The sequence below is a fragment of the Natrialba chahannaoensis JCM 10990 genome (assembly GCF_000337135.1).
GTDB classification, from domain to species: domain Archaea; phylum Halobacteriota; class Halobacteria; order Halobacteriales; family Natrialbaceae; genus Natrialba; species Natrialba chahannaoensis.
On record NZ_AOIN01000008.1, the window covers coordinates 285,578 to 343,025 of the forward strand.

General features: G+C 61.8%; 53 protein-coding genes, 1 tRNA gene and 1 pseudogene (2 of these 55 cut by a window edge). 32 read left to right on the plus strand and 23 right to left on the minus strand.

Annotation, left to right across the window (positions count from 1 at the left end):
• The 3 genes from ligA to C482_RS01315 form a co-directional block, all read left to right on the plus strand.
• Positions 1–219, plus strand: the 3' portion of a protein-coding gene (ligA, locus tag C482_RS01305; protein ID WP_006165539.1) for an NAD-dependent DNA ligase LigA. It extends 1,881 nt beyond the left edge of the window; only the last 219 of its 2,100 coding nucleotides appear in the window; the start codon falls outside the window, past its left edge; its stop codon occupies positions 217–219.
• Between the two features lie 71 nt (positions 220–290).
• On the plus strand, positions 291–713 hold the full coding sequence (locus tag C482_RS01310) for a universal stress protein (protein ID WP_049896370.1): 423 nt from the start codon (positions 291–293) through the stop codon (positions 711–713).
• Between the two features lie 76 nt (positions 714–789).
• Positions 790–1,191 (plus strand): PPOX class F420-dependent oxidoreductase, encoded by a 402-nt coding sequence (locus tag C482_RS01315; protein WP_006165541.1) that lies wholly within the window; start codon positions 790–792, stop codon positions 1,189–1,191.
• Between the two features lie 13 nt (positions 1,192–1,204).
• Here the strand turns inward: C482_RS01315 and C482_RS01320 are convergent, their stop codons facing one another.
• The 3 genes from C482_RS01320 to C482_RS01330 form a co-directional block, all read right to left on the minus strand.
• The gene (locus C482_RS01320) at positions 1,205–2,164 is read right to left on the minus strand and encodes an ABC transporter permease (protein WP_006165542.1); all 960 of its coding nucleotides are present in this window, start codon (positions 2,162–2,164) and stop codon (positions 1,205–1,207) included.
• Entirely contained in the window at positions 2,161–3,087 is a 927-nt protein-coding gene (locus C482_RS01325) for an ABC transporter ATP-binding protein (RefSeq protein ID WP_006165543.1), read from the minus strand. The genes C482_RS01320 and C482_RS01325 overlap by 4 nt, the downstream gene beginning before the upstream one ends.
• 92 nt (positions 3,088–3,179) lie before the next feature.
• A complete protein-coding gene (locus tag C482_RS01330) occupies positions 3,180–3,449 on the minus strand; it encodes a hypothetical protein (protein ID WP_006165544.1) in 270 nt (89 codons plus the stop codon).
• A gap of 138 nt (positions 3,450–3,587) precedes the next feature.
• Between C482_RS01330 and C482_RS01335 the strand changes: the two genes are divergently transcribed.
• The 5 genes from C482_RS01335 (at position 3,588) to C482_RS01355 (ending at position 8,086) form a co-directional block, all read left to right on the plus strand.
• Positions 3,588–4,457 carry a hypothetical protein gene (locus C482_RS01335; RefSeq protein WP_006165545.1) on the plus strand — a complete coding sequence of 290 codons (870 nt, stop codon included), beginning with the start codon at positions 3,588–3,590 and terminating at the stop codon, positions 4,455–4,457.
• Between the two features lie 86 nt (positions 4,458–4,543).
• Complete coding sequence (locus tag C482_RS01340) at positions 4,544–6,376, plus strand: excinuclease ABC subunit C (RefSeq protein ID WP_006165546.1); 1,833 nt, start codon at positions 4,544–4,546, stop codon at positions 6,374–6,376.
• A gap of 96 nt (positions 6,377–6,472) precedes the next feature.
• Complete coding sequence (locus tag C482_RS01345) at positions 6,473–7,006, plus strand: hypothetical protein (RefSeq protein ID WP_006165547.1); 534 nt, start codon at positions 6,473–6,475, stop codon at positions 7,004–7,006.
• Between the two features lie 115 nt (positions 7,007–7,121).
• Positions 7,122–7,418: a stress response translation initiation inhibitor YciH gene (yciH, locus tag C482_RS01350; protein WP_006165548.1), complete on the plus strand. Its 297-nt coding sequence runs from the start codon at positions 7,122–7,124 to the stop codon at positions 7,416–7,418.
• A gap of 185 nt (positions 7,419–7,603) precedes the next feature.
• Positions 7,604–8,086 carry a GNAT family N-acetyltransferase gene (locus C482_RS01355; RefSeq protein WP_006165549.1) on the plus strand — a complete coding sequence of 161 codons (483 nt, stop codon included), beginning with the start codon at positions 7,604–7,606 and terminating at the stop codon, positions 8,084–8,086.
• A 49-nt stretch (positions 8,087–8,135) separates the two neighbouring features.
• Here the strand turns inward: C482_RS01355 and uvrB are convergent, their stop codons facing one another.
• Positions 8,136–10,196, minus strand: coding sequence for an excinuclease ABC subunit UvrB (gene uvrB, locus C482_RS01360; RefSeq protein ID WP_006165550.1), 2,061 nt, complete (start codon positions 10,194–10,196; stop codon positions 8,136–8,138).
• A gap of 462 nt (positions 10,197–10,658) precedes the next feature.
• The gene (locus C482_RS01365) at positions 10,659–11,633 is read right to left on the minus strand and encodes a DUF4397 domain-containing protein (protein WP_006165551.1); all 975 of its coding nucleotides are present in this window, start codon (positions 11,631–11,633) and stop codon (positions 10,659–10,661) included.
• A gap of 255 nt (positions 11,634–11,888) precedes the next feature.
• On the opposite strand from C482_RS01365, the gene C482_RS01370 reads away from it, so the two are divergent.
• Complete coding sequence (locus C482_RS01370) at positions 11,889–12,158, plus strand: DUF7553 family protein (protein WP_049896371.1); 270 nt, start codon at positions 11,889–11,891, stop codon at positions 12,156–12,158.
• 272 nt (positions 12,159–12,430) lie between these two features.
• On the opposite strand, the gene C482_RS01375 is transcribed toward C482_RS01370, so the two are convergent.
• The gene (locus C482_RS01375) at positions 12,431–12,814 is read right to left on the minus strand and encodes a RidA family protein (RefSeq protein ID WP_006165553.1); all 384 of its coding nucleotides are present in this window, start codon (positions 12,812–12,814) and stop codon (positions 12,431–12,433) included.
• Positions 12,815–12,934: 120 nt separating this feature from the next.
• Positions 12,935–14,065 (minus strand): ORC1-type DNA replication protein, encoded by a 1,131-nt coding sequence (locus C482_RS01380; protein ID WP_006165554.1) that lies wholly within the window; start codon positions 14,063–14,065, stop codon positions 12,935–12,937.
• Positions 14,066–14,379: 314 nt separating this feature from the next.
• Between C482_RS01380 and C482_RS01385 the strand changes: the two genes are divergently transcribed.
• A complete protein-coding gene (locus C482_RS01385) occupies positions 14,380–15,060 on the plus strand; it encodes a helix-turn-helix domain-containing protein (protein WP_006165555.1) in 681 nt (226 codons plus the stop codon).
• The gene (locus C482_RS01390) at positions 15,053–15,553 is read left to right on the plus strand and encodes a hypothetical protein (protein ID WP_006165556.1); all 501 of its coding nucleotides are present in this window, start codon (positions 15,053–15,055) and stop codon (positions 15,551–15,553) included. Before C482_RS01385 ends, C482_RS01390 begins: the two co-directional genes overlap by 8 nt.
• Before the next feature lie 64 nt (positions 15,554–15,617).
• Here the strand turns inward: C482_RS01390 and C482_RS01395 are convergent, their stop codons facing one another.
• The 3 genes from C482_RS01395 to C482_RS01405 all read right to left on the minus strand — a co-directional run bounded on the left by C482_RS01395 (position 15,618) and on the right by C482_RS01405 (position 20,428).
• Entirely contained in the window at positions 15,618–17,048 is a 1,431-nt protein-coding gene (locus tag C482_RS01395; protein WP_006165557.1) for an amidohydrolase family protein, read from the minus strand.
• A 51-nt stretch (positions 17,049–17,099) separates the two neighbouring features.
• Positions 17,100–18,266, minus strand: a complete 1,167-nt coding sequence (locus C482_RS01400) for a cation:proton antiporter (RefSeq protein ID WP_161605584.1) — start codon at positions 18,264–18,266, stop codon at positions 17,100–17,102.
• Positions 18,267–18,340: 74 nt separating this feature from the next.
• Positions 18,341–20,428, minus strand: coding sequence for a MutS-related protein (locus tag C482_RS01405; RefSeq protein WP_006165559.1), 2,088 nt, complete (start codon positions 20,426–20,428; stop codon positions 18,341–18,343).
• 267 nt (positions 20,429–20,695) lie between these two features.
• On the opposite strand from C482_RS01405, the gene C482_RS01410 reads away from it, so the two are divergent.
• Complete coding sequence (locus C482_RS01410) at positions 20,696–23,620, plus strand: PAS domain S-box protein (RefSeq protein ID WP_049896372.1); 2,925 nt, start codon at positions 20,696–20,698, stop codon at positions 23,618–23,620.
• A gap of 136 nt (positions 23,621–23,756) precedes the next feature.
• Positions 23,757–23,987: a hypothetical protein gene (locus C482_RS01415; RefSeq protein WP_006165561.1), complete on the plus strand. Its 231-nt coding sequence runs from the start codon at positions 23,757–23,759 to the stop codon at positions 23,985–23,987.
• 1,050 nt (positions 23,988–25,037) lie between these two features.
• On the opposite strand, the gene C482_RS01425 is transcribed toward C482_RS01415, so the two are convergent.
• Together C482_RS01425 and C482_RS01430 are read right to left on the minus strand one after the other, a co-directional pair.
• The gene (locus C482_RS01425) at positions 25,038–25,979 is read right to left on the minus strand and encodes a metallophosphoesterase family protein (protein ID WP_006165563.1); all 942 of its coding nucleotides are present in this window, start codon (positions 25,977–25,979) and stop codon (positions 25,038–25,040) included.
• A 72-nt stretch (positions 25,980–26,051) separates the two neighbouring features.
• On the minus strand, positions 26,052–26,672 hold the full coding sequence (locus tag C482_RS01430) for a hypothetical protein (protein WP_006165564.1): 621 nt from the start codon (positions 26,670–26,672) through the stop codon (positions 26,052–26,054).
• Positions 26,673–26,811: 139 nt separating this feature from the next.
• Between C482_RS01430 and C482_RS01435 the strand changes: the two genes are divergently transcribed.
• The 4 genes from C482_RS01435 to C482_RS01450 all read left to right on the plus strand — a co-directional run bounded on the left by C482_RS01435 (position 26,812) and on the right by C482_RS01450 (position 30,175).
• Positions 26,812–28,095, plus strand: a complete 1,284-nt coding sequence (locus C482_RS01435; protein ID WP_006165565.1) for an MFS transporter — start codon at positions 26,812–26,814, stop codon at positions 28,093–28,095.
• Between the two features lie 143 nt (positions 28,096–28,238).
• Positions 28,239–29,078, plus strand: coding sequence for an ATP-dependent sacrificial sulfur transferase LarE (gene larE, locus C482_RS01440; RefSeq protein WP_006165566.1), 840 nt, complete (start codon positions 28,239–28,241; stop codon positions 29,076–29,078).
• Positions 29,079–29,260: 182 nt separating this feature from the next.
• Positions 29,261–29,620: a hypothetical protein gene (locus C482_RS01445; RefSeq protein WP_049896380.1), complete on the plus strand. Its 360-nt coding sequence runs from the start codon at positions 29,261–29,263 to the stop codon at positions 29,618–29,620.
• Positions 29,621–29,785: 165 nt separating this feature from the next.
• Positions 29,786–30,175, plus strand: coding sequence for a hypothetical protein (locus tag C482_RS01450; RefSeq protein ID WP_006165568.1), 390 nt, complete (start codon positions 29,786–29,788; stop codon positions 30,173–30,175).
• Positions 30,176–30,824: 649 nt separating this feature from the next.
• Here C482_RS01450 and tatC read toward each other — a convergent pair.
• Complete coding sequence (gene tatC, locus C482_RS01455) at positions 30,825–31,976, minus strand: twin-arginine translocase subunit TatC (protein WP_006165569.1); 1,152 nt, start codon at positions 31,974–31,976, stop codon at positions 30,825–30,827.
• Positions 31,977–32,152: 176 nt separating this feature from the next.
• Here tatC and C482_RS01460 point away from each other — a divergent pair, with 176 nt between their 5' ends.
• Together C482_RS01460 and C482_RS01465 are read left to right on the plus strand one after the other, a co-directional pair.
• A complete protein-coding gene (locus tag C482_RS01460; RefSeq protein WP_049896373.1) occupies positions 32,153–34,507 on the plus strand; it encodes a twin-arginine translocase subunit TatC in 2,355 nt (784 codons plus the stop codon).
• Between the two features lie 139 nt (positions 34,508–34,646).
• Complete coding sequence (locus C482_RS01465) at positions 34,647–34,826, plus strand: ribbon-helix-helix protein, CopG family (protein ID WP_006165571.1); 180 nt, start codon at positions 34,647–34,649, stop codon at positions 34,824–34,826.
• 152 nt (positions 34,827–34,978) lie between these two features.
• Here the strand turns inward: C482_RS01465 and C482_RS01470 are convergent, their stop codons facing one another.
• From C482_RS01470 to C482_RS01485, 4 genes are all read right to left on the minus strand, one after another.
• Positions 34,979–35,800, minus strand: coding sequence for a 23S rRNA (uridine(2552)-2'-O)-methyltransferase (locus C482_RS01470; RefSeq protein WP_006165572.1), 822 nt, complete (start codon positions 35,798–35,800; stop codon positions 34,979–34,981).
• A gap of 248 nt (positions 35,801–36,048) precedes the next feature.
• Complete coding sequence (locus C482_RS21975; RefSeq protein WP_193787726.1) at positions 36,049–36,186, minus strand: hypothetical protein; 138 nt, start codon at positions 36,184–36,186, stop codon at positions 36,049–36,051.
• 323 nt (positions 36,187–36,509) lie between these two features.
• The gene (locus tag C482_RS01480; RefSeq protein ID WP_006165574.1) at positions 36,510–38,192 is read right to left on the minus strand and encodes a glycosyltransferase family 2 protein; all 1,683 of its coding nucleotides are present in this window, start codon (positions 38,190–38,192) and stop codon (positions 36,510–36,512) included.
• Positions 38,189–39,673, minus strand: coding sequence for a DUF2334 domain-containing protein (locus C482_RS01485; protein WP_006165575.1), 1,485 nt, complete (start codon positions 39,671–39,673; stop codon positions 38,189–38,191). Before C482_RS01485 ends, C482_RS01480 begins: the two co-directional genes overlap by 4 nt.
• Positions 39,674–39,873: 200 nt before the next feature.
• On the opposite strand from C482_RS01485, the gene C482_RS01490 reads away from it, so the two are divergent.
• The 7 genes and pseudogenes from C482_RS01490 (at position 39,874) to C482_RS01520 (ending at position 46,334) form a co-directional block, all read left to right on the plus strand.
• Positions 39,874–40,887, plus strand: coding sequence for a winged helix-turn-helix transcriptional regulator (locus C482_RS01490; protein WP_049896381.1), 1,014 nt, complete (start codon positions 39,874–39,876; stop codon positions 40,885–40,887).
• Entirely contained in the window at positions 40,884–41,516 is a 633-nt protein-coding gene (locus tag C482_RS01495; protein ID WP_006165577.1) for a response regulator, read from the plus strand. Before C482_RS01490 ends, C482_RS01495 begins: the two co-directional genes overlap by 4 nt.
• 66 nt (positions 41,517–41,582) lie before the next feature.
• Positions 41,583–42,466: pseudogene (locus C482_RS01500) on the plus strand (IS1595 family transposase).
• A 10-nt stretch (positions 42,467–42,476) separates the two neighbouring features.
• Complete coding sequence (locus tag C482_RS01505) at positions 42,477–43,163, plus strand: hypothetical protein (RefSeq protein ID WP_006165578.1); 687 nt, start codon at positions 42,477–42,479, stop codon at positions 43,161–43,163.
• Between the two features lie 80 nt (positions 43,164–43,243).
• On the plus strand, positions 43,244–44,680 hold the full coding sequence (locus C482_RS01510) for a receiver/sensor box histidine kinase (RefSeq protein ID WP_006165579.1): 1,437 nt from the start codon (positions 43,244–43,246) through the stop codon (positions 44,678–44,680).
• A gap of 152 nt (positions 44,681–44,832) precedes the next feature.
• The gene (locus C482_RS01515) at positions 44,833–45,576 is read left to right on the plus strand and encodes a DNA polymerase sliding clamp (RefSeq protein WP_006165580.1); all 744 of its coding nucleotides are present in this window, start codon (positions 44,833–44,835) and stop codon (positions 45,574–45,576) included.
• A gap of 215 nt (positions 45,577–45,791) precedes the next feature.
• Positions 45,792–46,334: a HalOD1 output domain-containing protein gene (locus C482_RS01520; RefSeq protein ID WP_006165581.1), complete on the plus strand. Its 543-nt coding sequence runs from the start codon at positions 45,792–45,794 to the stop codon at positions 46,332–46,334.
• 72 nt (positions 46,335–46,406) lie between these two features.
• On the opposite strand, the gene C482_RS01525 is transcribed toward C482_RS01520, so the two are convergent.
• The gene (locus C482_RS01525; RefSeq protein ID WP_006165582.1) at positions 46,407–47,342 is read right to left on the minus strand and encodes an alpha/beta fold hydrolase; all 936 of its coding nucleotides are present in this window, start codon (positions 47,340–47,342) and stop codon (positions 46,407–46,409) included.
• Between the two features lie 219 nt (positions 47,343–47,561).
• Here C482_RS01525 and priL point away from each other — a divergent pair, with 219 nt between their 5' ends.
• The gene (gene priL / locus C482_RS01530) at positions 47,562–48,845 is read left to right on the plus strand and encodes a DNA primase regulatory subunit PriL (protein ID WP_006165583.1); all 1,284 of its coding nucleotides are present in this window, start codon (positions 47,562–47,564) and stop codon (positions 48,843–48,845) included.
• A gap of 8 nt (positions 48,846–48,853) precedes the next feature.
• Here priL and C482_RS01535 read toward each other — a convergent pair whose 3' ends face one another.
• From C482_RS01535 to htpX, 3 genes are all read right to left on the minus strand, one after another.
• Positions 48,854–49,351: a hypothetical protein gene (locus tag C482_RS01535; protein ID WP_006165584.1), complete on the minus strand. Its 498-nt coding sequence runs from the start codon at positions 49,349–49,351 to the stop codon at positions 48,854–48,856.
• Between the two features lie 120 nt (positions 49,352–49,471).
• Entirely contained in the window at positions 49,472–49,744 is a 273-nt protein-coding gene (locus C482_RS01540) for a DUF7472 family protein (RefSeq protein WP_006165585.1), read from the minus strand.
• A gap of 122 nt (positions 49,745–49,866) precedes the next feature.
• On the minus strand, positions 49,867–50,757 hold the full coding sequence (gene htpX, locus C482_RS01545; RefSeq protein WP_006165586.1) for a zinc metalloprotease HtpX: 891 nt from the start codon (positions 50,755–50,757) through the stop codon (positions 49,867–49,869).
• A 685-nt stretch (positions 50,758–51,442) separates the two neighbouring features.
• On the opposite strand from htpX, the gene C482_RS01550 reads away from it, so the two are divergent.
• From C482_RS01550 to C482_RS21440, 3 genes are all read left to right on the plus strand, one after another.
• Positions 51,443–52,600 (plus strand): 60S ribosomal export protein NMD3, encoded by a 1,158-nt coding sequence (locus C482_RS01550; RefSeq protein ID WP_006165587.1) that lies wholly within the window; start codon positions 51,443–51,445, stop codon positions 52,598–52,600.
• A gap of 3 nt (positions 52,601–52,603) precedes the next feature.
• The gene (locus tag C482_RS01555) at positions 52,604–53,839 is read left to right on the plus strand and encodes a class I SAM-dependent methyltransferase (protein ID WP_006165588.1); all 1,236 of its coding nucleotides are present in this window, start codon (positions 52,604–52,606) and stop codon (positions 53,837–53,839) included.
• A 100-nt stretch (positions 53,840–53,939) separates the two neighbouring features.
• Complete coding sequence (locus C482_RS21440) at positions 53,940–54,107, plus strand: hypothetical protein (protein ID WP_161605585.1); 168 nt, start codon at positions 53,940–53,942, stop codon at positions 54,105–54,107.
• 72 nt (positions 54,108–54,179) lie between these two features.
• Here the strand turns inward: C482_RS21440 and C482_RS01560 are convergent, their stop codons facing one another.
• Positions 54,180–56,087, minus strand: a complete 1,908-nt coding sequence (locus tag C482_RS01560; protein WP_241431860.1) for a helicase C-terminal domain-containing protein — start codon at positions 56,085–56,087, stop codon at positions 54,180–54,182.
• A 197-nt stretch (positions 56,088–56,284) separates the two neighbouring features.
• Between C482_RS01560 and C482_RS01565 the strand changes: the two genes are divergently transcribed.
• Positions 56,285–56,380, plus strand: a tRNA-Gly gene (locus tag C482_RS01565).
• Between the two features lie 206 nt (positions 56,381–56,586).
• Here the strand turns inward: C482_RS01565 and C482_RS01570 are convergent.
• Positions 56,587–56,856: a DUF7561 family protein gene (locus tag C482_RS01570; protein WP_006165590.1), complete on the minus strand. Its 270-nt coding sequence runs from the start codon at positions 56,854–56,856 to the stop codon at positions 56,587–56,589.
• A gap of 117 nt (positions 56,857–56,973) precedes the next feature.
• Here C482_RS01570 and C482_RS01575 point away from each other — a divergent pair, with 117 nt between their 5' ends.
• Positions 56,974–57,448 carry the start of a YkgJ family cysteine cluster protein gene (locus tag C482_RS01575; protein ID WP_006165591.1) on the plus strand. The gene runs 548 nt beyond the window's last position, so 475 of the gene's 1,023 nt are visible here — the first part of the coding sequence; it begins with the start codon at positions 56,974–56,976; the stop codon falls past the right edge of the window.

The following is a 57,448-nucleotide window of genomic DNA, read 5'->3' on the forward strand; positions in this document are numbered from 1 at the left end:
CTCGCCGACGTGACTCGCAGCGAGGCCCAGGAGACGGTTGAAGCCCACGGTGCGAATGCGACAGGAAGTGTATCTGGGAATACGGACTATCTCGTCGTCGGCGAGAATCCAGGTGCGACGAAGCGTGAGGATGCTGCGGCGAACGATGTGCCGATCATCGACGAGGGCGAGTTCCGTGATCTGCTGGCGGAGCGTGGGATCGACCTCGCGTCCCAATAGTGTGAATAGTTGGTTGCGGGTCTGGGACGGCAACCAGAACGCCGAAGCTGATCGGTGCACAACAGTACCGCATGTACGAAACGCTTCTAGTTGGAGTGGATGGTAGTGATTTCGCACAGAAAGCGCTTGAACACGCTGTCGAACTGTCGCAAGCTGTTGGGGCAACCCTCCACGTCATCACGGTTGTCGATTCGACGGCGAACCCAATGCGGTTCAGCGTTACTGAAGTAGCTGAACTGAACCAGGCGAAGGCGACACTCATTGAAAGTGTTACAAACGCAACGAATAATGACGACATCACGGCCGAGGTTCGTCGAGGCGATCCCACTGACGCCTTGCTGGAGTATGCTGCCGAGATTGATGCGGATTTGATTCTCGTTGGACAGAGTGGTGTCGGACAACTCGAAGCGACGATTTTTGGACGGACAACCGATCAACTGGCAGAACAGACACAGGTCCCACTGACTATCGTGCCGCTCTCGAACGGAGACTGACCACACTGCTGGCTGTTGAATCCCACCCTACCAGTGTGGGGCCTGCAATTTAGTACCAAAGCGGTGTACAGACCCCATGACTTCGATTCCCGATGATTGTCAGGACCTGTTCGAGAAGGAAACATTCGCCCACGTCGCCACGCTGTTGCCGGACGGTGCACCGCACGTGACACCGGTGTGGATCGACTACGACGCCGACGCTGATCAGTTACTGGTGAACACTGAGCGGGACCGGCGTAAGGAAAAAAACGCCCGCAACGACGTTCGCGTGGCCGTGAGTATGACCGATCCCGACAACCCGTATCGGATGCTCTCAGTGACCGGCACGGTTGATGAGGTGACGACGGAGAACGCTCGCGAACACATTGATGAACTCGCACGGCGGTATATGGACGTTGAGGAGTATCCGAATCCAATCGAGACCGAACGCGTCATTATATCAATCGAACCCAAGCGTGTGAGTCACTTCGACGGGTGACGAGAAAGTCGCTCTACAGGTCGACTCGATCGAACCGGAAGAGCGCAATCGCGATCGGCACGACGATCCAGGCCAGCAGAATGACGAACGCGAACCAATCCTGCAGGTAGAACGGCACGCTGCCGAACGTGTTTTCGAGGATCTGCACGGTCTGCTGATCCATCTCGGGCATCGAGGTGGCGAGCGAGAGGACGTTCTGGTATGCCACTCCCGGGTCGAGACTGTTGAAGAACAGCGCAACCTGCGCGGACGTCTCACCCTCCGGCAGGTAGCCCGAATTCATCAGCGTCATGAACGCGACGAGCATGGTGTCCCAGAGAATGTAGAACAGGACGAAGATGCCGAACATCCCCGCACCAGCAATGGTCGTCGAGCGCGTCAGCGACGACACGGCGACGGCGATGCTCGTGTAGGCAAGGCCGTAGATGATCGACATTACGAGGAGCCCGCCGTAGTCGACGATATCGAAGCTCCCGAGCAGTGCGACGACGACGAGCGCTGCGAGCACGAAGCCGACGATGAGCGACACCGAAAGCACGGCAGCCCGTCCAATGAGCTTCCCGAGGAGCACGTCCTTCCGGGAGTGGGGAAGCGAGAGCAGAATCTTGATGCTGCCCGACTCACGCTCGCCGGCGATGGCCTTCCAGCCGAGGATCAGCGCGATCAGCGGGATGACCAGCCGCGTGATTCCGTTGACCATGGCCACGAGCGCCTCCGTCGTCTGTCCCTGCGCAGCGATATCATCACCGAAGTAGGAGATAGCGCCAGTCGTCGCGACCAGCAGGGTGAAAAAGAAGACGCTCAGCCCCCAGAACATCCACGAGCGGATCGAGTCCCGGAAATCCTTCTTCGCGACCGCGCGGACGCTCGCCGGGTTGATCGAACTACTCGAAGAACCGCCTGCCGCTGCGTCGGCTCCGACCTCGATTGTGGTCGCATCAGATCCAGTGCCGGACCCGATATCAGTGCTCATCGCGCATGCACCTCCGTACCCGTCGTATACGACTGGAAGACATCTTCGAGCGACGCCTCATCGGTCGAGAAGTCTCGAACGTCGACACCGTGGTCCTCGAGTGCGGTGAGCACAGCGGTCTTCGAGCCCTCGACCTGTGCGGTGATCGTCGGTGGCTGTTCCGACCCGACGGTGACGGTCGAGACGTCAGAGAGGGACCGAACGGCCTGCACCGCTTCGTTGTCGATGCGATCAACTGTGACCCGAAGCGTCGTTCCGCCGCTAATCGAGTTTCGCAGCCCCTCGACCGAGTCGACGGCGACCATCTCGCCGTTCCGGAGAATGCCGACGCGGTCACAGACCGCCTCGACCTGCTCCATGCTGTGACTCGAAAAGAACACGGTCGCGCCGCGGGCGTTCTCCTCGCGGACGATCTCGCGCATCTCGCGTGCGCCGTTGGGGTCGAGCCCCGTCGAGGGCTCGTCTAAGATCAGCAGGTCCGGCTCGCCGACGAGGGCCATCGCGAGCATGAGCCGCTGAGACATCCCTTTCGAGTAGCCACCAGCCTTCTTGTCGATGGCGTCTGCCAAGCCGACCCGTTCGAGGAGGGCTTCCGAATCATCGTCAGCAGCCTTCGATTCGATGGCGAACTCGAGATGCTGGCGGGCGGTGAGTCGGTCGTAGGTACGATACCCTTCGGGGAGGACGCCGGTCCGCGAGCGGATGTCGCGGCTGTGAGCCTGCGCGTCGCGGCCGAGAACCTCGACGCGGCCGGCTGTCGGGCGGATGAAATCCAGGAGGACGTTAATCGTGGTCGACTTGCCTGCCCCGTTTGGGCCGAGAAAGCCGAAGACCTCGCCCTTACGGACCTCGAAGGAGAGGTCGTCGAGCGCGAGCGTCTGACCGTATGACTTCGTCAGATCGTCGACGCGGAGTGCGGGCATGGCTGTGTCATCTCTCCGTTCACCGATAAGAGTTGCCACTTGTGAGAGATAATCCACACACCAGATGGAAAGAAAGAAACTACAGCAGCCAGTCAGATCGGGTCGTCAGGCTCGTACTGGTTGGTCACGCGCTCAACCTCTGTAGCGTAGCGCTCGCGGGCCTCTTCGTCCGCAACTGGTTCGAGATCTGACTCGGGAACGTCCGTTGCGGCAGTCACCGCCGATCCCGTCCGCAGCGCAGTCGACGAGCGTTCACGCTGCTGGTATCGTGAGCCATCGGGCGTTGCATACACGAGCGTCACGATATTTCGTGTCCCAAACTCGCGTTCGACCAACCAGCACTGAACCGTCGACTCAGTCATGGCCGACCGTTACCGGCGAAGCACCGAGAAAGTATCGCGTCCAACGTGGCCATTCACGGGAATCGACCGTTCGCACGCACAGCAGAACGCCACAGCGTACTTGAAGCCAGTTGGTGCACTCACGGACGAGACGAACCGATGGCCACGCGCAGGAACGGAGACGACGCCAACAGTCGAGACGGCCAGAACGGCCGGGGTGGCGAGAACAACTCTCTCGGTGCCGAACCCCAGATAGGCCGTCTTGACCATCTCGACCGCCTTCGCTACGAGGGCGAGACCGAACAGCGACGCGTCGCACTCGAGACGGCGACGGTCGTCGTCACCAGCCACCGTGTGCTGGCAGTCGATCACGATGGTGACAGCAGTCGAGGGACTACTGGAAGCCGTCCCTACCGGTACGCAGACCGGCCGAACGTCCAGCGCATCGATGTCAGCACGGGCGGAGCACCGGCGCACCGCTACCGGACGCTGCTCACTGGTGCGCTCGGACTCACACTCCTGACAATTTCGCTGGCGACCTCGTTCGCGGCTATGGTTCCAGCGGTGGCACTCGAGAGCGGCGGAGCGAGCGGAGACGAAACCAGTTCAGGTGCTGAATCGGAAACAGGCGCGTCGGGCATGGAAACAGCAGCCGGAGGGGAGCCCGGAACGGATATCGCGACGACGGCCGCCGTTGACGGAATCTTCGAAACGCTCGGACTAGTGTTTCAAGCACTCGACCTGGCGGTGCTCGCGGGCGGGTTGCTCTTGCTCGGAGTAGCGGCCGTGTTCGCGGCGCTCTACGTCCGCTCTCGCAGAGAGCGACTGCGGATCGAAGTCGCGGGCGAGGCCGACATCGAACTGCCGCTCGGTCGAACGGACGACGGGAGGGCGACTGCGCTCAGTCTCCGCGAGGCGATCCAGCCGGGATCGGTAGGTGGGCAGTCGCTCGCGGCGACGAGCGGCGGTACTTCCGACAAAGACGACCACTCGCTAAACGACGAGTTCGGTCCGGGGAACGAGTGGTGAGTCACGGGCGGTCAGCGGCAGCGAGAGTATCGGAACCACGGCCACGATGAGTCAGGCTGAAAGCCGTCGACGCCCTAACGCGCTCGATGAACGCAGACGCGGTTCGCGAGCGCGCCCGAGCGCTGCCGCGAGAGCCCGGCGTCTACCAGTTCCAGGCCGACGGCACGACCCTCTACGTCGGCAAGGCCGTCGACCTCCGGAGTCGCGTCGGTTCCTACGCCGATCCGCGCAGCGCCCGCATCAGTCGGATGATCGACCGCGCAGACGCGGTCGAGATTGCCGTCACCGACACTGAGACGCAGGCGCTCTTGCTCGAAGCCAACCTGATCAAGCGCCACCAGCCGCGGTACAACGTCCGACTCAAGGACGACAAATCGTACCCAATGGTGCAGTTGACAGCTCACCCCGCCCCGCAGATCGAGATCACCCGTGATCCGAGCGAGTCCGCGACCGTCTTCGGCCCCTACACCAACAAACGGCAGGTCGAGACCGTCGTGAAGGCCCTGCGCGAGACCTACGGCGTCCGCGGCTGTTCTGACCACAAGTACTCCGGCCGGGACCGTCCCTGCCTCGACTACGAGATGGGGCTCTGTACCGCCCCCTGCACGCGAGAGATCGAACTCGAGACGTACGCCGAAGACGTAACCGCCGTCGAGCGCTTCTTCGAGGGCGAAACCGGTATTCTCACGGACCCGCTGCGCCGGGAGATGGAAGCCGCTGCCCAGGAACAACACTTCGAGCGCGCGGCCAATCTTCGGGATCGACTCGAGACGGTCGAAGCCTTCCACGGCGAGGGCGGCGAGGCGGTCCAATCGGTCGGCGACGAGCGCGCGGTCGACGTACTCGGCGTCGCCATCGAGGGCGAGGACGCGACCGTTGCCCGTCTGCGCGCCGAGAGCGGAAAACTCGTGGATCGAGAGCGCCACACGCTCGAAGCGCCGGGCGCAGAAACGGACGCAAACACGGACGTGGACGCGAATGCGAACGCGACAGCAGCACCTGCAGTCGATGGCGGACTCGCAGCGGGTGCAGATACAGCGGACAGCCGGGGCGGCGTCCCCGCCGTCCTCGCCGCCTTCATCGTCCAGTACTACGCCGAACGCGACCTCCCCGACGCACTCCTCCTCCCCGAACGCCACGGCGACGACGAGGTCAGGGCCTGGCTCGACGCCGAAGGCGTCGCCGTCCGCGTCCCCGGTGCCGGCCGCGAGGCCAAACTCGTCGACCTCGCGCTCAAGAACGCCCGGCGAAACGTCGGCCGCCGCGACGAATGCGGTATGCTCGCCGACGCACTCGACCTCGACGCCGTCCGGCGAATCGAGGGCTTCGACGTGAGTCACGCCCAGGGAACGGCCGCCGTCGGAAGCAACGTCACCTTCGTCGACGGCAGCGCCGAAACGGCCGACTACCGCCGGAAGAAACTCACCGACCAGAACGACGACTACGACAACATGCGCGCGCTACTCGAGTGGCGCGCCAGCCGAGCCGTCGAGGGCCGGGACGACAGGCCGAATCCGGACCTCCTGTTGATCGACGGCGGCGAGGGGCAACTCGAGGCGGCCCGGGACGCGCTGGCTGCGGTTGGCTGGGACGTGCCTGTAATCGCGCTCGCGAAGGCCGAAGAGACGGTTATCACCCCCGACAGACAACTTTCCTGGCCCTCGGACGCACCGCACTTGCACCTGCTCCAGCGTGTTCGCGACGAGTCCCACCGCTTTGCCGTCCAGTACCACCAGACGCTGCGTGACGACGTGAAGACGGTGTTAGACGACGTCCCTGGTATCGGTCCCGAGACGCGAAAGCGACTGCTCGGGCGCTTTGGGAGTGTGGAGAACGTTCGCGAGGCGAGCGTGGAGGACCTCCAGAGCGTTGCTGGCGTGGGCGAGAAGACAGCTCAAACGGTGAAGGAGCGGCTGTAGAGTGAATGTGCAGTGAGAGGACGTAGAAAAATCACAGCAGACCGATTCGTCACAGTTCGCTAACGTATTTGTATTGTCGGGTTGAACCGTTCGGTGATGAACGACTTCGTTCGCGCCATGGTGGTCCCCTTCTTCATGGCACTCTTTCCGGCTGTCTGGTTCGTCAATCGGAACCTGACAACCGCCCAGCTTCCGCCAACGGTCGAACCGAGTGCAGGGCTGATCCTGCTCGGGTTTGCTGGCGCGGTCGTCGGCTCGGCCGCTGTTGCCGCCGTTCTCGCAGCCGTTGGGCGAAACCAGTCCGTCGCGGCCGAAGAGTTGCCGTTTCGACAGCGGGTGTTTCAGCCCGACACCGCCTCGCTTACCGTCTTCCTCGCGCTGGTCGGACTCTGTGCGCTCTGGGCGCTGGTTGCCTTCACCGGGGTCGGACCAGCAATCCTCAGCGACGCCCTGACGTTCGTGATGATCCTCCCCGGCCTCCCGCTGCTCGTTCTCGCACCGCTCGCGATCCACTCCGCGGTCGCGACGACGGTCGGTCTCGTCGCCTGCGCCCTCTGGCTGTCGGTCCTCTCGGTCGGCACCACCGAACTCATCGGACACTGGACGACGGCCAAGAAATCAGACCGGTGACTAGCGTAGCCACTGCAAGTCAGTGCACACCCGATCGCACAGCTGTCATGCGAAGTGTGTGAAGAGTCGTAATTGGTACTATAGAACTATTGCACTGGGCCACCTGTATGCTATCGTGCCCGCAGACGACCCACTCGACGACCTGCTCGACGAACTAGACAACCAGAGCGATCTCGAAACCGCGGAACAGATACTGTCGATCCGCATGGAGTCCCGGCGGTACGGTAAGCCGGTGACGATCGTCGAGGGATTCGACCTCTCGAAATCCGAGATTGAGTCGATCGCATCGGACCTCAAATCGTCGCTCGGCACCGGCGGCACCGTCGACAAAGGCCGGATTGAACTCCAGGGAGACCACCGCGACAGAGTGCCGGACCTGCTTCGCGACCGTGGGTTCGACGTGCAGTCGTGAGGCGGTCTCCTGGAAGTCAGTTCCACTGGGACCGCGACCTGGGCAGCGACCCCACCGGCAAATCGTTACAGCAGTCCGAATGAGGGCAGATCGAACTCGCGGTATCGGGCGAACGTAACACAGGTTGGACTGGCGCAACTCGAGTTGAGACTATACCTTTGACCGTTGGTACCGTTGAACACCATATGGAGATCCGTCCAGCAACCGCCGACGACCGCAAGGCGATCCGCGAGGTCGCCCGCGACACCTGGCATGACACCTACGACGAACTCGCGAGCGACGTCATCGACGAGACGGTTGACGAGTGGTACGCCGACGACGAACTCGAGCGCGCCCTGTCGGAACCCGGCACCGCAGTACTGGTCGCCGAAACTGACGACGGCGTCGTTGGCTTCACCCACGGCGTCGTGCAGAACGACGAGGGTGACGTGCTCCGGATGTACGTCCACCCAGACCACCAGCGCAAGGGGGTCGGGACGGCGCTCCACGAGCGCCTGCGCGACGATCTCGCAGACTTCAACATGAACCGAATGCGAGCCATCGACCTCGCCTCGAACGAGGGCGGGCGAACGTTCTACGAAGACCTGGGCTTCGAGGAGACCGGTGGCGGCACCGTCGAGATGGGTGACGAGGAGCACGAGGAAGTTGTCTACACACTCGAGTTATAGCGTTGTCGCAGACTCCCACGATAGCGGATTCGCAAGAGTAGGCGGGAAATCAGAACTCCTCGGCCGGCGGCGCGACACCCTCGTCTTCGGCACCGCCTGCGAGTTCGAACTCCTCGCGAACCTCCCGAATCCGGTCGCGGATATCCGCGGCGAGTTCGAACTCGAGATTGCTCGCGGCTTCGTCCATCCGCGTCTCGAGTTCGTCGATGTAGCGGGCGGCTTCGTCCTCGTCCTCGAGTTCCCGGCCGGAGACCTGCGAGGTGTCGGTCTTGCTGCCGGGCAGGTTCGTCTCGCTGACGGCCTTGTCGATGGTGGTCGGTTCGAGGCCGTGTTCCTCGTTGTACTCCTGCTGAATGCGGCGACGGCGCTGGGTTTCCTCGATTGCGGACTCCATCGCGTTCGAAGGATCGTCGGCGTAGAGGATGACCTCGCCGTTGACGTTTCGCGCCGCACGGCCCATCGTCTGGACGAGCGTCGTCTCGGAGCGGAGGAAGCCCTCCTGGTCGGCGTCGAGAATCGCCACGAGCGAAACTTCCGGGATGTCGAGCCCCTCTCGCAGGAGATTGATCCCGACGAGCACGTCGATCTCACCCAGTCGAAGGGAGCGGATAATCTCGTGGCGCTCCAAGGTGTCCGTCTCGTCGTGCATGTACTCGACGTTGACGCCGGCCTCTTCGAGATACTCCGTGAGATCCTCGGCCATCCGCTTCGTGAGCGTGGTGACGAGGGTGCGCTCGTCGCGGTCGATCCGGTCGTCGATGCGGTCCATGAGGTCGTCGATCTGGCCGCTCGCAGGTGAGACGGAAATTTCGGGGTCGACGAGGTGGGTCGGACGAACGATCTGCTCGGCGATGCGCTCGGAGTGTTCGCGCTCGTAGTCGCTCGGCGTCGCCGACACGTATAGCGTCTGGTCGGTCTTCTCCTCGAACTCCTCGAAGGTGAGCGGGCGGTTGTCGTAGGCGGTCGGGAGCCGGAAGCCGTTCTCGACGAGCGAATCCTTGCGGGACTTGTCGCCGGCGTACTGCCCGCGAATCTGGGGAATCGTCTGGTGGGACTCGTCGATCACCGTCAGGAAATCGTCCGGGAAGTAATCGAGCAGCGTGTACGGTGCCTCGCCGGACTCGCGGTCCGAGAGGTAGACCGAGTAGTTCTCGATCCCCGAACAGTAGCCCGTCTCCTGCATCATCTCGAGGTCGAACGTCGTGCGCTCCTCGATGCGCTGGCCGGCGATCATGTCACCTTTGCGCTCGAAGTACGAGATCCGGGAGTCGAGATCGTCGCGAATCTCGTCCATCGCGCGCTCGAGTTTGGGTTCCGGAATCGAGTAGTGCTCCGCGGGGTGGACGAGAACGGCCTGCTGGTCGCCCTGGGTGGTGCCCTCGAGTGGGTCCACTTTCACCATGCGGTCGATTTCGTCGCCCCAGAGTTCGACGCGGACGGCGTAGCGGCCGTACATCGGGTAAATTTCGACGGTATCGCCCCGGACGCGGAACGTGCCTTGCGTGAAGTCGACGTCGTTGCGCTCGTAGTTCAGGTCCACGAGCTGTTTCAGGAGGTCGTCGCGACCGACCTCCTCGCCGACCTCAAGTCGCAGCGACATGTCGATGTAGTTTCGCGGGTCACCGAGGCCGTAGATCGCAGAGACGGAAGCGACGACGATCACGTCCTCGCGGGTCAGCAGCGAGCGCGTGGCCGAGTGCCGGAGTCGGTCGATCTCGTCGTTGATCGAGGCGTCCTTGTCGATGTAGGTGTCCGTCTGTTCGACGTAGGCCTCGGGCTGGTAGTAGTCGTAGTAGGAGACGAAGTACTCGACGGCGTTCTCGGGGAAGAGATTGCGGAACTCTTCGTAGAGTTGGGCCGCGAGTGTCTTGTTGTGCGCGATCACGAGCGTCGGCTTCTGCACCTCCTCGATGGTCCAGGAGACGGTGTTCGTCTTCCCCGACCCCGTGACGCCGAGGAGCGTCTGTTTCTCCATGCCCGAGTTGAACCCGTCGGCTAGCTGCTCGATCGCCTCGGGCTGGTCACCGGCGGGCTCGAAGGGAGCGTCGACCTCGAAGGGATGGTCGGCGTCCGGTCGGTCCGGCTGCAGGGGACCTCGAGAATCACTCATCATCGGGATCAAGGACTGGAGCTACTTTACGCGCTCGCATATGGGAGTCGTCAGTTCCAGACTACGCCGTCTCGATCTGCTCTGGACCAGCGGATTGGTTCCATCGACAGAGCAAGACACCAGAACAACTATGCGACACACATTGAGAGCCGTAGCAATACTCACCCTCTCCAGACGATCCGTCCGTGGTCCGGGAGCGGTGGCCGATGGACTTGCTCGTGCTCGGAGCAGAATAGGGACAGGCCGTGGTGTACGACCGAGTCACGCTTGTCCCACAAGTCCGTCGAGAGCACCTCGACTCTGTTGGACAGTCCCTTATCGCGAAATAATGGGAGTTCAAGCGAGCGACCGAGAGCAGGTCAAAAGAGGTGCAGACCGGGAGCCCACCGCCGCGGTGTGTCACCGGTCGTGTGCCGTCTCAGTTCGTCCCTCCGGTCGACCTACTGTCTCGGCAGGCCCTGATTAGGCCTCTGCGTCAGCCTCGGTTGGCTCGTCGACAGGTGCGTCGTCGGTGTCGGGGTCAGGCTCGGGTTCCGGTTCCGGTTCGGCTTCAGGCTCAGTCTCTGGTTCGGTCGTCGGTTCGTCGGCAGGCTCATCGGGCTCAACGGCGTCGTCGACAGGGTCGGCCTCCGTCTCGGCTGGCGTCGCTTCGTCGTCTGCGTCGGGGCCGTCAACGGCAATCTCGACCGTGAAGTCACGGTCAGCCACGTCGGCTGCTGGTTCGAGGTAGCCAATTGCGTACCCGGTGTACGCTACGTCGGCCTCGAGTTCAACGTCGAACGCCGCGACCACAGTCTCTGGGTCGCCCGCAGGCCGGACGGACAGTTCGTAGGCACCTGCGGGAACGGCGAGGTACTCGGAGACATCACCGAAGGAGACGTCCTCGACCAGCGGATTGTCGTCCGCATAGATGTCAACTGCGGGCGCGTCGGGCGAGAAGTGGGCGACCCGGGCGAACGCCGACTCCGCTGGTGCATCGCTCGGAAGCGGCTCGGCATCTGTCAGCACCTCCGGTCGGAACGTCTCCGCCTCGAGTTCGCCGATCGCTGCGACCGTGTAGTAGGCGTCGCCAACGTCGACGTCACCCTCGAACGCAACGGTGTCGGGGTCACCAGCCGCAGTAATCGTGATCGTGTAGGTGCCTGGGTCGAGGTCCAGATAGGGTGAAATGGCACCGTAGGGAACATCCGAGAGGACTTCCGCACCGTCGACGAGGATGTCGACTGCAGGTGCGTCAGGCGAGAAGTGTGCGACGCGAACTGCAGCGTCGGTGGGCTCGTCTGCCGGACGGTCATCGTCCATCGGTTTGTCGTCTTTCGACGGTTTACCGCACTCGTCTGTCGTGTCGTCACCGCTCGCGAGGGCGACGCCACTGGAGAGTCCAACTCCACTTGCAATACCAATTACCTTGAGCGTCGTGCGTCGTGAGAACGTCATTTGCAGCCGGGTAAGGGGCGTTCGGCCAGAAGAACACAGCAGTTAGTTTCAGCAGGTTGACTACCGTTTCTGCTGGTAATACCATGTGTCTCGATAAGAGGTAATCAGTCATTCCCAGGTGGCAGTCGGTCAACACGATGTTGAACGCAGAACGCCGGATGGAAAACAGACTGAAACGGATTTGAACGGTGCGAAACAACCTCCTGTTCAGGTGCCACGCTAACCGTTATAGGGCGGGTCGTTGTGGCCTCGCACATGGTTCAGGAACTATCACAGGCACGTGACAAACTCGAGCAGGCGGCCAAGACAGCCGACGACGACGGCGCTCGCGAGGACATCCGCGAGGTCGCCAGTGCGTTCAAAGACTACACGGTCAGCGATCGCAAGCCCGATCACGCAATTCTCGACAAACACCTCAATCAGCTCAGACAGCTCAGCGAACGAACGGACACCGACACACAAGACCGGATCGACAATGCACTCGAAATCGCCGAGGGATATCGTGAACAACTCGATCAGGCCTGAGTGCAGTACCGCACAAAGCACCAGCAGTTACCTCCGTCTGACACTCGCCACTCACGAAGAGGAGGTCCTAACTAGTGGTCACTGGTGGCATCGTTCATCTCGGTGATCACGGAACTCTCCGATCAGAACCGGGTTATTATATCTGCGACAACAGTTCATGGACTGGACTGGCGGGCAGTCGATCACGATTCGGACGATTTGCTGTAACGGTTTACCGGTGGAACCGCGCCCCATCCTACGGTTGCACCGGAAATGACCGACAGCAGACCGTATCAAACGGCAGCTTCGACATCGACTTCGACCATGGCCGTTGCAGCGAGATCCGAAACTTCGACGACGCATCGAACCGGATACGGCTCGGAGACGTACTGCCTGTAGACTTCGTTGAACTCCTCGAACGAATCGAGATCGGTGACGTACACAGTTACCTTGATGACGTCGTCGAAGGATGACCCGCCCGCCTCGAGGGTCGCTTCAATGTTGTCAAGCGTCCGTTCGGCCTGTTCGCTCATCGTGTCACCGATGATCTCGCCGGTCTCCGGATCACCGGGGAGCTGCGCAGCGTGTAGCGTCTCTCCGTGGATCATCCCCTGCCCGATCGGCAGCGAATACAGGTCGGTGAACGACGGCGCGCCGTCTGTCGTAACTGGCTCCATCGTTCGCCTCCACAGCTGCGACCAGTATAAAACGGAAGGTCAAGCTGTCGAACGTATCGGAGTCGAAGAACTTGCGAGCGAGCGGTGAGCCTATCCTGACCGGCCGGCGCGCCCGGCAGCTTACTCGAGTCGATCCAGCACGGCATCCTTCTCGTAGGACAGCGACAGCGAGCGCGATCGGCCGCGGCCGTCGACCTCCGCGTACTCGGCGTCGATCAACCCGAGCTGGTCGAGCTTGTTCACGATTTCCGAATACCGGGTGTAGCCGAGATCCGTCTGCTCGCGGAAGGCTTCGTACACCTCGCCCGCCTGTTCGCCGTCGTGGTGTGCAATAACCTCCAGGAGGGTCTGCTCGGTGTCAGTTAAGCCAGAGAGCGACCGCGAGAGGTTGATATACTTCGACTGCTCGTAGGACTCCTCGACGTCCTGCCGTTCGACGCTGCGACTCGCACGCATCTCCGCGTTGAGCCCCGCCCGGCGCAGGAGATCAATCCCCACCCGAAGGTCGCCGCTGTCGGCCGTGAGTTCGGCGACGTACTCGAGTGTCTCCCTGCCGATGACGCCGTCGTGAAAGCCCCGGCGGACGCGCTCGTCGAGGATGTCGACGATTTCGGGCTGGTCGTAGACCGGGAAATAGACGTCTTCGGGGCGGAAGACGCTCTGAACGCGGGAGTCGAGTTCGTCGATGACGTCGAGGGAGGGGTCGGAGGAAACGACGATAACGCCAATCTTCGCGCCAGGATGTTCCTCGTGGGCGCGAAGCAGCGAGTAGAGGGTGTCAGAGGCCTCGTTCTCGTAGAAGAGGTAGTTGACGTCGTCTAGGGCGACGACGAGCACGCGGTCGTCCTCGACGAGTTTCTCCGCGATCTGGCTGAATAGCTTCTTGAAGGAGATCCCCGACGACGGCGGTTCGTAGTCGAAAGTTCCCTCGAACAGTCGCGAGAACACCGAGTAGCGGGTTGCATTGACCTGACAGTTGACGCGGATGGTCCGCACGTCGCTGGTCTGTGCGCCGACCTCGTCGAACAGTTTCTGGATCGAGGTCGTCTTGCCGGTTCCCGGCGGGCCCCGAACCACGACGTTGAGCGGGCGCGAGCCACGCACCGCTGGCCGCAGCGCGTACGTCAGGTTTCGCATCTGGCCCTCGCGGTGCTGGAACGTCTCAGGGACGTAGTCGATTTCGAAGACGTGCTCGTCCCGAAACACGGACTCGTCCCACGACAACATCCCCTCCTCGGGGTCGTCTGCCATCACTTTCACCACGCTGTCCGAGTTACTTAGTTGTTTGCTGTCTATCGGGTTCTGACCCGCTCGACAGCCGTGATCCACACGAATCGCGCACAGTGTTCAGAGCCAGCCGCCTTCTACTCGGCCTACAAGTTCGGAGTCAGCCGCGCGCCACGCATCGTCACGGCTCTCGAGTACCGTGCCCCCGCTACCAATGCCGACGATTCGGCTCAAATCCGAAATCGTTCAGACGCCAACGTCGGCACAGTATGCACGTGCTGCGAGGAGAGCACAGTATCTATTTATGTATTGTTGCACAAGATCATACACTGTCTGAAATGGCGCAACAGAACGTGACAATCTGCATCGATGCGTATCCGGATGCAGAGACCGACGTGTTTCGTATCGGAGCGGCGGACGATATCCTCCGGCTGTTAGTCGATGCTCACGAGACGGAGTTTACGATCCCCGATCTCGTCGACGCAACGGACGTCACTCGGTCGACGGTCTGGCGGGCCGTCAATCTCCTCGAGAATATCGGTGCCGTTCGAATCCGGAAAACGGCACGGCGAAACTACGTCTCGATTAATCCGGATCGGCTCCAGAAGGACGATCCGATACTCGCGATCGAACAATCGGAGTTCCACGCGCCGATTCGGGCCGTTGTGACGCACGTTCGTGAGGCAGCCAGTGCTGCCGATGAGATCGACGACGTTGTCGGCGTCGTCGTGTTTGGAAGCGTCGCTCGAGGCGACGCCGACCGACAGAGCGACATCGACCTGTTCGTCGTGGTTGACGGCGACCGGACAACGGCCCGTCGCGTCATCGCCGACGTTGTTGCCGACCTCCAAGAGCAACGGTTCGATGGGGACCGGTTCGACTTCGAACCGTACGTCGAATCCACAGCGAGCGCACGTCGAGCAGGGCCGAAGCTCCGGGAGATCTTCCTGGAGGGTATCACGGTGTACGGCAGTGACCAACTGCAATCGCTCCGGAAGACAGTGATTGGCGATGAGTAGTACGCGAATCGAACAGTTCATCGACGACGCACAGGCGGCGTTCGACCGGCGGCCGGCAAAAATTGAATCCGGACTCGATGTGACGGACGCAGCGCTCCTCCAGCTACGGAAGGCGTGCCGACTGCTCGCTGGTGCCGACGCCCTGCGTGAGGCGGGATACTACACACTCGTTATCGAAGCTTCGTTCGTCGCAATCGAACGAACGGTCGAGTTCCGACTCCTCGAGCGCGGAACGATGGAGCCGAACGATCTTCCCGGAACACACCCGGGTGTGTATCGAGAAGCGGCTACGGTCGGCATCGTTGCTGAATCCGTGGCTGCGGACCTTGCCGACCTCTGGCGCGACCACCGAGCAAAAACGTACTATCAGGACGGGCTCGCCTCAGCGGAACGAGCTCAGGCGATGTACGCACTCGCCAGTGAGATCCACGCCTTCGTCATCGGTCGGTCGTCGCAGGGCCACGAGTGTCTGTGCGCCGAGACAGGTTCATAGTCGCAACCCACGTCAACGCCGATACCGACGCCGATGTCAGCTGTCGACTCTCAGCTTTCAACGTTCAGAGCCAGCCATCCTCCACTCGACCCACGAGTTCGGAATCAGCCGCGCGCCACGCATCGCCCGCACGATCGAAGACTACCGCAGCGCGCTCGTTCGCCGACTCGAGTACCGCCCCCTCGTCGACCGTCGTGACGGCACCGTTCTCGAGTACCACCTCGCCGTCGACGACGACCGTGTCGACGAGGCCGGCGTTCGCGCCGTAGATCAGATTCGGCACGGCCGTCTGCAGCGGCTCGGAGACGACGGGTGCGGTCGAGGGGTGGTCGAGGTCGAGCACGACGAGGTCGGCGCGTTTGCCGGCCTCGAGTGAGCCCACGCGGTCGTCGATCCCGAGCGTCTTCGCACCCTCGATGGTCGCGACGCGAAGCGCCTCCCACGCGGGGAAGGCGGTCGGATCAGTTTGCTTGGTCTTCGCGAGCAGCGCCGTGGTCCGCAGCTCTCGCAGGAAATCGTGCCCGCCCGGACCGGGAGCCTGATCCGTTCCGATGCCGGCGACGCCGCCGTACTCGCGGTACTCGGCGATTGGCGGCGTGATGCCGTCGATGGCGGCGATCGAACTCGGGTTCGCGGCCATCCGCACGCCGGCGTCGGCGAGGTGCTCGCGTTCTGCGGGCGTGGCGTTGTGGAGGTGCACGGCGAGCAAGCGCTCCGAGACGATGCCGAGGTCGTCGAGAACGCTGACGGTCGTCTCGTCCGCACCGTAGCGGGCCTGAATCTGGCGGTGCTCGCGCTCGCCCTGCGCGACGTGCATGTGGATGCCCCGGTCGTGCTCGACGGCGCGGTCGCGGATTGTCTCGAGTAGTTCGGGCGGCACCATGTCGAGTGCCTGTGGTCCGTAGAGACACGAGACGCGCTCGTGGTCGTCGTACGTGTCGAACAGGTCCTCGTTGCGTTCAAGTCCCGCCCAGCCCTGCTCCTCGTCGAGCGGGTACGGCTCGTCCGGCCCGAGGTCGGCTGCGGCGTCGTCGACAGCGTTGATCGTCTCCGTGGCAACGACACGAATGCCCATCGGATCGGAGACCGCGTCGACGAGGTCGGCGACATCGGCCGCGTACTCGCCGACGGTGGTCACCCCCGAGCGCAGCGCCTCGAGGACACCGAGTCGCGCGCCGGCGATCTCGTCTTCGGCGGTCATCGCCTCCGAGAGTGGACCGAGCGCGCGGTTCATCCACTCGATTTCGGGCACATCCTGTGCGCCGCCGCGAAGGAGCGTCAGGCCGGTATGGGCGTGGACATTCACCAGTCCGGGGAGGACAACCCGACCGCTGCCGTCGATGGTTCGCGCCGGGTCGCCGTCGAATTCGTCGGCGGAACCGACGTAAGTGAGAACACCGCCCTCGACGGCGATTGTCGCATCATCGACGATTCCGAGTCGGCCGTCGCCCATCGTCAACGCGAGCGCGTTTGTGATTGCGAGGTCGCTGGTCATACGTCGGGCCACGGCCGGCAGTCCTAAATGGGAAAGTGAGCCGGCAAACGATCACGTGGACGCATCGGCCCGCCGGATCGCGCGAGTGAGTAGAAGGGGTGCTGTGAGCACTGAAACGAGCACCAGCGCGAGGACCGCAACGAAGAGCCGCTGATCGATGATGCCTGCAGCGAGCGCGCTGGTCGCAACGATCAGTTCGGCACCGGCGCGAGGCAACAAGCCGATACCGACGATCAGCGCGTCGGCGTGGTCGTGCCCAACCAGACGGCCACCGAGGTAGCCACCGCCGACTTTCGCACCGACGCCGGCCGTAACGACTGTCGCCACGAAGGGATCAAACTGCAACAACGCTGACGGATCCAGCCGTGCACCGACGCTGACGAAGAACAGCGGAATGAACACCCCGTACGCAATTCCGACGATCCCCTCACGGATCTGCGCGCGTCGAAACCGGCGATCGGTTCCAACGATCAGTCCGGCGACCAGACCGCCGAGGATCGCGTCCAGTCCGACAGCGTCCGCAGCATAGCCGAACAAAAAGAGGAGCCCCATGATACCGATCAACTCCGAGTTGGGCTGGTTCGAACCACCAAGCATCCGTGCGAACCGTCCGATGAGCAGCCGGTAGACGACAAAGACTCCGGCGAAGAAAGCTGCGACGAGCGCCAGAATACGGACATACTGGAAGAGCGATGCACCCGCCTGCTGCGTTACGAGCAACGAGAACGCGGTGAGACCGACGACTTCTGCGAGCGCCGCTACGCCGACGATGTGCAGCGCGTACTGCGTGTGGAGCCGATCGACATCGAAGAGCATCCGCGCGGAGACGCCGATCGATGTGACGCCGAACGCGATTGCGAGCACGGCGCTAGCGGTGGGGTCGTATCCGAACACGACTCCCGTCGCGAAGCCCGCTACGGCAGGGACACCGACGCCGAGCAACGCGACGACAACGACCGAAGCGCCGCTTTGCTCAAGTTTTCCGAGGTCAATCTCCTCGTAGCCGGCGTCGAACAGCAACAGCATCGCGCCGATCGAAGCCAGCAGCGCGAAGGCTCCGTCGGGATCGATGACACCCAACATGTACGTTCCGAGCGCGATGCCCGCGAGGATCTCGCCGAGTATCACCGGTTCACCAGCGCGGTCAACAACCTCGCCGAGAACCAAGGCGGCGATGAGCGCGACCCCAACAGAGAGAAATACGGATGTATCCGTCACATCCGTTCCATCACCAAGCACGGTGAAAAATCAGCCACCGAAATCACCGACCCGCAAGCGCTGCGACGGCACCGTCACTCGAACTTCTCGAGTAGCCGGTCATAGAACTGCGGCTCCGATACCGTCTCGGTGCCGCCGTTTGCACGCACTGTGTTGTTCGCGTTCGCTTCCGTCGCCTCCGTCGCAAGCTTCTCGACGATCAGTTCCGGCGTCGAGCGCGCGAGGTGGTTCTTCACCGGCGAGCGGTTCACCTCGAGTTCCCCCTCGACCAGTCCGACGGCTTCGATACCGTCGACCGTCACCGCGAAACCAGCCATCTCGCGGATTTCGTCGGCCAGGTGAGAGACGAAGACCGCCGTCGCGCCGTTTTCGTGCAAGGCTTCCAGAATTCCGGCGATGATCTTCGCCGACGCGCCCGGTTCCGTGATGCTCTCGAGTTCGTCGACGAGTACGAGCGAGCCCTCACCGCCCTGGGCGAGGTCGGCGAACTCGCGGACGGTGGACTCGAACGCGCCGGCGTCGAGCGTGCCCTGGGTCTTCGCGTGGTAGTGTAAGTCGTCGAAACGCCGCAGCGCCGCTCGCTCGGCGGGAACGGGCAGCCCCATGTGCGCGAGGACGACGACGCTCGCGGTGAGGTCGAGCAGCGAGGTCTTCCCGCCGCTGTTGACTCCCGAGAGGAGTGCGACACCCGACACTTCGTAGTCGACTGGGTCGATGGCCTCGAGTGGCTCGTCGAGCAGCGGTGAGCGACCGGCCTCGATGGTGAAGCCGGTGTTGGCGTCCGTGGCGTCATCACCGCCACCGCTACCGCCGCCGTCAGCGTCCCAGACGAACTCCGGCATCGTACACCCAAAGTCCTCGGCAAAGCGGGCAATCGCGAGTTCGACGTCCAACTCGAGTGCGCCTCGAACGAGTTCCCGCGCACCGTCGCGCTGATCAGCGAGGTCGGCCGCCAGTTCGCGCTTGAGTTTGCCCGCGCGCCGTTCCTTGGCCGCGGTGAGTTCCTCGCGCAGTCGAGCGGCGGCGTCCTCGTCGCGCTCGACGGGGAACGTGGGTTCGTCGCCGAAGATGCGCCGCGCGAGTTCCGCCTCGCCCGCGTCGAGGTCGAGCGAGTCGATCAGGTGCTCGCGCGCGGCGGCGACGGCCGCGGCGAACTCGTCTGCGAGTTCCCGCGAGAGCAGCGAGTCGACGCCAGCGCCGCGTTCGACCAGCGACAGGAGGTCCGAGCCCTCGATGGTCACGTCCTCCTCGCGGATCGCGTCCCGGAGGTGGTCGTTCGCGACGGTCTCTGCGGTACCGACCGCCGCATCTAAGTCGTCCGCGGCGACCGTCAGTCGGTCGAGTTCGTCGTCGCCGGCGACGGTGCCGTCCGGCTCGAGTCGCGAGAGGCCGTCCTCGAGTGCGTCGAGGTCGCACTCAACCTCGTCCGTGAGGCCGGCGGTCCGGTGAACGTCGATCGCGGCGGTGATTCGATCCCGGTTTCGTGCGAAGAACGCGAGCGGGCGTTCGGGAACGATTTCGGCGGGGGACTCGAGTGCATCCGGTCTGACCTGCACGTCGCCTTCGACGGTGACGCCGGCGAAGGATTCATCGAGTGCGATGACGGTCGAGTAGCCGCGGGCGAGTTCCGCGAGTCCCTGGGCGTCCTCGACGACTTCAACGGAGAGTTCAGGGATCGCCTCGCGGGCCGCAGAGTAGCGCTCGGCGTCGGTCGTCGCGAGACAGCGCTCGCGGACGCGAACGTCGCCGGGCGTTCGAAGTGGTTCGACGCCCTCGAGTGCCTCGAGGACAGCGGGGTCGGCCTCGCGGGAAATTGCCTCGCGCGAGAACGTCTGAATTTCCTCGATGCGCGAGCGACGCGGGCTCGGGTAGAACGTCTCGACGCGCTGGGCAGCGTACGCCGTGACCGTGCGTTCTTTGAGCAGCGAGAGGACCTCGCGGTAGATCTCTCTGGCGCGGTCGGTCGCGAGGAAGCCGCCGGGATCGTCGTGTTCGCGGCGAATCGCGCCGCGTGCGATCCGGGCGGCCCGTCCCTGCGTGATACCGGGTGCGGACGCGATCGTCGCGACATCACCCGCGCGCAGCGCTTGTTCCGGGTCGTCGAGTTCCGACAGCGCCCGGGCGGTTTTCTCGCCGACGCCCGGAATCGACTCGAGGTCCATGTTCTCGACGGTCGTATCCAACCGGAGCGAGAAAAAGCTCCCGCCCGCCGCAGATCGTGTGCTACCATCCACCATTCACATAGTTCGTCGTCGTTCCATACCGGTAATCACTCTGATGGGGTGGCGACCACCGGGAACACGCTACAACAACCCGGATGAACATCGGTGGGACTCGCGGCTGTCGCGACTCAAGGACGAGTCGATGAGTCGATGGCACCAACAAGAGACGCCACGGTGCTTATCCCGCTCGGTGACATCCCGACGCATATGTCTCGTCGATCGGGTGTTACCGATATATTGTGGGGTAATATTGAGGACGAGAACAGCTGGGAACGGTATCGTGCCCTCGCCCGGACGGTCGATGGTGGACTCTGCCAGTGGGACGAGAACGGCCACATTGTGGTCGTCGACGAGGACTTCCGATCGATCACTGGCTATCCGGGTGAGGAGCTTGCAGGCACCCACATTTCGACACTCTTCGACGATGCAGGTGTTGCGACGATCGACGACATGCTCGCCTCCCAGTCCGAGGACGAACCCGTCGTCGAAACCGCGGTCGACATCCGAGCCGTGGATGGGAATGCGGTGCCGTGTACTGTCCGAGTTAGTCGAATACCGCCAGCGGAAGACGCGACCGAGGACGAGCCGGACGGTGTGCTCTGTTTCGTCCGCGAACAGGGTGTGGATTCGACCGCGGGTTCGGAACGGATTCCGGAGCAGGAACAGGAATCGGAGCCGGGCAGAGAATCCGAGCCGACCACAGAATCAGAAGCAGAATCTAGCCTGGAGACGATAGCGGAATCCGGACCCGTCTCGACTCCAGAGCCCACCGCCTCGGAAGCGGATCGCGCCTCGGCGGACTCGATCAAAGCTGCACTAAACGGAGCCAGCATCGGTGCGATCGTCATCGACGACAACGCCAAGATCAGGTGGCTCGACGAGACCGCCGAAGCGTATCTCGGTCTCGAGCGCGAGTCGGTTCTCGGTCGGCCCAAACGAACTGTCGTCGAGGAACAGCTCGCCGACCGGATCGTCGAGCCGGCCTCGTTCGTCAGTCGAGTCGGACGCGGAGGGGACGACGGAAGCAGCGGTGACAGCGAAGACAAAAACAAAATCGAAGACGAAAACGAAGAGAAACACGGGAACGAACGCGAAGAGAGACACAGCGATACCCCAGCCGACACAGAGAGAAACGACCGCGAGGACGAGCAGATCACCGTCGAAACGGTATCCGACGACTACCTCGAGTTCAAACTCGTCGATGACCGCGGCGAGCGCTGGCTCGAGTATCAGAGCAAGTCGATCAAGACCGGACCCTACGCTGGTGGCCGTGTCGAGTTCTACGACGACATCACCGAGCGAAAGCGCTCTCAGGGAAAACTCAAAAAGAGTCAGGAAGCGTTCAACACCCTCGTCGACACTATCACGGAGTACGCAATCTTCCAGCTGGACGAAGACGGCCGTGTCATCAGCTGGAACGAGGGCGCACGCCAGACCAAGGGCTACAAGCGCAACGACATCCTCGGCCAGCACTTCTCGGTGTTCTACACCGACGAGGAACGGGCGGCAAATGTTCCCAAACGGAATCTGCAGATTGCACTCGAGACCGGCTCAGTCGAGGACGAGGGTTGGCGCGTCAGGAAGGACGGATCGCAGTTCTGGGCGGACGTCACGATTACGCCCGTTCGAGATGCCGACGGCACACACCAGGGCTTTCTGAAGGTGACGCGCGATATGACCGACCGACGAAACCGTGAGCGTGAGCTCGAAACCGAACTCCAGCGCGTATTCGATCGGGTGTCCGACGCGCTGTACGCGGTCGACAATGAGTTCAGATTCACGCTCGTCAACGACCGCGCCGAGGAGCTTCTCGGCTATCCCGAAGCAGACCTCCTTGGGGAGCGCCTCTGGGATGTCTTTCCGTCATCTGCCGAAATCGACGAGATCTGGGACGCGTTCCACACGGCGCGAGACGAACAGGTCCCAACGGACTACGAACTCTACTACCCTCGGCTCGGATTCTGGGTCGAAGCAAACCTCTACCCCTCCGAAACCGGCATCTCGGTCTACTTCCGAGACGTCACCGATCGAAAACAGCGCGAACAGGAGTTAGAGGAATCGAAACAGCGCTACCGGACCATTGCCGAGTACTTCCCGAACGGCGTCGTCACCCTGTTCGACCACGACCTCGAGTACACCCTGGCGGCAGGACAGGGCTTCGAGATGATCCGCGAAGAGCCATCCGAGATCGAAGGCTCGAACGTCGCGGATGTCTGGAACCCAGAGACACGCGAAACGATCAAACCCATCCTTCGGAGCGCACTCGAGGGCGACGAGCAGTCGGTTGAGTTCTGCCACGACGACAGAGAGTGGATACTGTACGCGGTGCCAGTAACCGACAGCGAGGGCACCGTCTTCGCCGGAATGACGATGGCCCACGACATCACCGAGCGCAAGGAGAACCAGCGCAAACTCGAGGAGACGGTCGCCCAGCTCGAGGAGTCGAACAACCGCCTCGAACAGTTCGCCTACGCGGCCTCACACGACCTGCAGGAACCACTGCGAATGATCTCGAGCTATCTCCAGTTACTCGAACGGCGCTACAGCGAGGCGTTCGACGAGGACGGCGAAGAGTTCCTCGAGTACGCTATCGACGGCGCAGAGCGAATGCGACGGATGATCGACGGTCTGCTCGCGTACTCCCGCGTCGAGACGCGCGGCGACCCGCTCGAACCCGTCGATCTCGACGACGTCTTCGCAAACGTCCGCGAAGACCTCCAGCTACAGATCGGTGAGACGAACGCCGAGCTCACGGTAACCGAGGACGGCCTTCCTCGCGTCCAGGGCGATGCCAACCAGTTGCGACAAGTCTTCCAGAACCTGCTCGAGAACGCACTCGAGTACAGCGGCAACGACCAACCGCGGATACACGTCGATGCTGAGTCTCGGTTTCGCGACCGACGGCGTGAGTGGGTGATTTCGGTTCATGATGAGGGAATCGGAATCGAGCCGTCGGATCAGGAGCGAGTGTTCGAGGTGTTCGAACGGTTGCACAACCTCGGAGAATACCCAGGAACAGGGATCGGACTGGCGCTCTGTCAGCGAATCGTCGAGCGCCACGGCGGCGAGATGTGGCTCGAGAGCGAGCCGGGGGAGTGGACGACGATGTCGTTTACGCTGCCGGCGGCCTAACGAGAGCGGACGTGGGTGAGTGCGAGTGGGTTGTTGTCGGTCGCTGCCGGTTGCTGTCACCGGCAGGTTACGGGACCGTCCTGTCGCTTGCGGTCTACGGGACCGTCGTTATCCGGCCTGCGTCCCAACAACGGACATGGTACTCAAACGATTCCTCGGGTCAAAGGCGACGCGAACGTTCACCGTCGTCTCCGTTCTCGCAGATATGAAACGCGCACTCGACCGCGGACACAACGCTCGTGCGATTTTGCTGCTCGCCGTCGCGCTCCTCGCCTGGAAGTGGGCCGTGATCGGGCTGGTTGCACACGGACTCGCGAGTCTGATTCGGCGGGAAGAGTCAACGCACTCGAGTTCGCAGCCGGCCTGAGTCCGTCTGAAGAAGCGTCCACCTGAGCGATCGACCAGTTCGTAGCCGACCCAGAAAGCGATCTCGTTCTCACCCACGAATCCGTGAACTGATCAACAGAAATAACTGTTCGTCGTGAAACGGCAGGCAGTATGGAATGGTCCCTGCTGCACTCCCTCTCCCTGTTCCTCCGGAGCCCGTCGAAATTCTTCGAGGAACACGAGCCTGCCACAACGCTCCCGGTCGCGATCGGTATCGTCGTCACGTTTGCGATCGTGCTCGTCCTCTCGGTCTATAGGTCCACTCTGAGCAAATTACAACGCAGGACGACTGGTCATCACCGCTCTACCGAACTCTCTATGAGGGGAGTGCGGGCGGGTATTCGTTGGAAAGTAGGGCAGGCTTGAGGGCCAGACGTGGTACCTCCGGCGTCGAAATTTCGCTTGATTTCACCATCCAGATCGAATCTGTCTCGATATCCAGTGGGCAGGAGGTACGGCAATCTCGATCGGCGGCTCTGGTGAAGTCTGCATTTTCGGGCGGTTCTGCAGGGGTATCGGGCTCTCTGGGGATATCGATTTCGGACGTCTTGTTTAATACCCCTACCTAGTATTCGTTACGTCTTTGATCGAATTTCCTCTTGCTGCTGTCTGTGGGCGTCTTCATCCTCACGTTCCCGGTCGGGCCACGGGAGACCCCATTCGTGGCTCTCGCACTTCTCATACCGTCAAAACTGTTCCTCGACTGGTCACTGCTCTGAGTCTTCCGCCTCGACGTTTCCGGTCGTCTCTCACGCTGGTTCGTCCCGGACGAACCGGGTTAGCGGCGGTAACGCCACATGCGATGCTAAACGGCGGTGCTCAGAGAAGGATTGAAAGGCAGCACGAGATTCTGAATCCCCTCAGTACTAACAGACCGTTCAGCGTTCAATAAGAACGTGTAGTGAGCCGGTAGTTCACGTATTCCGGTATAAAACAAACGGAGTCGTCATGCTGCATTGATGCTCTGTATTCAGCAGCCATTCTTGTCATATTATAGGTGTTTTAACATACCCAATAAAACAGGAACCGACTACTCGAGTACATCGTCCTCGACCAGCGGCAACGTCGCTAACTGCGCCGCAGACAACAACACCCGATCCTTCTCCCAACCGTGGGCAATCGACTCGACCATCCCCGTCCCGTCGGTCAACGGCACCAGCCGTGCTGTCGTCCCGCTCGGGTCGGACTCGAGTGCGACGAGCGCATGGGGGAACGAGGAGACGGCGGGGACGGTGAGTTCGGTGACGCCGTCGGCCCGTTCGACGGCGGGGAAGTGGAGGTGACCGGTGACGACGAGCGAGATATCGTGCTGGACGAGCAGTTTGACCAGCGGTTCGGGGTTGGTGAAGCCGGGAACGCTGCCCTCGACGGGAAGTTCGGCGCGGTAGCGTTCGTAGAGGTCGCCCGTCGCGGGCAGGTTGTGGTGGACGACGACGATGGACGTGTCGGGGTTCGCAGCAGACAGGGCCTCGTCGAGCCACATCAGTTGTGCGGAATCGATGCGGCCGTCCCAGGTCTCGGCGGGCGAGTCGGGGGTCGCAGCGTGGCTGTCGAGGCCGAAGACGTCGAGGTCGCCGAACTGGACGTGAAACGGCAGTCCGCCGGGTGTGTACCGGTCCTCGAACGTCCGGACGGGCAGTGACTCGTGCTCGTCGAACGTCGTCGGGAAGTCGTGGTTGCCGGGGACTGCGACCGCGGGCGGCTCGAAGTCCGCGAGGTCGTCGAACAGGTCGAACTCGGGCGGCGTCCCGTTCCGTGTCAGGTCGCCCGCGACGACGACGCCGTCGAACGCGCGATCGTTGACTGCCGACACGGCGGCCTGGAGGTGGCGTTCGGTGCGGTGAAAGACCTTCCAGGTGCCGGTCGCGTCGGTCGCGAGGTGGATATCCGAGAGGATGGCGATGCGCGTCGGCTCGGCTGCGGTGGGTCGAGCGAACCGGGCGAGCAGTTGACCAGTGTGTGGACGCGTCATCTGATCGGTGGTGTCTCAGGTGGAAGGAGGGGCAGCGGCGTGGAGTCGAGCGGTATGCCAGTGTAGAACCGTTCACTCGTCGTTGTAGCCGTACTCCCTATCTGGGTCCTCGACGCCTTCGGTGCGCGAGCCGACCCAGGCACCGAGCGCAATGCCGTAGACGAGGTGGCTGGCGTGGAACAGTGCAAGTTCGTCGTTCTCGAGTCGAATGTCGAGCAGTTCCTTCAGCATGAACTGCGAGCCGAACGCGGAGAGCGCCATGCCGAAGACGCTGCCCCAGACGATACCGCGCTGTTCGGCTTCGATCGAGCGCTCTGCGTCCTGGAGCGCGAAGAGGCCGCCGAAGACCGCACCGGCCTGGACGCCGTAGAGGAGATGCAAGACGAGTCCCGCGATCGGATGATCACCAGGGTCGGAGCCGTCACGAGCCACGTACTGTGTCCAAAAGTTTGCAGACGGCGGCAACGAACGAAGGATCGGGAGCCGGAACGCGGTCATGATGAGTGTTGCGACGAAGCCGGCCTGCAAGCCGCGAGCGGCGGCGTTGGCAACGTGTGCTTCGCGTGAGTGGTCGCGCGACGGTGGGACAGCAGGGGCGGACTGAGTTGCCGACGTGCTCTCGCTATCTGTTCCTGACTGCTCTCGGATAGACTGTGGAACGAGCGATGATGGAAGCCGAGCGAGTACAGACATCTGGTCTGGTGTGGTACCACAAGCGGCCCCTTAACGCTCCGGCACGCGTTTGACTGCTCGTCGCAACCACTCGGGCCGGACTGCCGGAACCGATAGACCATTACGTCGAACTGACCAAGTAGTCAGTGAGATCTGACGCGTGGACGATACGACGATTGCGGACGGGCAAGCGGAATACAGTTCGAGGCGACGGTATCTGATCATCGGTTCCGTCGTCGCCAGTACTTTCTTCGTCGGCTTTGGCGGCGGTGTTATCTTCCCGATTCTACCGAACCTTGGTGACCTCCTCGGAATCTCGCCATTTCTCGTCGGCTTCATTCTGAGTGCGAACCGGTTCTCGCGGCTCGTTGCGAACGCGCCCGCCGGCAGCCTCGTCGACCGTATCGGCACTCGGACACCGTTCATTGTCGGCCTGCTTATCCAGAGCATCGGCACGTTCGGCTACGTCATCGCAATGGCCGCGCCGCTTCCCGAAGCCTGGTTTCTCCTTGCGCGACTCATCTGGGGGATCGGCAGCGCGCTCGTCTTCGCGACGGCCTACACCATCGCTGCCGACGTGAGCAAGGGCGGTTCGCGCGGAACCAGCATGGGACTCATCCGCGGCGGGAGCATCTTCGGCTTCCCGACCGGCCTCGTCCTCGGCGGTATCGTCAGCGAAGTCGCCGGCATCAACGCTGCGTTCATCGTCGCGACAGCGTTCGCGCTCGTCGCGAGCGCGATGGCCTACGTGACCGTTCCGGAAACCCATGTTGAGGGCGAGAATCGCCAGACCGTCTCCCCGTGGAACATCGACACCAGTCTGACCACAGTTACCGTCGGCCTGGTCAACTTCGCCGTCCTATTCGCCTACATCGGTGCGCTGTTCGCGACGCTCGTCCTCTTTCTCGACGAACACGGCATCGGCGTGCTCGGCTTCAACGCACAGGGCTCGTCGGGCATCTTCATGGCCATCACCGTGCTCGCTGCGGCCGTCTTCATGTTCCTCGGCGGCTTCGTGAGCGACCGAACGGACTCGCGCATCCCGACGCTGCTCGTCTTCCTGATCGTCTCGTTCGTCGGTTTCATCCTCCTCGCCAGTGCCAACTCGGTCGAAACACTCACTCTCGCGTGTCTCTTCATCGGTGCCGGTCAGGGTGGGACGAGCGGCCCACTCATGGCACTGCTTGCTGACCTCACGCCGAACGACGAGATGGGACGCGCCACCGGAACCAACAACGTCCTCGGCGACGTCGGCGGCGGACTCGGCCCACTGATTTCCGTCCCGATCGTCGAAGTCGTCGGCTTCACACCGGTGTACGCCGCCTGCGCGGTCATGCCACTGATCGCCGGTGCAATCTTGCTCGGCGGCGTCTACCGTGAAACCGGTGTGTTGCTCCCCGAAACGCGACTCCGCGGCGGTATCAACGAATCACTCGACGATTGAGCGTCAGCATCAACAGGTGAAACGTGAGGGCAGGAACGAGACACGCGAGGATCGGTAAACAAAACACGAACCACGAACCACAGGGACCGGCAGCACACGACGACGACAACGCGCTTTTGCCCGCGCAGTCCGAATCAGGAGCCATGACAACGGTCGAGGCGAAACGCGAGGCCGCCCGCGACGAACTGGCCACCCATGACGGCGTCCTCGTCGCCTTCTCCGGCGGCGTCGACTCGAGTGTCGTCGCCGCACTCGCCCACGACGCACTCGGGGACGACGCAGTCGCCTGCACCGCAAAGAGCGAGACGCTTCCCGAAGCCGAACTCGAGGACGCAGCGCGCGTCGCCGACGAGATCGGCATCCGCCACGAGATCGTCTCCTTCTCCGAACTCGAGAGCGAGCAGTTCGTCGAGAACGACGACGAACGCTGCTATCACTGCCGGACGATGCGCCTTGGCGAGATGATCGAAACCGCACGGGACCTTGGCATTGAAACCGTCTGTGACGGGACCAACGCCGACGACCCCGGCGCGGGTCATCGGCCAGGGCTGCAAGCCGTCGAGGAACTCGAGATTCACTCGCCACTGTTAGCCCACGACATCACGAAAGACGAGGTGCGGGCGATTGCCGACCAGTACGGCCTCTCAGTGGCGGACAAACCCTCGATGGCGTGTCTCTCCTCGCGCATCCCGACCGGACTCGAGGTCACCGAAGAACGACTCACCCGCGTCGAACAGGCCGAGGCACTGCTGCGACAGTGGGGATTCGACCAGTTCCGTGTGCGCGATCACGACGGCCTCGCCCGTATCGAGGTCTCGCCTGCGGAACTCGAGCGTGCTCTCCAGCGCGAGTTCGTCGAGACCGTCCGCGACGAACTCTCGGACCTCGGTTTCGATCACGTCACACTCGACTTACACGGCTACCGAACGGGGAGCGTCAGTCCGGAGTCGGACGAGGCGGTTGCGACAGAGTCAGACGACTGAGGAGCGGCGTACCGGCTGTCGATTTTCGTTCGTTCGAATTGATTGGTCAGAAGTAACCATTCGTTCAAAATATAACGCAATTTTATCCCTCAAACACGCCACAGCCTCAGTATCCACCATAGTGTTCGACAATATTGCACGAGGCGACACGAACGTCACACCAGATCGAGAACCAGTACTCGATGGACGACGCCGATCTGCCGCCCGAGTGGGCCGTCCACACTGCCCGAGTGTACACACCTGCCGAAAGCGAGCGAGAACGCCAATATCACCTCTACGACCACAGCACCAACGATCTACGATTAAAAGTCGCTCCTGCCTCGCTTGACGGCGACGACCAGCCCGGCTACGCGCTGACCGTCACGAGCTATCCGGAACTCGAGTGCAGCGAGCGCCAGCGGGTGCGGACGGTGTTGACGTTCGAACGCTGTGACGAACTCGCGCGCCGGTTTATGTTGCTTTTTTCAGCTCGGTACGATGGTGCGGGCTCACTCGAGAGGGCCCGAGAGTACGCGGCGGTGCGGACGCAGTCGCATCGCTGAGTTGCGGACGCCGCGGAGTTGGTTGGATAATCACTATCGGATAACTGTCAATACCCCGTGTCACTGTTGACTCTCGAACAACCATGTTCCCGCGAGAGTCCGGTTTCTGTGCGGTTTTCGACACCGAGAGGCTTTTTACTCACTGCCGAGTAAGCGGTTTTGATGATGGAAATGATGTGGCAGGACCTGGTCTTTCTCGCTGGAAGCATTCTCTCGATTGTCTTCCTCGCACCAACAATCAAAGACGCCTCGGCTCGCGTCCCCCTCGGCTCGAGTGTCCCCTCGATGACGATCGGTGGCATCTATGCGTTCACCTACGGCACGATGGGAATGACGTTCTCGGCTGCCGGCTCGATCGGCGTTGCGGTCATGTGGTCGCTGATCGCGTGTTATCGTGCACCCGGTGAGCAGGGAATGGCGAACGTACTGCGCTTTGCGACCGATCTGGGCCGACAGACGCGAGACATCGTTCAGATCGCGCTGCCAACCACCGACGGTGGGCACGAACAGTCCCAGACTGAGCACCAGTCCAGTTACCACCAGTCTGCTGACTGATCGTCCGTGGATGCTGTTCGTTCCTCTGGCACGTTTCGATCGACGGCCGAAACCGAATATCGCACCTGTTTTTGCTCCGTAGTTACAGCACGTAGAGGACTCCTTTCGGAACTCTCAGCACGCGACGGATACGAATCGTTTGTCGCGGTACCCCGCTACCGAACCTGTCGGGTGTGCTAGTATTCACCAGACTACTTTCTTACGAGTCGTTACGGACCCGCGAGCAGGTGTCGTACCGCACTCGGCGGTTCGTCGACTAGCAGCTACTGCTTAGCCTGCTCGACGACGAGGAGCGGACGTCGACAGCAGTGAGGTCGTCGACAACGATCGTGTAACTTGACGGTAACAAGGGCGCTCAACGATGTGAGGCCGACGCCAAAGCTGCACTCGACTCACAGACTCCATCATGATCACAAACTATCGTCGAACACGTGCAATCGGACACCTACTCGAGTACACTATTCGACAGCGGACAAACGCGTGAACGAGAACGGCCAAACTCAAGAAGGGGTTCTGCTCCCAGACAGAGCGTTCCCATCAGGGGATCAGAAAGTCGAGAGAGTAGCTAGGGACAGACGTACGCACACATCTCACAGGAATATGTTCACGGCGCGCAGGAGCCCGGCTGTAGGAAAGAACGCGAACGGGATCAGTCCACGCCGACCCACTTCAGGACCAACAGCGTCCCTTCGAACAGCAGGATCATCGTGATCCCCACGAGGATCGGTGCCATCGCGGTCGGGTCGAACGTGAACATGAACGCTAGCCCGAAGAAGGCCGCCCAAAAGTACAGGCGCTTGTCCGCGAGCCACTGCCGGGTGGTCACACCCATCATGATCGCAAGCATGATGAACAGCGGAATCTGGAAGACGATAGCGAGGAAACCGATCAGCGTGATGATCAGGTCGAAGGTATCACCCAGCGCGTAGGCGATATCCGCACTGCCCTCTGCGTAGAACGTGAAGTACTCGAAGAGAATCGGGAGGACGAGCACGTAGGAGAACAACATTCCGATCCCCGCAAGCACCACGCTCGTGGGCACGGCTGCCAGGTAGTACTTGCGCTCGTGCGGGTACAGGCCCGGCTTCATGAACCGGTAACACTGGTAGACAAACACCGGCAACCCGACCATGATGCCGAGCAGTGCCGAGACCTTAATTCGGGTCAGCCACAGCTCCAGCGGGTGGTAGACGTGTGGCGGTGGGACGTTCTCGATCTCGTATGGGAAAACGTTGAACCAGATGTGTTCAATCGCCTGTGAGGCACCGAGCAGGCCGATCGCCGTCCCAGCCGACGCGAAGAGCAAGACGACCGCAACACGGAGGATCATCTCCTCGATGTGGTCGGCGAGGGGCATCTCCTCGTCGTCTGGGGGTGTCGAAATGCCACCGACATCTTCGTCAGGGTCCGGGTACGAGTCTTCGTCCGACGCCGAACCAGGTTCGTGGCCGCCGACGACGCCTTCGCCGTCGGTTTCGACTGGGTGATCGGCGTCAGCGTCAGTGTCGGCGTCGGAGTCGGTGTCAGTATCTGTCTCGAAGTCTGCGCCGGAGTCAGACGCAGGGTCAGAAGGAGACACAGACCCGGAGTCAGAATCAGTATCCGGGTCGGCGTCAGTATCAGCGTCGGCGTCCGCGTCTGTTTCTGTTTCTGCTTCCGCTTCCGCCTCTGAGTCCGCTGGCGTCTCCGCTTCCGTCTCCGGCGCGTCCGACCCAGACGATGGCGACGGCTCCTCGTCTCCGTTCGCAGGGTCCTCGTCGGGGTCCACAGTCTCCCCCGCGTCCGCCGACTCGTCCGACATCTATCGGGATATAGATAGGCCGCCAGTTATAGGCCTTTTTCTTACGAGCACCGCGGGAGAGTGACAAGTCGGGTGACCGGTCGGGAATTCGAGGTCGCCTCACGGACATTTCCGCTATCAAGGGGTCCCTGACTCGAAAGGTTGATAACTGGATGTCAGTTACCCCAGCACACGAAATGAGTTCTGCCGTCGATGAGGATACCGCCCAAGCGATAAACAGCGGGCGTGAAACCCTCGGCGCGATGTTCTCGAGCGCGCAGACGCATCTACAGAAGGTGTTTATCGTCTTCGTCATCGGCTTTATCGGCTCCTTCTGGGCGCTTCGCGTCTTCATCTGGGACTTTCTCGAAGAAACGGCGAAAGCGGAGATGTCGCCGTACGTGGCGAGTTCGACGGACCTGATTACACGGACACCGTTCGAAGTGATCCTCTTGCAGGCGAAAATAGGGATGCTCGTCGGAATCGCCTTCGCGATTCCTGCCTTGCTGTATCTCTCTCGAGATGCGCTTCGTCGCCGCGGCTACGAGAGCGTCGTCCCAATCTCGCGAAAGTACATGGCCGGCTTCGGCCTCACGTCGATCATCCTCTTCTGTATCGGAATTACCTACGCCTACTCGATCTTCTTCCCGTATGCGTTCGACTTCCTCGCGGGCAACGCCGTCAACGCTGGCGTCAAGCCGAGCTTCGGAATTACCGAGTTCACCGAGTTCATGGCGCTGCTGACGCTCTCGTTCGGACTTGCGGCACAGTTGCCCCTCTTTATGGGCGTCCTTTCGTACACCGAAATCGTCCCCTACGAAACGTTCCGGGACAAGTGGCGCCACGCGATCGTCGGCGTTACCGTCTTCGGCGCGCTGTTCTCCCCACCAGATCCGTTCACACTCATCATGTGGGCGATGCCGATGGTCGCACTCTACATCTTCAGTCTCGGCCTTGCAAAGGTCGTCTCGAACATCCGACGACGCGGCGCAGCCGAAACCGACGGGACCGGGACAGATCACCTCAAACGGCTCGTTATCCAGTTCGTCGGCGTATTGGTCGTCGTTGCAGCTGCCATCACAGCGGCCGTCAATCAGGGTGCCTTCGACTACCTCGAACAGGCGATCTACCCGTCCCTGCCCGACTGGGCACACCCCGGCCCCGACGGCCCGCTCGGACTCGAGTCGGTCGCCCTCGAGTACGGCTTGCTCGGTGATGTCGCGGTAGGTCTCGTGGTCGCCCTCGGATTGGGACTTGCCGGGCTGTTCGTTTATACGATCAAAGTGCTGCAAGCACCGGTGTATCCGCGCGAGGGTGACATTCGATCGGCGACCGATCCCGACGACGTCGACTTCGAGATGCTCACGCCCGGAGACATTGAGGAGGTGCCGGCGACGGTGTTTCTCAAGATGGACGAAGATCGGGCAATGGAGACGGCCCGGCAGGCAATGTACGACGACGACCGTGACAAGGCTCAGGCAATTCTGGATCGGTTCGATACGTTGCAAGAGCAGCAGGCACAGGCCGAAGCCGAGTCGGAAAGCGGCGACGAGGCAGAAGAGACCCAGGGAGAGGGACTGAGCCAGACGGACACGGATGAGGAAGAAGGCGGCCTCTTCGCGAGTACGGCCGCCGGCATGCTCGATCCGTTCACCGAGGAAGAGACGGACGAGGACGACATCGGCGGCTACGCCTACGACATCGCGTTCATCCTCAACAGTCTCACGTCGAAGATGTTCCGCATCGTGGCCGTCTTCATGGTCGTCATGGGCGGGACGTTCTTCTGGCTCTACCAGGGCGGACTCGGGTGGATCCTCACGATGTTCCTCGACCGCGTTCCGGAGCACATCCTCCACCAAGTCGCCGTCCGGAACGACGTTGATCCAGCCGGAATGACCCTCGACGAACTCATCATGGAGATGGACATCGTCATCGCGCTCCACCCGGTCGAAGTGCTGATCTTCGAGGTGAAGGTGAGTGTGCTCGCAGCGATCGTCGCCATCCTCCCGATGGTGCTGTACTATGGCTGGCCAGCGATGAAAGAGCGCGGACTGGTCCGTGGTGACCGACGCGTCTTCGTCGTCTGGGGTGGCTCGCTGCTGGGCGGCTTCGCGTTCGGAACCTACCTCGGGTTCTTCTGGGTTGCACCCGCGGTTATCTCCTACCTCGTCTCGGACGCGATCACCAACGGGATGGTGGTCTCCTACCGGATCAGCAGCTTCTTCTGGCTGGTGATCTTTACGACCATCGGCATCGGCTTCCTCTTCAATATCGTCGTCACGATGGCGCTGTTCCACGTCGGCGGCATCATCAGCTACCGGACGATGCTCAAACGCTGGCGACCAGTCGTGGTCGGTATCTTCGCCATCGCGGCCATCGCCAGCCCGAAGGGAATCCTGACAATGCTCCTGTTCGCGATTCCGATCGCACTGACCTACATGCTGGGACTCGGCGTGTTGTACCTGCTCACCGGTGGTGGCCGGCTCTTCGGCGGTGGCGGCCGCGGTGGCGACGAGACCGGTCCGGAGCAGGAGACCGAGGCAACGACGTAACTCGGCACCCCCCAAGACTGTTCTCGTAGCAACACCGGCATTACCCACCCCTGTTCTCACAGCAACATTGGCTCCGCCAGCCACGGCATCGCTGTCCGACGACTTAAGGCAGGAGCCTACGAAACGGGCTGCTAGACTGATGCCCAAAATCAGCGTGGAAATTCCACAAGAACTGCTCGACGATCTCGACGACCACGTCGGCGATGACGGGAAGTTCGTCAATCGAAGCGACGCGATTCGCGCCTCGATCCGGAAAACGCTCGATCTGCTCGACGAAATTGACGACCGGCACGACCGACTCGACACCGACGAGGAGTAAGGCACTCAAGCGGTGCACAGTGGACCACGAGCCGGTCAAGCGGGAGTAGCCAACACAACAGCAGAAAACGGCAAAGCAGAGAGCGGACGCTGAGTGACGAGAGACGGGAGACGGGAGACGGGAAAGAAGGGAGATGAAAGCCGAAAGCCGACCTACTCCTCGTCAATCCGCTCCGCGAACCCGAAGTTCGGCTTCACGTCACCGACACGAACCGTCACGACCTCACCCTCTGCAGTTCCCGGTACGAACAACCGATAGCCCTCGATCGAAGCGATTCCGTCACCCTCTGTTCCGGTGTCGACGATTTCCACCTCGAGTTCGTCTCCCGAGCTAACCGGCGCAGTGAGCCGCCCCTTCCCGATAAAGTAAACCTCAGAGGACTCGTCACGCGACGCCTTCGGACTCGTCGCGCGCACATACTGGAACTCCTCTTCGACATCCGCACGGAAGTCATCGACGTCCGGCCCCTCGAAGACCTTGACGATGAAGTCGCCGTCCGTGGCGAGTAACTCGAGTGCGGTCTCGAACGCCTGTCGCGCGAGGTGGAGTGAACGGGCCTGATCGAGGGAGTATTCGCCGGACATGTTGGGTGCCATGTCTGAGATGACGACGTCGACGGGGCCGCCGGTTCCGGTGGCCGTGCCGGTCTCTGCTGACTCGGCGTCGCCGCCTGCAGCCTCGATAACGCGCTCGCGGGTTCGTTCTTCGGTCATGTCCCCGCGCAGGGTTTCGATGGTGTCGTGGTCGTCGAAGTCGCGGATGCGCTGGAGGTCGACACCGATCACCTGGCCCTGGGGGCCGACGGCTTCGGCGGCGACCTCGAGCCAGCCGCCGGGGGCAGCACCGAGGTCGACGACGGTGTCGCCGCCGGAGATGACGTTCTCGAGTTGGTCGAGCTGTTTGAGCTTGTATGCTGCTCGGCTGCGGTAGCCTTCCTGCTTTGCTTTGTTGTAGTAGTGGTCCTTTCGTGCCATACGGGTACTCAGTTGGTCGTACTAGCGGGTGAAGACGGATAGGTGTCGCGACTTTCAGCGTTCGGCGTTCGATGTTCGACGTTCAGAAAAAGTGTAGTGGCGGTGTGGCATTACTGAGAAGCAAAGTTGTCGTTATCTCTTCTTCGTCTTCGCCTGTCGGTTCGGAGGAGGTATCTATCCGTTCAGCAGTGGTGTCCCCGGAACCGGTTCACCGGGCGTGTGATCGTCGCCACCACGTTCAGTGTCTGTCACCGCCTGTCGGTCCACTCGCGCCCGGCGGTGCGACCGGCGTCTCGGAGCCCGTCGCTCGTGAGGCTCACCTCCGGGACGGAAGAGACCAACAGAACCGCATCTTCTGCCATCCGCTCGACCGCATCGTCCGTCACTGGCACACCGCTTCCGACTCACTTTCCTAGTCAAGGACGGCCTTGATCAAGTCGGTAGTCCGGGTCTGGGTCGACGTATGCGGTTTCCGGCTCGATGGAGACCACGATGCCGAGCAAACGCCGTCCGCGCTCTCGACGGCTTCCCCGACATCGTTGTCCGTGACTGTGGGGCCCATAGCCGAGCGTAGTGAGAGTAGCGGAAAGGGTATCGTGCCTGCACAGCACGGGGTTCGCAGGGTGCCGGTGGGTTGGAGTTATGGGAAAGAACGAAGGAACAGTATCGAGCGGGGGTACTCGAGTCCAGCCCCATCTCTGGAGTCAGCCTATTCTGCGTTTGTGTGTGAGGCCGAGTCCGTATCAGGAGCGGTTTCGCTTTCTGTCCCCGGCGTTGTCTCCGGAGCCGGAGACGGGACCGGGACCGAGGTCGAGGACGGTAACGCACTCGAGACCAGCACCGGTTCTGGTATCGTGCCTGCGTCCGGACGCCCGCTCACAGCCTGCTCGATGCGGGCTGCGCGCGTCCAGCCGAGTTCTGTGGTTGTGAGCACATCCAGCAGACACTTGACGTTGAGCGCGTCGTGGAACTGCTTGTAGCCGACAACGAGCAGCGGCGCGTAGACGAGCAGCCGCCAGTCCTCGCCCTCGATCTGGATACCGAGCGCCGCAATCAGGAAGACGATGCTCGTGAAGAAGACGAACACCGCGAGCACGGTGAGGATGTGACCAGCAGCGATTAGCCAGACGATGTATGCCAGCACGACGAAACTCGCAAGCGGCAGGAAGAACATCTCGACCAGCCGGAACGGGAGCGCGATCCGGTTTAAGTAGCCATACGACGAGTCCGTCACGACCGGCCAGTGCTTGATGATCGTCATGTAGTTGCCACGGTACCAGCGCAGGCGCTGGCGGTAGAGGTCGTGCCAGGTCGCCGGTGCTTCGGTGTAGACACGTGCGTCACTCACGGAGACGCGGTAGCCAGCCCGAAGCACCTTCATCGTCACGTCGAAGTCCTCCGTGAGCGTGTCGGGATCGTAGGCGAACACCTCCGAGAGCACCTCGCGGCGATACGCACCCAGACAACCAGGGACGACCATCACGATACCGAAGTAATCGAGCGCGCGCCGGTAGATGTTCACACCGATGGTGTACTCGAGTTGCTGGCAGCGGGTGACGAGCGAGTCACGGTTCCAGATGGTGACGTTGCTCGCGACGGCACCGATGTCCTCGTCGGCGGCGAACGGTGCGACGAGGTGCTTCAGGGCGTCTGGGTCGATGATACTGTCGGCGTCGACGGTGACGATGATATCGCCGGAGGCAAACAGGAGCCCGTAGTTCAGCGCGGAGTACTTGCCGCCGTTTGTCTTGCTGACGACTGAGACCCGCTCACTCGCGGCAGCGAAGGCGCTCGCCTCGGCGAACGTGTCGTCAGTGCTGCCGTCGTCAACCACGATGATTTCGAGCGCGTCTACAGGATAGTCAGCATCGAGCAGAGATTGGATCGTTCGACCGACGTACCCCTCCTCGTTGTAGGCCGGGATGAGGACGGTAAGCTGCGGGTAGGGCAATTTCGGCACGTACTTCGAGCGGCCGACCTGGTCGTGGAAGAACGCGATGAACGCAATGAACCAGTAGTAGACGAAGATCAACACGACGGCCCCGAGGTGGACGAGCGCAAGCAGTGATGGTCTGAGCCAGCCAAGCCAGACGATGAGCGCGATATAGCAGGTGACGGCAACCGCCAACCCTCGCGTTCCGAAGACGGCCCGGAATCGTGGGGCGCGTTCGACGACGTAGTACGACCAGCCGAGATAGACCAGTAACAGGACGCCGAGGAGTGCGATGGCGTACAGCGTCTGTGGGGCCATCACGTCGATCAGCAGCCAGAACGGCACCAGTGCGGAGAGAAACAGCGCAACCGAGCGCCACTTGACCGACTGTAGCTGCCGGATCGCGAACTGTGTGCGCTCGCGACCGAGGACGACTGGCGCGATCATGATTGGATTCATCGACCCACCCACTGTTTTATCGCCGCGAGCGCCTGTTCGGACTCCGTGTCCTCGTCAGACGATTCGACCTGCTCCGCTGTAATCGCAACGTGAGCCGGTTCGAGAACGCGCCAGCCATCGTCCGTCTGTTCGACCGTCCCCATCTCGAGTCCGAGCGCGAACTGTTCGATGGTCAAAAAGCCCGTGTTCTCGTCTTTCATGTGCTGGACGAGCAACTCGAGTTGCTCGACGCGCTCGTCGGTCGTGAAGTACTGGTAGTGAAACATCACGACGTGAACATCGTTCGCTGCGTGGGCCTCATCGAACGAGTTGGTGAGCGTCTCGAGGTCCTCGAACGGGACGTCGGTTTCATCGTTGGATTCGTTGCTGTCCTCGTCCTCGGAGTCGTCTGCCTCCTCCGCCTCAAGTGCCTGTTCCTCGTAGGCGGTCCAGTTTTCGAACGCCTGGGTTTCGGGGATGTGAAGGAGGCCGCCGTCTTCGAAGACGGTCTCGTCGGTGGCAGTATCGTTGTTTCCGTCGCTGTCACCGCTGTTGTCGCTCGTGTTGTCGTTCGCATCGAAGTACGCATCGGTGAACCACTCGCCACCAGAGACGGTGGTGTAGTTCGCTTCCTCGAGGATCGATACCGTCGTCTCGTCGTAGGTGTTCATCGGTGGGATGAACGTCGAGGACGGCGAGTGGACACACTCATCGAGCAGTTCCTCGCCGGCTTCGAGCCGGTCGCGTTGCTCGTCCGCTGGGAGGTCACCGAACTCGCTCGCACCGTAGAAGTCCGTCTCCGCCTCGTGGGTGTAGCCGTGCAGCGCCATCTCGAACTGACCGGGATAGTCGTCCTCGAGTGACTGCAGGTACGTACAGAGGTCGGGATCATCGGTCAGCGGTGCCTCACCGTTCGTGTCCGGAATAATCCCCAGCGTTACCGGCACCTCCTCGTCGATGAACACCTGATTTACGTCCCGAAGCTCGTCCTGATTGTACCAGGCCTGCACGTCGTCGTTTCGAAAGAGAACGATGGAGTCGTACTCCTCCCACTCCGGTTCACCCGCGGCCACCGTCGCCGACTCGGTCTCGAGCATCGGCATCACCGATATCGCCCCGGTGATCCCGGCCAGGAGCACCATCACGACGAGCGCCGAACTCAACAGTTGCCGGGCCAGCCGCGACTCGGGAACGTAGCGCGCCGGCAGCCAGTTCAGGTTGTCCTCTCGCGACGGGAGCGTCGGAAACGTCACCGTCGGGAGCGGCGGTGCGACATCCAGATTGAGAGCGAAATCGTCGGTGGCGCGCGCATCGCACTCGAGACACCGGCCGACTGTCTGGAGTCGCGTGAGGTCGTCCGCCGAAACCTGTCGGGTGCACTTCTCACAGCCGTCCACAAAGTCATCTTCCGGCGCGACGTGGCCGCAGACGTGTTCGTCGATGTGCTCTGCAGTGATCGTACGTGAACCACAGACAGGACAGGTGGACGGGAGTGAACTCATACTAGAAATAGGAGAGTTGAGACGGCCAGTACTGTCAGCGACCTGCACGTAGTCTCTGTGGGTTACCTTGAGGTAACTCCAGTTTTCCGTTCCGAACGGTCCGCTTGTTTATCATCGGTGGCGAGTACAGTAACAACCGACCAACAGCCAGGTCCGAAGACGAACTCCCACTCGTAACCGCGATCTCACATCGACGACCCATGAGCCATCCACCTTCCCCGGCAGAGTCGACCGCACTGTCGATCCTCGGCACCAAGTGGAAGCCCCGGCTGATCGTCGCCCTCGCGATCAATGATCGGCTCGGGTTTGGCGATTTAAAACGCGAACTCGCCGGTATCTCGGGAAAAGTATTGTCGGAGAACCTGGAGGAACTGCGCGATCACAACATCGTCTCACGCGATGTCGTGCAGGAACAGCCCCGCCGCGTCGAGTACGAACTGACTAGTGCCGGACGAGAACTGTACGGAGTTCTTGAATCCCTTGCAGACTGGGATGCGACGTACGCAACCGAGCGCGGCAGACCAACAGTTCTGCTCGCTGAAGACGATCCACGGCTCCGGGAGCTGTACGCACTGTGGTTGCAAACCGACTACGACGTGGTGACAGCAGCAGATGGCAAGGAAGCGCTCCGCTTGCTCGATGAGACCATCGATGTGGCAGTGCTCGCTCGTGACCTACCAACACTGGATGGTCCCGCAATCGCAGCCGCACTCGAGACGACCAGCCAACGAACACCGGTCGCGATCGTAACGTCAGGAAATATTTTCCCTGACGATGTGTCGATACCGGCAGATGTGTTGGTCCGCGATCCGCTCTCGAAAACCACCCTCCGAGAGATCGTGGGGCGATTGACGCGACTCAGATCGGAGTCGTCGATTGGTCGAGACGTTCGTGCGCGTCGCAACCGACTGACGTTCGTCGAACGCCACCTCGGGCCGACGGTATCGGCGACCGATGCCTACCAGCAGGTAGCGGACGAACTGGCAGCACTCGAGCAGGAACGAGCGGCGGCGGCCGAGTCGAGAGAACCCTGGCGGCGACTGCGATCGACAGCGGACTCAAACTCAGACTCAGACTCAGACTCGGCGTCCGCGGCCACGAGTCGAGCACAACGCCCCGAGCGAGAGCGTGACCACAAGCGAACCCACGCGACCGGAAACTCGGCCGAAGACACCAGCACACACAACGACAGTGACGGTGATGAAAACAAATGACTGGGGCGAACGAAACAGCCGACGTCCAATCGATCTTGCTCGTCGAAGACGACAATCTCCAGGCGCGGCTGTATCAGATGATGCTCCAGCAACTCGCAAGTCAGGAGGATGCGCCACTCGAGTTGGTGTCCGTCGAGCACGTCGAAACGCTGGCAGAGACTCGAAACGCGATCGACACGCCCGAGACAGACGACACGACGACAACCGAGACGGGTGACTGCCCGTTCGACCTTATCCTCCTCGATCTGAACCTCCCCGACTCGAATCGCCTCGACACACTGACGTCGGTACTCGAGTTTACCCACGAGATACCGGTTGTCATCCTGACCGCGATGGACGACACCGAACTCGGCCAGCGGGCGGTCGAACGTGGTGCGCAAGACTTTCTGATGAAAGAACACGTGACACCGCGGCTGCTCGGACAGACCGTGGCCTACGCTGTTGAGCGCCAGCACCAGCGCGCTGAAATCGAACGCCAGCGTCGCGAGTTAGCGCTGCTTCACTGGCACGTCCGCCACGAGTATCGTGGCGATGCCGCGGTAATACTTGGTTGGGCGTCGGAGCTCACGGCGAGCGATCCCGACACGCAGCGGACAATCGCACGACGCTCTTCTGTAGGAGATTGTTGATATTGCTCAGCTGTCGCTGTGGAATCGAAGAGAGCAAGGACACCGCGTCAGCGGTGTCCGTTAGGCATGATTCCGCTCGATGTGTTTGGATCGGAATCGATCGCAGCGGACCTGTTGGCGCAGGTTCGCTGGCGTAACGGTGTTACTTGCCCTCGCTGCAGTTCTGACCTGACGGTCAAGAACGGCAGCTATGGATACTTTCAGCGCTATCTCTGTAAGAATTGCGACCGCACGTTCAACGACAAGACTGGCACAATCTTCGCCCATTCGAAAGTCGCACTCAGAAAGTGGCTGTCCTCGATTTACGCGTTTCTCCGGTTTAACACGAGTCTTCGCCAGCTTCAGCTAGAAATCGACGTTCAGTACAAAACGATCTACCAACGCGTCGAGCGCTTCACGAAGGCGCTCGACGCGCCTTCGCTCGATCTTGTTGGTCCAGTCGAGATCGACGAAGTCTACGTTTCTGCAGGGCTGAAAGGCCGCGAGCGCGACCAAGAGTCGCGCTCGCGTGGCCTGTCCACGCGTGGACGAGGATCGTACGATCAGGACAAACCGCCGGTGTTCACGATCGTCGATCGCGCCACCGGCGAGCGATACGTGATCCCGCGAAATCAGCCGACGAATCGACGATTCGGCTCCTTCTCGCAAACCGCGAGAAGGAGCCACTGACTGTCTACACCGATGGATTTCGTGCCTACGATCCGTTGGCCGAGGACGACGCATTCGACCGCGAATACGTCGTCCATGGTGACGGCGAGTACGCTGACGAAAACGTTCACGTCAACACCTGCGAGAGCCACGGATCGCTGCTGCGACCGTGGCTCTCGCCTCATCGAGGCGTCTCAAAAGACAAGCTCACACAGCATCTCCGAGCGTTCCAACTTCGACGAAAGCTACTGCGGAAACCAGGGAGAGAAGCGCTCAAACACGCTGTCAAAGCCACTCTGTGAAATCAACAAAGTGCTACACAAGAGCGTCGCACGAATCATCGACGCGGGAGAACACATCGTCGACCTCACTGACTCGATCGCCGCGATGGTGCAGGCGATCGAAACGCCGAATCCGGTTCGTAAGTCCGTCGCGCTTGATCCGGTGCTCGAAACGGCGGTCGACCGGCTTGAAACACGCTACGACAATCTGGGGTTCGAGTGGGATCCAACACCAGAAGTGGACGTTCAGGTGCTGTCAGACCAATTTCTCGGAATTGTCATCAGAGCGACTGTGCATACGCTCGTCGAATGCAGTGGTGTGTCACAGCAGCAGATCGTTCTGCGGCCGTTCCGAACCGAGACCAAGAGCGATGGCTGTTTCGAGTCGGAGTCGAGATCGAGGTCGAGATCAGAATCGGAGTCACAGTCGAGGCCGGAATCAGACCCCGAAGGCGACCAGCGTATCGCCAATACCGACGGAAAGAGCGACGATAGGAAGGGCGGCAACGAGACCAGCGCCGGGTTCGACCTCGTCGCACCCACACTCGAGAAAGCGGAGGTCAAGGCAACAGTAGATGAGCTGAACCAGGGGAGCGACATCGAGTCGATTCTGGTACAGACGTTTCTTGACCGCTACGGTGGCGAGGTGAGAGTTATCTGCCCGGAAAATGATGGCGAAGAGCCCGTGCTACGTGTCGAATTGGATGCTGCCGAGTGAGTGTGTTGGCCCACTATGACGGTATCTCGACCGGAGAGAAGCGCTCGAAGCTTGAAGCCCTTTGACCACGTACGATTGATATGACGGCAGTAGCAGACGGCGAGATTCGTGTGCTCTGTGTCGACGACGACAACGTCATTCTCGGGCTCACGAAGACCGTTCTCGAACGGCTCGAAGACTCCATCGTCGTCGAGACCGAAACGGATCCGACGGCAGCGCTCGATCGATTTCGAACACGAGACTACGACTGTGTCGTCTGTGACTACGAGATGCCGGGGCTGTCGGGGCTCGAACTGCACGATGCGATCCGCGAGGAAACCCCCACGATACCGGTGATCCTGTTCACCGGCGCTGGTTCGGAAGAGGTTGCAAGCGAGGCGATTCGGCGCGGCATAACCGATTATCTCCGGAAAGAACGCGGGATGGCACAGTACGACGTGCTTGCATCACGAATTACAACCGCAGTCGAGCGCTACCGCACATTCGAAGAGCTCCAGCGCAAGAACGCGGCGATGGACGAAGCACCGGTCGGGATCGTGCTAACCGACTCGAGTCTCCCCGATAATCCGATCGTCTACGCCAACGAGGAGTTTTACGACCTGACCGGCTATCCCGCCGCGGAGGTACTCGGTCGAAACTGTCGATTTCTGCAGGGGGAACGAACCGAGCAGGAGCCGGTCGATCGAATGCGAACGGCGATCGAGGCGCGAGAGCCGATAACAACGGAAGTTCGAAACTACCGTCTCGACGGGACGATGTTCTGGAACGAGGTGACGATCGCACCGATCGACGACAGCGAAACGCCGTACTTCGTCGGCTTCCAGCACAATATAACTCGCCGGAAGCTCGCCGAGCAACGACTGAGCCGGCAGAACGAGCGACTCAAGGAGTTTACGGGAACCGTCTCACACGACCTCCGTGGACCGCTTGCCGCCGCAACGGGCTATCTCGAACTGGCCCGGACGGAAGCAGATGATGTCCCGTTTCTCGACGACGTTGCAGCCGCACACCAGCGAATGGAGACCCTCATTGACGACCTGCTGGTGCTCGCTCGAGCCGGGAACGTCATCGACGACAGCGAACCAATCTCGATCGTGGAAACCGTCGAAAACGCCTGGAATCCTCCGCCTCATCTGGCAGTGACGCTCGATATTCAGATACCGGACGACGTGCAGGTTCAGGCGGACCAGAATCGGCTCGTACAACTATTCGAGAACCTCCTCGGAAACAGTCTCGAACACGGCGTTCACGACGATGACGGAACAGAGACAGTGACGATCACGGTCGGACCCCTCGAGGACGGGTTCTTCGTCGCGGACGACGGGCCCGGTATTCCGCCAGATAAGCGCGAGATCGTCTTCGAGTCCGGCTACACGACCAACCCAGACGGCACCGGACTCGGCCTTCGGATCGTCCAGGATATCGTCGATGCTCACGGCTGGAGTGTGATTGCAACCGAGAGCGACGAGGGCGGTGCTCGCTTCGAGATTACGGACGTATACAACAATGACGACTGAAATGAGCCACAACGTACAGCCAGCATGCCAGCGTGAGCCGCGTCACTGCCGACGCAACGACCAACCACTACCCACGTGACAACCACCACTTCCGGGACGGTTCTCGTCCGAAAGGGTGCCTTTTTATGCCAACCGTCCGTAGCCCGATTCATATGTTTAAGGCCATCGTGAGCGCGGAAACGCTCACCAGCGCGCTCGACTCGATCAGCGTGCTGGTCGACGAGTGTAAGATCCACCTGGAGGAAGACGGACTCGAGATTCGAGCCGTCGACCCCGCAAACGTCGGGATGGTCGACCTCTCGCTCGACGCGGCCGCCTTCGAATCCTACGAGGCCGACGGCGGGCTGATCGGCGTCGACCTCTCCCGACTCGAAGACATCGCAGGCATGGCCGAATCCGGCCAGCTCATCCAGTTCGAACTCGACGAGGAGACCCGAAAGCTCCACATCCAGATCGACGGACTCGAGTACACCCTCGCGCTCATCGATCCGGACAGCATCCGCCAGGAGCCAGACATTCCGGAACTGGACCTGCCGGCAGAGGTCGTCCTTGAAGGAAAGGACGTCAACCGCTCGGTCACGGCGGCAGATATGGTCTCCGACCACATCGCGCTGGGTGTCAACGAGGGCGACGATTCCTTCTACGTCGATGCAGAGGGTGACACTGACGATGTCCACCTCGAACTCACAGCGGACGATCTGATCGACCTACAGGCCGGTCCCGCTCACTCGCTGTTCAGCCTGGACTACCTGAAGGACATGAACAAGGCGATCCCCTCGAATACCGAGGTCACGCTGCACCTCGGCGAGGAGTTCCCAGTCAAGATCTACTTCGGCTTCGCGGAGGGACAGGGGCAGGTCACCTATATGCTCGCGCCGCGGATCCAGAGCGACTGAATCCGCCGTTTTCGCGGACATCCTCGACGGGAGTTGACCCAGTCGACGCTGCTTTTCCACACCGTCAGCGCCATGTCATCGCTGTTTTGTGAGCGTTGTCTCGTCCCCCTGACCGTGATCTCTCGTTAACAGTCCACCAGACCAGACATAAAGCCTGCACAGAGACAGGACAGTCGTTACCTGTCCAGTACTGGTGGGAGGGATACGACCATACCATGCCCTCTAGCGACGACACATGCGATACTGACCCCGGTGGACAGGAATCGGCGGATGAACTGAACCGGGGAGCCGACTTGGGAGCAGAGACAGAGACGGAGACAGAAACTCAGACTCAGACTCAAACTGGAACAGAGCCGGAAACAAAAACAGGAACAGCGACAGCGCCAGACGTAGACTCAGAACCACAATCAGAACGAGACCCACTCGAGTACACCACCAGTTTTGACCCAACAGCAGACAGCCCGAGCGAACACGTTATTCTCACGATTGCCGCGCTCACCGACATCCGCCCCGCTCAACTCCCAGCACTGGCCCACGTTATCGACCCCGACGCGCTGGATCGAGTGTACGAACACGCGACGACGAAAGTGGATGCTGGCGAGCAGGAAGTCTGGTTCACCTACGCTGGGTTCGATGTTGGACTGCACAGTAGCGGAACGCTCACGGTGCGGAGTGCAACTGTGACCGGTACTGACACTGATGTCGATGCCGATGAAGATACCGACACTGACACCGATACCGATACAACAACCGCTTGAGACAACACTTCCCCAGCACAGGCACACCGGACAAATTAATTCAAGCGCAACCGGCAACCGGACAGATCCAAGCTACCTCGAGTGGGCGACTCGAGGATTCCTCGCAGCGGCGAACGCATCTTCACCCTCCTGAACCGCCACAAACGACAGGAGTGCGTCCGTCACCTCGTCAGAACGCTCTACACCGAGCAGGTGTGGGCCAGCCTCGATTATCTCCAGACGAGTATCGGGAATCGCCTCTTCCAACAGCCTGGCGTTCCGCCAGGGTACCACCTCGTCGTTCGTCCCGTGAACGATCAGCGTCGGCACATCGATCAGGTCTAGCTCCGCGCTGCTGTCGAACCCGAGGAACGCTCCGAGTTGCGCCTCGAGTGCCGGCCGACTCGCGTCCTGTTCCAGTCGCCACTCGAGTAGCTGTTCGATCAGGTGCGGGTTCCGATTGGTGAACGCGGGAGTGAAGACGGGACGCAGTTGCTCGCGAAGGCGTTGGCGCTCGCTCCCGCCGGCGGAGGCGGCGAGCAGTCGACTGGGTATTTCGTCGGGGATTGGATCGGCGTCGGCCCCGCCGTGGGTCGTCCCACAGAGAGTCAGGGAAACTGCGCGGTCGTGGTCGATGGCGTACTGCTGGGCGATCATCCCGCCGAGGCCCGAGCCGACGAGATGGGCGCTGTGGACGCCGGCGTCGTCGAGGACGGCCTCCAGGTCGGCCGCCAGCCCAGATACCGAGTAGCTCGCTACGTTTTGAGGCAGTGGAGAGCGGAGTCGACCGGGGAGACGAGGAACGAGCGGCGGGAGGCCGGCATCCGAACGACCGGTGCCGCGCAGATCGGGCGCGATTACGGGCGCGCCAAACTCGCGTGCGACGGCCTCGCGCTGCCAGCGCCACATCCACCGGCCGTATCCCAGATCCTGGAGGAAGACGACGGGTGTCGCGGTTCGTCGCTCGTCCATCGGTCGCTCGTCGAACTCGTAGTAGATCGACACGCCGTCCCGCGTCGCCCGTGGCATAGGCGAGACAATGGGTCGGATCCTCTTGAATTGGGGGCTCGTCTTCCGGCCCGTGCGACGGTGGCGCACACCTGTACGAACGGCGGGAAACGCGAACGAAAGGCGGGAAACGTGATCAGACAGCGCGATCAGACCGGGCCGTAATAATTTGTTACCGACACCGTCGCGAGCCAACGACAATCAGTGGACTTAATCCATCAGAGTAGCTTCCTATTACCGATGCAGCGACTGCACGCTCGCTACCCGTTTCTCGAAGCCGCCCGCGAGACCGTGGCGACGGAGACGGTCGATCTGGCAACCGTCGTCGAGCAGGAGCGAGCAGTCGTCGAGCGCGCGCGACAACGAGTGATTACCGCGCTCGAAGACGGCGAGATTGGTGAGCCCCACCGGGACCCCCGCACCGAACTGCTCTCCTATCCGGTTGCGCGCGTCCTCGTCTCGATGGTCGAGGAACGCGTCCTCGTGCGCCGGTACGCCCGCGCCGAGGCCGAGACCGCCCACGAGCGATTCACCGCCGACCTCGAGAACACCACCGAACTCAAGAGCGTCGAGTCGACCGGCCTCGAACTCGCAGAGTTGCTCGCGGAGTTCGATCTCGAGGAGACGGTTACCGCCGAGTCCGTGTCGGCGAGTGCGACTACAGGGACTGGAACCGGCTCCGGGACCGGAGCCAGCGCCGGCACTGGTACCGGCACAGCGACAGCCGGCACAACCGGCACAACCACAGCAACCGACCCCGACGACGCCGACCGGTTCAGAATCGACGTTGGTACCTACCTCCCGCTCGCCGCCGACCTCTGGGACGACGAATGGGGACTCGTCAACCAGCCCCTAACCGACGGCGACATCCCCGTCGAGAAAGACGACCTCCTGCTCCTCCTGCGCGAAGCCATCCGCGACCGAATCGAAGACGGCCTCCCCTTCGAGGTCCCCACCACGATCGGCGACCCACTCGAGGACGCCGCCGAAGAGGTCCGGGAGGTGCTCGCCAACCTCGACCTCACGCGCGAGATCGATACTGTCGTTCCTGAACTCTTCCCGCCGTGTATGAAGGCGCTGCTGGACCAGATCCAGAAGGGCGAACACCTGCCACATCACTCCCGGTTTGCTATCACGGCCTTCCTCTCGAGTATCGGCATGACGACGGACGAAATTGTCGACCTCTACCGGGTGAACTCCTCGTTCGGCGAGGAGATGACACGCTATCAGACGGACCACATTCGGGGCGAGACCTCACCGACGGAGTACTCGCCGCCCTCGTGTGCGACGATGCAGTCGTACGGCGACTGTGTGAACAAGGACGACCTCTGTGAGCGGATTCCGCACCCGATGGCCTACTACGAGGAGCGCGTCGACGATGCTGACGACGACGAACTCGAGGACTGGCGGGAAGGAGATGGAGATGGTGACGGTGATGGTGATGATGGCGACGATGCACAGAATTCGGAGACAGACAGCGGCGACGAGACCGACGCCAGCACCGATACCACGTCTAACAGCTAGAGCAAGATCTAGTTCTCCTCGTGCTCTTCGGATAACTCAACCGCTTGCTGTTGAATATCCTGCAGCGCCTTCTCCTGCTCGCTGCGAGCTACGCCACCCGATTCGACGTGGCGACCCTCGTACTGCCAGGAAGGGATCGCGTTCCAGACACTCGAGTCCGACTCAGTTGCCGGTGTTTCCGTGTCTCCGTCCGTGTCTGCATCCGCGTTCGCGGCCGTCTGGGAACCAGGTCCGTTGCTGTCGACGGCGTCTGTGTTCTGCGTCTGCGCTGCGTGTCGAGTGTCTTGAGCCGATGTGCTCGCTGCTCGTCGCCAGAGGAGGACAACACCGAAGCCAGCAAGGACAGCGATGAGTCCGACCGCAGACCCCGGTGAGACGGTCCCTGCAGAGCGGATGAGGGCAGAGGTCCCGAGCAGTACGAAGACGGCAAGGACAACCAGTTGCCCGAGCAGCGATGGCTGTGGCGATGCTGTGGTCGTCTCAGCTGCGGTGTCGGAACTGGTCATACAAACACATCAGCGCAGTGACTGAAAAACGTGCCGACGAGGGCAGACAAAACAGCCCACAGGAAAGGGAGGGGGGGACAGCGAGGCGACGGCGAACAGTACAGGAGCGCGTCGTGACAATCAGACCGCGTCCGGCGTGTCCGTTTCGACGTTGTCGTCATCGCTTTCAAGTCCGTCCTCAGGATCGTTCAGGACGAACGCCAAGGCGATACCGACGATGGTCAGGAGGAAGACGAAACCGATGATCGCACCGACGAGTAGCTGTGCGCCGTCAGGGGTGAGAAGTCCGTCGTCGCCACCGTAGTTCGTACCGATGCTGGCCATGACGCCGAGCATCAGGAGAACAGAGGAGACGGCGACGACCAGTTCGATGAGTCGCTCACGCTCGAGCATTATAGCGAACATTTCGCCGGACGCGTCAAAAGCGCTTCGAAGGGGTCGAAGAGGTCGGATGGACGAAGCGGACGAAAGGGCGGAGACGGTGATAGGAACAGGAACAGGACGGGGGCAGGACCTCAGGCCATGGTTAGTTCCTGTTCGAGTTCGCGGAGTTGCTCGACGCGGCGCTCGGTCGAGGGGTGGGTACTGAACAGCCGACCGACGATGCCGGATTTTAACGGGATGATGAAGAAGGCGTTCATCTCGGCCTCCTCGCGCATGTCTTTGTCCGGGACCTTGTCGACCTCACCCGAAATCTTCAGCAGCGCAGAGGCAAGCGCCGAAGGGTTGCCAGTAATGGCAGCAGCACCGCGGTCGGCGGCGAACTCACGGTAGCGCGAGAGCGCACGAATGAGGACGTAGCTAATGATCCAGACGACGAGCGAGACGAGGATCGCGACGAGGACGCCTCCGCCGCCTTTCCCGCCACCGCCGCGGCTGTGGCCGCCGCCGAAGAACGCGCCCCAGCGAACGATCATGAACGCGATCGTCGAGAGAAACGACGCGATAGTCATCACCATCATATCTCGGTTCTTGACGTGGGCGAGTTCGTGGGCGATGACACCGTCGAGTTCCTCGCGATCGAGCGTGTTCATCAAGCCACTCGTCACCGCGACAGCAGCGTTGCGCTGGTTACGTCCCGTCGCGAAGGCGTTCGGCACGTTCGAGTCGACGACGGCGACGGTCGGCTTCGGTAGGTCTGCCTGCTGCGAGAGCCGTTCGACTGATGAGTGAAGCTGTGGGTACTCGTCGGCCGAGACTTTCTTTGCGCCCATGCTTCGAAGCGTAAGTGTGTCGCTGAAGTAGTACTGGACGAGCGAGAATCCACCAAACAGGATCGCGATCATCCACAGTCCACCACCGATATAGAGCGTGAGGACGCCGGCGAAGACGATGTACAACGCGAACAGCAGGAACATCGTCACGAACATCCGGCCGCGAAGACCCCAATCCGGCTGCCAGTTCATACGCCGTTGTAAGTGCTCAGAGGAAATAAGTATCCTGACCCCACGGTCAACTGTCGTGTCGAGTCGAACCGTGCCTCTGTCGGAAACCGATCAGTCATCCTCGGCGTTCGACCCCCTCCGTTTCGCATGGAAACCGCCAGACTGAGAGACCGCGATTTTACAGCCAGTCAATGTCTGACATCCGTCGGACAGGATCTCAGTTCTCAGCGAACCCCCTCGTTTCGTGTCGAGTTTTCAGTGAGTGAAACAGCGGTCCGCACAACGTCGTTGTCGTTCTACCCGGTGAAACCGTGCTACCGTCCGGATAGCGAAAGAGTCCAGCCGAACACGTCACGTCTATGATTAAACACGGCCGGCGGCGCGAGTGGTACAAATGAGCCGAACAATAACTGAATACAGTAACAACTGAAACGGTTTGCACATCAATCGCATATAGTAACAACTGCAACTAGTTACACACTGGCCGCACTTCCGCGGTTCTCACTCGTTCTACTCGCTCCGAACCGCGCTGCCGTCGTGCGATCAGGTGTGCAGTGACTTGCAGTGGCTACTATAGCCCTCGTGTGATTAGATGCGCACTAACGTTCAGTGGCTCCTATAGCTGCACCGCTATTCGCGCGATCGACACGTTCGGAACCGGGTGCGGAGCGCGTCGTTTAACTCGCTCAGCCACCAATCGGGGATAATGAGTGAGTCTCGCGCGTTCTGTCCCCGATGTGGGGACCCTGTTCCCGAGCGATCGGCCGACGACGAGTCGGACGACGCCGCCGATCCGCTGCGTCCCGGCAGCGAGGTCGACCTCTGCGATTCGTGTTACTTCGAGGACTTCGACTTCGTGGACGCGCCGAATCGGATCGACGTCCGCGTCTGCGCCCGCTGTGGTGCGGTCTACCGCGGAAACCGCTGGGTCGACGTCGGCGCACAGGACTACACAGACATTGCGATTGAGGAGGTGAGCGAGGCACTCTCGGTCCACGTCGACGTCGAGGACGTCGCCTGGCAGGTCGAGCCCGAGCAGGTCGACCAGAACACGATCCGGATGCACTGTTTCTTTACGGGTGTCGTCCGCGGCACGCCGGTCGAAGAGCAGGTGATGGTGCCGGTCAAGATCGCCCGCCAGACCTGCCAGCGCTGTGGCCGCATCGCCGGCGACTACTACGCCAGCATCGTCCAGATCCGCGCGGAGGGACGCACGCCGACGAGCGAGGAGACCGACCGCGCCAAGGAAATCGCCCACAGCATCGTCGCCGACATGGAGGCGACGGGCGACCGCAACGCCTTCGTCACCGAGGTCAGTGAGACCGACGACGGACTGAACATCAAGGTCTCGACCAACAAGATCGGGAAGAAGATTTCGAACAAGATGGTCGAAGAGTTCGGCGGAACCGTCAACGACGCCGAAACTCTCGTCACCGAGGACTCGGATGGCAACGAAGTCTACCGCGTCACCTTCGCCGTCCGCCTCCCGCCGTACACCCCCGGCGACGTGATCGACCTCGCGGACGACGCCGACGACGACGGCCCGGTTCTGGTCCGCAGCGCCCGCGGCAACCTGAAGGGAACTCGCGTGACGACCGGTGAGCGCTACGAGGCGAGCTACGAGGAGGGGAACTCGCCCGACGCGCGCAAACTCGGCGAGCACGAGGATGCCGAGGAAACGACTGTTGTCACCGTCGAGGACGAGAACGCCGTGCAGGTGCTCGACCCCGAAACGTACCAGGCGAAGACCGTCGCCCGGCCGGACTACTTCGACGCTGACGCCGAGACGGTGCCCGTCTTGAAGAGCCGCGCAGGCCTGCACATTCTTCCCGACGAGTCTGCATCCGCATCCGCGGAGGAGTAACCCATGGCGGATGAGCCGACCGATGGAGACGGAGCTGAACACGCAAACAGCAGGCAAGAGACAGACAATGCAGAGCGCGTAACAGACGTCCTTGAGCAAGCAAGCGCAGACGGCCCGCTCGCAGTTATCGTCGAAAAGCCACGCGCCGAAACCGCGATCGAATCACTCCGAACCGAAGGCGTCTACGACGACTCGCGACACGTACAGGAAGACAGTCCGGAACGAGTAGCACTACCCGTCACCGCACCACCAGCAGACACCGATGTCCTCGACATTGTCCGCCAACTCGATCCCGAATACCGAACCCAAGATTTGGCAACTCTCCTCGCAGACAAGGGCTGGAGCGACGACGCACTCGAGTCCACCCCGAGCTCGTGGGCGGTCATCGGCTCAGTCATCCTGGTGACGCTGCCGGCTGACTTCTCTGCAGATCGGGAGCGCGACCTGGGCGAGGCCCTACTCGAGTTACACGGCGAAGCGGAGAGCGTGCTCGCAGACGAGGGAATCTCGAACGAGGGTGAGGCGGGTCGCGTGCGCGAGCCGCAGACGAGACTGCTCGCCGGTGAGCGCGATACGGAGACGGTCCACACCGAACACGGGACGCGGTACGGACTCGACCCGACGAAGGTGATGTTCTCGCCGGGGAATCAGGCTGAACGCGTTCGGATGGGCGACGTGTGCGAGCCGGACGAGCGCGTCTTCGACATGTTCGCGGGGATTGGCTACTTCACACTGCCGATGGCCCGCGCCGGTGCGCAGGTGACGGCGACGGAAATCAACCCGACCGCGTTTCGGTACCTACTCGAGAACGCGATGCTGAACGACGTGGGTGGCCGGGTAGATGCCTACATGAGCGACTGTCGAGACCTGACGAGCGAGGTGGCGGCAGACCGAATCGTGATGGGGTACTACGGGAGCGGCAGCGAGAGTGAAAGTGGAAGCGAAAACGGACCCAAACCCGACGGTGACAACGAGCGAGCGGCAGACACAGCACAGCCAGAGACGCGCGATGAAGCGGCCCACACCTTCCTCGCGGACGCCCTCGACGCGCTCGTTCCTGGCGGCGTGCTCCACTACCACGAGGCGACCCCGCAATCGCGGCTCTGGGAGCGGCCACTCGAGCGCATCGACGCGGCTGGAGCCGCTGCGGGGAGGGCGTACGAGATTCTCGAGAAGCGCCGCGTCAAGAGCCACAGCGCCGGTGTCGAACACATCGTCGTCGACGTGGCGTTCGAGTAGCGGCCGGTTCGTGACGATTGAAACATCGAACCAGACCAGCCCAAGAGAGACGCCACACAGTTGACCGTCGTCGACCGTACTCGACTGCAAGTGACTGCAAGTGACTGCAAATGACTACAATCGACCCCAATCGACCGCAATCGGTCGTGACATTCATACTCCCCGGGCAATTGTATCGACTATGGACAAAAATCAGTTCATCGCGCTCGGCTTCGCGTTCCTCATGGTCACGTCGATGATCGCGTGGGGCGCACTCGCCGCGTTCTGAGAGCGAATCGTCTCGGCGTATCTGACTCGATTTTGCGATGAGACTCCGCTCGTTGGTCGTCAGTCGATCTCGTTAGCCGTCCGTATCCCAGACATCTGCGAGCGGACTCGACGACGAGCCGTTCGACGATCCGGACCCCGACTGTGAGCGCGAGCGAGAGCGAGAACGTGTGTACGCAGTCCCGGAATCCGATCCAGCTACAGATCGACCCGTTGACTCGGCTCCTGATCCACTCGGACTCGAGTCCCCGCCCGAGCCACCATCGCGTCGGCCACCGATCGATCCGGACGAGTCACACGCCGCTTGTGGATCGAACGCCGGCAGTTCGGGCGTCGACATGCGATCGACCTGTGCTGTGAACCAGTCGGGCATGTCGGTCCGCGCACGTTCGAAGAGATCGAGGAGACTCGAGTCTGCGAGGTACGTCGCGCCGTGGTCCTCGGGGGCACGGACGACGCGACCACAGGCCTGGATGATGGTCCGCAGCGCGGTCCGGTAGTACCACGCCCACTGGCCCTCCTCGAGTCGGTGGGCGACGCGCGAGTCGCCGGTGTTTAGGTAGGGTGCCTTACAGAGCACTTGCCAGCGACAGAGGTCACCTTTGAGGTCGAGCGCCTCTTCCATCTTTACAGAGATGAACACGTCGGGGTCGGTGCTGGCTTTCCACTCCTCTAGGTCGGCGTCGCGGCCGTCGCGGTCGTGAACGCGAATACGATCGCCGACGCCGAAATCGCGCAGAAGGTCGGCGAGTCGCTCCTGAATGTTGTAGGAGTGGGCGTGAATCAGCCCTTTCTCGTCGGGATGGCGTTGCATGAGCCGGACGATGGTGCGAGCGATGTCTGGTGTCGTCTCGTCGCGGTGCTCGTAGGTCATCTTCCCCTGTGTCACGTCGTACAGCGGCCGGTTCTCGACTGGGAAGGTGTGACCGACATCGACGAGTGCGACGTCGTCGGGGGTGAGCCCGACCTGCCGGCAGAATGCTGCCTTGTTGAGGATGGTCGCCGAGAGGAGCGCGAACTTGTTGCCACGATCCCAGACGGTGTGGGCGAGGTACTTCTCGGGGTTCATCGGCTTGATCGTCAGGGGGCCGCCGAGTTCCTCGTCGTCGGTCTCCTCATCCGTATTGGCCGCGTTCCGCTCGGATTGGTCGACCAGCCACGTCGTCGGACTCTGCGGATCGCGAAAGTCCGAGACGAACCAGTCGAGTTCGCCGATCAGTTCCTGGAGCCGGTCGCGTTCGCGGACCTCTCGGGGCGAGAGCGTTTCCTGTGCGAGCAGGTCGTCCTTGCGACGGGTACAGGTCTGCTCGAGGTTCTCGGCGTAGCGGACGGCCCGTTCGATACTATCTATGTTCGGCACGCGCAGGTCGTCCCAGAATGGGACGGTTCGCGGCCCGAGCTGGATCGTCGCGTACATCTCCGCCCACTCGGCGAGGCCGTGGGCCTCGTCGATGACGACGACATCGCGCTTGCGAAAGACCTCGCTGCCCGCGGTCTGCATGAAGTACGCGAGGGTCATCGCCGCAATCGAGCGGTTCGAGGCGATTGCGCGGTCCGAAAAGTACGGACAGCGATGCTGGACCGAGCAGTCATAGCCTCGTTCGCGGACGCAGGGTGCCTGGTTGACCGGCGTGTTGCGCTCCTGGGGCAGAATGCAGGTGTAGTTCGACTTGCCGCGGATGACGTTCAAATCGGCGAGCAGGTCGTCCGAGGCGACGTCGTCGAGCTGTGAGACCTGTGGGGTCGTGTAGTAGGCCCCGGCAGCCTCGCTCGGCTCTGCCTCCTCGATCGTCCGGGCACAGCCGGCGACCGACCGCGCAAGAAGGGACTTACCGCTCCCAGTAGGTGCGCGCACGAGTACCACGTCATTGCCGGCCGCGAAGGCGTCACGAATGTCGCGGAGGGCCTGCTCCTGATTCCCGCGGTAGCTGGGCGCGGGAAAGGCGTCGAAGATCCGCTCGGGATTCACCGTCTGAGTCACGGACCGGCCGACTCCTAAAGGCTACGGAGCGTTGCTCGTGCTGAACTGTTCGGCTGTGAGGAGCGATACTGGTCGGAATGGAAACGAACTGGCAGCAAATCAGAGCGGAAGGGAGCGTAAAAGCGGCCGGTAGGTGGCAGCTACCCGCGGGTAACCGACTGATTACAAATACGAACACCGGCCTTGGCTTTAGTCGCGGAAGGGTCGCTCAGCGGTAGAGCATCGCGGTGCCAGCTGACCCTGGCCCGCGACGGCAGCACATGCCTCGTGGCGTTCAAATCCCACCCCTTCCGTCTACGGGATCGGTCTACATGACCCTTCCCGTTGCCATTGCCACTCTCCCCCATCACAGTGGCTTGTTCGTGGTCCGCTGTCCGCGTCGGCCAGACCGTTCACGGACCACGACTCATGTCTTCTCTTCGTCCCAGCAGATATCGAGTACGGGAGCGTCAGCTCACCGCAAACTCGGTGCGGGAGCCAGTACAGTTCACTCTCACCCTCACAGCGACTCCTCAGAGCGTTCACCAACTGGAACGAGGCGAGAGGTCTCCGCGTCGACCTGCTCGAGTCGCGCCACGTCCTCGGCGGTCGGCTCGTCGGGGATGACCTCGAGACACGGATAACACAGCAGGTGCTCCGTGCCGTCAGCGAGTTCGAGCATGATCGCCGAGCCGTCGCTGCCGTCGTTCTCGCCGAAGGTCCAGAGGTTGGCGATGCCGCCGGCAACGCTGACCGCTCGGCCGCAGCCGTCGCAGACGTCTGTTGCCATAGCTGACAGTGGGTACTGGGTGGTGAAAGTCGTTCCCCCCGGCACCGGTTCCGAACTCTGGTGCCGGCTTTCGTCGTCGGCCAACGAATTATACCAACCGCCGTGGTAGCGCCGGATATGGAGGTGCACTGTGCTGGCTGTGCCGGCTGCTGTATGGACTGGACCGCGTTGCTCGACGACCACGAGATGGATCAAACTCGCCAACACGGACGCGGACGATTCGCCGACGCCAGCGCCAGCGCCGACAGCGAGAGCGAACGCCGCCCCCCGTTCGACAGCGACGCCAACTTCGTCCCGCTCACCCGGAACGAGGTCCGAGCCTTCCTCGAAAAGGGAATGGCTGCCGCCATGACGCCGCGGTTCTGGCATGCTCACGACGAGCACGAGGCTGTCGAAATCGACGGCCAACAGGTCGCCGCCATCGCGGGCCGACCGGTCTTCTTCGTCGGCCTCCGAAAGCCTCCGAAGCCGGTCGCGCCCTTCGGCCGCGCGGAACCGACATGGCTGCCGACCTGTGTCTTCCTCGATCCGACAACGCTGCAGTGTCGCATCCACGACGACGAGCAGTTTCCTGCCGAGTGTGGTGTCTATC

Bases quoted from the DNA above. Each gene is read 5' to 3' on its own strand.
- C482_RS01470 (WP_006165572.1), bottom strand. From the start codon at position 35,800: ATGGCACGAAAGGACCACTACTACAACAAAGCAAAGCAGGAAGGCTAC.
- C482_RS01410 (WP_049896372.1), top strand. From the start codon at position 20,696: ATGTCTCGTCGATCGGGTGTTACCGATATATTGTGGGGTAATATTGAG.
- C482_RS01425 (WP_006165563.1), bottom strand. From the start codon at position 25,979: ATGACGCGTCCACACACTGGTCAACTGCTCGCCCGGTTCGCTCGACCC.
- C482_RS01555 (WP_006165588.1), top strand. From the start codon at position 52,604: ATGGCGGATGAGCCGACCGATGGAGACGGAGCTGAACACGCAAACAGC.
- C482_RS01515 (WP_006165580.1), top strand. From the start codon at position 44,833: ATGTTTAAGGCCATCGTGAGCGCGGAAACGCTCACCAGCGCGCTCGAC.
- C482_RS01340 (WP_006165546.1), top strand. From the start codon at position 4,544: ATGAACGCAGACGCGGTTCGCGAGCGCGCCCGAGCGCTGCCGCGAGAG.
- C482_RS01325 (WP_006165543.1), bottom strand. From the start codon at position 3,087: ATGCCCGCACTCCGCGTCGACGATCTGACGAAGTCATACGGTCAGACG.
- C482_RS01320 (WP_006165542.1), bottom strand. From the start codon at position 2,164: ATGAGCACTGATATCGGGTCCGGCACTGGATCTGATGCGACCACAATC.
- C482_RS01315 (WP_006165541.1), top strand. From the start codon at position 790: ATGACTTCGATTCCCGATGATTGTCAGGACCTGTTCGAGAAGGAAACA.
- C482_RS01390 (WP_006165556.1), top strand. From the start codon at position 15,053: ATGAGTAGTACGCGAATCGAACAGTTCATCGACGACGCACAGGCGGCG.
- C482_RS01415 (WP_006165561.1), top strand. From the start codon at position 23,757: ATGGTACTCAAACGATTCCTCGGGTCAAAGGCGACGCGAACGTTCACC.
- uvrB (WP_006165550.1), bottom strand. From the start codon at position 10,196: ATGAGTGATTCTCGAGGTCCCCTGCAGCCGGACCGACCGGACGCCGAC.
- larE (WP_006165566.1), top strand. From the start codon at position 28,239: ATGACAACGGTCGAGGCGAAACGCGAGGCCGCCCGCGACGAACTGGCC.
- htpX (WP_006165586.1), bottom strand. From the start codon at position 50,757: ATGAACTGGCAGCCGGATTGGGGTCTTCGCGGCCGGATGTTCGTGACG.
- C482_RS01450 (WP_006165568.1), top strand. From the start codon at position 29,786: ATGGAAATGATGTGGCAGGACCTGGTCTTTCTCGCTGGAAGCATTCTC.
- C482_RS01525 (WP_006165582.1), bottom strand. From the start codon at position 47,342: ATGCCACGGGCGACGCGGGACGGCGTGTCGATCTACTACGAGTTCGAC.
- C482_RS01375 (WP_006165553.1), bottom strand. From the start codon at position 12,814: ATGGAGCCAGTTACGACAGACGGCGCGCCGTCGTTCACCGACCTGTAT.
- C482_RS01355 (WP_006165549.1), top strand. From the start codon at position 7,604: ATGGAGATCCGTCCAGCAACCGCCGACGACCGCAAGGCGATCCGCGAG.
- C482_RS01365 (WP_006165551.1), bottom strand. From the start codon at position 11,633: ATGACGTTCTCACGACGCACGACGCTCAAGGTAATTGGTATTGCAAGT.
- tatC (WP_006165569.1), bottom strand. From the start codon at position 31,976: ATGTCGGACGAGTCGGCGGACGCGGGGGAGACTGTGGACCCCGACGAG.
- C482_RS01345 (WP_006165547.1), top strand. From the start codon at position 6,473: ATGAACGACTTCGTTCGCGCCATGGTGGTCCCCTTCTTCATGGCACTC.
- priL (WP_006165583.1), top strand. From the start codon at position 47,562: ATGCAGCGACTGCACGCTCGCTACCCGTTTCTCGAAGCCGCCCGCGAG.
- C482_RS01535 (WP_006165584.1), bottom strand. From the start codon at position 49,351: ATGACCAGTTCCGACACCGCAGCTGAGACGACCACAGCATCGCCACAG.
- C482_RS01385 (WP_006165555.1), top strand. From the start codon at position 14,380: ATGGCGCAACAGAACGTGACAATCTGCATCGATGCGTATCCGGATGCA.
- C482_RS01495 (WP_006165577.1), top strand. From the start codon at position 40,884: ATGACTGGGGCGAACGAAACAGCCGACGTCCAATCGATCTTGCTCGTC.
- C482_RS01310 (WP_049896370.1), top strand. From the start codon at position 291: ATGTACGAAACGCTTCTAGTTGGAGTGGATGGTAGTGATTTCGCACAG.
- C482_RS01380 (WP_006165554.1), bottom strand. From the start codon at position 14,065: ATGGCAGACGACCCCGAGGAGGGGATGTTGTCGTGGGACGAGTCCGTG.
- C482_RS01520 (WP_006165581.1), top strand. From the start codon at position 45,792: ATGCCCTCTAGCGACGACACATGCGATACTGACCCCGGTGGACAGGAA.
- C482_RS01510 (WP_006165579.1), top strand. From the start codon at position 43,244: ATGACGGCAGTAGCAGACGGCGAGATTCGTGTGCTCTGTGTCGACGAC.
- C482_RS01445 (WP_049896380.1), top strand. From the start codon at position 29,261: ATGGACGACGCCGATCTGCCGCCCGAGTGGGCCGTCCACACTGCCCGA.
- C482_RS01465 (WP_006165571.1), top strand. From the start codon at position 34,647: ATGCCCAAAATCAGCGTGGAAATTCCACAAGAACTGCTCGACGATCTC.
- C482_RS01550 (WP_006165587.1), top strand. From the start codon at position 51,443: ATGAGTGAGTCTCGCGCGTTCTGTCCCCGATGTGGGGACCCTGTTCCC.
- C482_RS01480 (WP_006165574.1), bottom strand. From the start codon at position 38,192: ATGAATCCAATCATGATCGCGCCAGTCGTCCTCGGTCGCGAGCGCACA.
- C482_RS01490 (WP_049896381.1), top strand. From the start codon at position 39,874: ATGAGCCATCCACCTTCCCCGGCAGAGTCGACCGCACTGTCGATCCTC.
- C482_RS01335 (WP_006165545.1), top strand. From the start codon at position 3,588: ATGGCCACGCGCAGGAACGGAGACGACGCCAACAGTCGAGACGGCCAG.
- C482_RS01370 (WP_049896371.1), top strand. From the start codon at position 11,889: ATGGTTCAGGAACTATCACAGGCACGTGACAAACTCGAGCAGGCGGCC.
- C482_RS01330 (WP_006165544.1), bottom strand. From the start codon at position 3,449: ATGACTGAGTCGACGGTTCAGTGCTGGTTGGTCGAACGCGAGTTTGGG.
- C482_RS01485 (WP_006165575.1), bottom strand. From the start codon at position 39,673: ATGAGTTCACTCCCGTCCACCTGTCCTGTCTGTGGTTCACGTACGATC.
- C482_RS01460 (WP_049896373.1), top strand. From the start codon at position 32,153: ATGAGTTCTGCCGTCGATGAGGATACCGCCCAAGCGATAAACAGCGGG.
- C482_RS01570 (WP_006165590.1), bottom strand. From the start codon at position 56,856: ATGGCAACAGACGTCTGCGACGGCTGCGGCCGAGCGGTCAGCGTTGCC.
- C482_RS01395 (WP_006165557.1), bottom strand. From the start codon at position 17,048: ATGACCAGCGACCTCGCAATCACAAACGCGCTCGCGTTGACGATGGGC.
- C482_RS01540 (WP_006165585.1), bottom strand. From the start codon at position 49,744: ATGCTCGAGCGTGAGCGACTCATCGAACTGGTCGTCGCCGTCTCCTCT.
- C482_RS01430 (WP_006165564.1), bottom strand. From the start codon at position 26,672: ATGTCTGTACTCGCTCGGCTTCCATCATCGCTCGTTCCACAGTCTATC.
- C482_RS01405 (WP_006165559.1), bottom strand. From the start codon at position 20,428: ATGGACCTCGAGTCGATTCCGGGCGTCGGCGAGAAAACCGCCCGGGCG.